The sequence below is a fragment of the Arthrobacter sp. ok909 genome (genome assembly GCF_900104405.1).
Lineage (GTDB): Bacteria > Actinomycetota > Actinomycetes > Actinomycetales > Micrococcaceae > Arthrobacter > Arthrobacter humicola.
In genome coordinates, this window is sequence record NZ_FNJS01000027.1 from 1 (window position 1) to 57,671 (window position 57,671).

Consider the following 57,671-nt stretch of genomic DNA (forward strand, 5'->3'; position numbering starts at 1 on the left):
CCCGGTGCAAGCACCGGATCATCGTTCGACTTGCATGTGTTAAGCACGCCGCCAGCGTTCATCCTGAGCCAGGATCAAACTCTCCGTTGAAGTAAAACAAAAACGAACACACCCGGCACCCCCGGGAAAACGGGAGCAAACCGGCTGCACAAAATTTGAAACCAGCTGTAAAAACCAGACCACACCACGGGGTGGCGCAACCTGGCAAAACAACCAATCCATAATAAATTGGTATCAACAAACTTGGCACACTATTGAGTTCTCAAACAACAGACACACCCGGCACCACCACAACCAACAAACAGTCGCGGATCGCTCCGGAGCAACTTTCCAAACTTACCCGACCGCTTCACCCTTGTCAAATCGGCGTTCCCGACTCAGTCTTGCCATAGGCTTCTGGGTCTTGGTGGCCGTTCAACTCCGGGGAGCAGCGCGGAAATAAACTCTACCACCACTTGGCCCCGCTGACAAAGCCGCCTCGAAGGGGGAGCGGAAAAGCCCGGAATCACGGGGATTCCGGGCTTCTCCCAGATGCTCACGCGGGGCTTACGCCGCTCGGGTTCACCACGTGAGGCTGACCGGGCTCCCCCGCCGGCTTCGTCCCGGGCGGTTCCTACGCCAGCGGTTTGAAGTAGGCGGCCCCGAGCGGGGGCAGCGTCACGGTCAACGACGCTGGCTGTCCGTCGATGCCCTCGTCCGCGGCAGTCAGGGTTCCGGTGTTTTCCACGCCGGAACCTCCATAGCTGGCGGCGTCGGTGTTGAGCACTTCCTGCCATGCGCCGGCAGACGGGACGCCCAGGACATAGTCGGTGTGCGGGCCGCCGGAGAAGTTCACGGCGCAGACCAGCGGGTTGCCGTCAGCATCGCGGCGGATGAACGTCAGCACGTTGCGGTCCGAGTCTCCCCCGTTGATCCACTGGAAACCCTCCGGCTGGTTGTCCCGCTCGTACAGGGCCGGCGTGGAACGGTACAGCTCGTTGAGGTCCTTGGTCAGGAGCTGCATGCCGTTGTGTGCCGGGATGTCGGCGAGCCACCAGTCCAGGCCGTACTGCTCCGACCACTCCGCTTCCTGGCCGAATTCCGTGCCCATGAAGATCAGCTGCTTGCCGGGGTGCGCCCACTGGTACCCCAGGAACGCGCGGAGGTTGGCCAGCTGCTGCCACCGGTCGCCGGGCATCTTGCGCAGCATGGAGCCTTTGCCGTGCACAACTTCGTCGTGGCTGATCGGAAGGAGGAAGTTTTCCGAGTAGGCATAGACCATCGAGAAGGTGATGGTGCCGTGGTGCCACCTGCGGTTGTACGGGTCCTCCGCCATGTACTGGAGCGAGTCATGCATCCAGCCCATGTTCCACTTGAGGCCGAAGCCCAGGCCGCCGCCGCTGGTGGGTGCGGTGACACCCGGGAAGGCGGTGGACTCCTCGGCAATCATGACGGCCCCGGGATGGGTCTTGTAGACCGTGGCGTTGACTTCCTGGAGGAAGGAGATCGCTTCCAGGTTCTCGCGGCCGCCGAAACGGTTGGGCCGCCACTGCCCCTCCTCACGCGAATAATCGAGGTACAGCATGGAGGCGACGGCGTCCACGCGCAGCCCGTCGATGTGGAATTCGTCGAGCCAGTACAGGGCATTGGCCACCAGGAAGTTGCGGACCTCCGTGCGGCCGAAGTCAAAGATCAGCGTTCCCCAGTCCGGGTGCTCGCCCAGGTTCGGGTCGGCGTGCTCGTACAGGGCCTCGCCGTCGAACCGCGCCAGGGCCCATTCGTCCTTGGGGAAGTGCGCCGGGACCCAGTCCAGGAGGACGCCGATGCCGGCCTGGTGGAGCTCGTCGACGAGGTGCCGGAATTCGTCCGGGTGCCCGAAACGTGAGGTCGGGGCAAAGTAGGAGGTGACCTGATAGCCCCAGGAGCCGCCGAAGGGGTGCTCGGCCACGGGCATGAACTCCACGTGGGTGAAGCCGAGCCATTTGACGTACTCCACGAGTTCCTTGGCCAGTTCGCGGTAGCCCAGTCCCACCCGCCACGAGCCGAGGTGGACCTCGTACACGCTCATGGCCGAGTTGTGGGGATCGCGGCCGGCGCGGGCCTGCATCCACTCGGCGTCCTTGAAGACATAGGAGGGCTCGATCACGCGGGACGCCGTCAGCGGGGGGACCTCGGTTCCGAAGGCCAGCGGGTCAGCTTTTTCCACCCAGTAGCCGTGCCGGGTCCGGATCTCAAACTTGTAGCACGCCCCTGCTACAACACCGGGGATGAAGAGCTCCCACACGCCGCTGGAACCCAGCGAGCGCATCGAGTGTTGCCGGCCGTCCCAGCCGTTGAAGTCGCCCTTCACGCGCACCGCCTGGGCGTTCGGGGCCCAGACGGCGAAGGACACGCCGTCGACGTCGCCGAGGGAGGACTTGTAGTGCTGGACGTGCGCGCCTAGGGCCTCCCACAGCCGCTCGTGCCGGCCCTCACCAATCAGGTGCAGGTCGATTTCCCCGATGGTCGGCAGGTAGCGGTAGGGGTCGTCCATGGCCTGCGGCTCGTGGTCCTTGTAGGTCACTTCGAGGCGGTAATCCGGCACGTGGCCGCGCTCGAGCGGTTCCATCACAGCCACCCACACGCCGCCCGATTCGTGCGTCATGGGCACAGCGCCTGCCGACGTCACGACAGAAACTGCCTCCGCCAGGTGCTTCACGGTCCGGATCGTGACGTGGCCGTGGTCATCAAGGTGGGCACCTAGGACTGAGTGGGGCGCGTGGTGTTCGCCGGATGCGACCCTCGCAAGAGTCTCACCGTCCACGGGCAATGGTGCGCCGGGCCGATCGATACGTGCTGATCCTGTCATTTTTATACCTTCCGCTGTGGCTTCGGCGGCAACGCCGGAACCTGTACTGCCAAGGAGACGACGCGATGCGTTCACCGGGATGGAGAGCCAGTCCGGCCTGTTCCTTAGTTCGTAGATGACTTCGTAGAGTGCTTTGTCGAGCCATAGCGCCACAAAGAGCGGCGAGTCGCGGTCGATGCTGCCGGGGATGACTTCGGCGTAGCCGGCCAGAAAGGCCTCGGCGCAGTCATCCACCCATGTCCCCGGCACGACGGCACCGGGGTTCTCGCGGACGGCGGCGCCGGCGGCGTAGTCGAAGGACCGCAGCATGCCGACGACGTCGCGCAGCGGGACGTCGGGAAAATTGCGTTCGGAGATCGGGCGCAGCGGCTCACCCTCGAAGTCGAGGATGGCCCAGCGCGGCGCAGCCCCGGGTTCGCCCGGGACGGTACTGCCCGGAACCTGCAGGATCTGTCCGAGATGGAGGTCGCCGTGGATGCGCTGCAGCGGCCCGGCGCTGGTGCCTTCAAGCCGGCCGAGGAGCCGGTCCAGCCGGTCCTCGTACGGTCCGACGGCGTTGCCGGCCTGGGCCCAGGACTGGCGCACCCGTTGGGCTACTCCGGGGGCGATGTCCTCGCCCGGCGCGGATTCGGTGGCGGTGCCCAGCGCCTCGGCGAGCCGCCGGTGCACCGTGGCGGTCGCAGCGCCCAGGGCATGGGCCTCGGCGGTGAATCCGATCCCCCGGCTGGCCGCGTCGACGGCGAGCCGCCAGGCATCGAGGCCGCCGGAGAGGAACTCGTGCGCGACGGCGAGCTCGCCGCGCGCGGTACGGACGGCAGCGGACGGGTCCACACCGAGCGCAGCCGCAGGAGTCTCCCATTCCCCCGTGACCCAGCCAAGGGTCGCCGGGACTTCCTCGGTGCGCCCCGCCGTCAGCGCCGCGCCGATTTCGACCTCGGGGTTCTGACCCTCGGACAGCACCCGGAAGAACTTCACGATTGCGGCCGAACCGCCGTCGTCCACTATCACCGAACTGTTCGATTGCTCCCCGGCGAGCACCTTCACCTTGCCCGTCGCGAACGGCAGGCGGTAGCCGGACTCCACCAGGTGGCCGGTCGCGTTTCCCGCCGGCGTGCTTCCGCCGTCGCGGATGAGCTCCAGCCATGCGGCGACGAAGGAGGCGTCGTGGACGCCGTCATAAACCCAGCGGTGGGCAGCGTCACCGCGTGTGCCGGGAAGTTCGCCGACCAGAGCACGCTCGCCACCGGGCAGCGGTTCCGTGCGGAAACTGAGCGGTACCTGGACGATGTCGGTCCGGCTGCCGTCGGGGGTGGGATAGGACACCGCCAGCAGGAACACTTCGCACACCGCTGTGCCGGGAGCGCCCTCCCCGCCGCCGGTCTCGAGGCGAAGACCGCCCGCCGGTTCGAAGCTGAACTCCGCACTCTTGACGGGGAACCATCGCTGGCGCGGAAGCCAAGCGCCAAGCAGTGCGCTCAGGGCCGGGGCAAGGGTCGGTCGGGTCATCTCAGCCTTCGATGGACAGGATAGGCATCGCCTGAGTGAACGGGGATGCCGGGTTGGATGCTGCGGAGCGGATCCGCAGCCAGAAGAAATCGTGGCTGCCCAGGGTCAACGTCAGCGTTCCGTCCTCGCCGATGGCCGGGAATGCCTGGCCGCCGAACACGTCCCGGAGTCCCCGGCCGGCGAATTTCGGCACGCGCAGGGTGGTTGCCACGGGGTGCTGCGAGAGGTTGAAGGCGCACAGGATGGTCTCGGCGTCCTCGCCGGCGGCGTTGCCTTCCGGGAGCTCACGCAGGTAAGCGAGGACGACGTCGTGGTCGGCTTCCACGTGCTTGAATCCGCCCAGACCGAAGGCGGGGTGGTTCTTGCGGACGCTCAGGATTTGACGGGTCCAGCGCAGCAACGACCCCGAATGTGCGGCCTCGGCCTCCACGTTGGCCATGCTGTAGTTGTAGACCAGCGACTGGATCACCGGGAGGTAGAGCTTTCCGGGGTCCGCGTTGGAGAACCCGGCGTTGCGGTCCGGGTTCCACTGCATCGGGGTGCGGACGGCGTCGCGGTCCTCAAGCCAGATGTTGTCCCCCATGCCGATCTCGTCCCCGTAGTACAGGAACGGGCTGCCCGGCAGGGACAGCAGCAGGGCGTTGATGAGCTCGATTTCGGAGCGGGAGTTATCCAGCAACGGGGCGAGCCGGCGCCGGATGCCGATGTTGGCGCGCATGCGCGGATCCGGCGCGTACCAGCCCAGCATCGCGGCGCGTTCATCGGACGTGACCATTTCCAGCGTCAGTTCGTCGTGGTTGCGCAGGAACGTGCCCCACTGGGCGCCTTCGGGAATGTCCGGGGTGTCCTTCATCGTCTCGATGATGGGCGATGCCTTCTGGTCCCGCAGCGCGTAGTACAGCCGCGGCATGATCGGGAAGTGGAACGCCATGTGGCATTCCGGTTCCTCTTCGGTGCCGAAGTACTCCACCACTTCGGCGGGCGGCTGGTTGGCCTCGGCGATGATCACGCGGCCCGGGTAGCTTTCATCGACCATTTTGCGCAGCTTGCGGAGGAATTCGTGGGTCTGCGGCAGGTTCTCGCAGTTGGTGCCCTCCTCCTCGAACAGGTACGGGATGGCGTCAGCGCGGAAGCCGTCGATGCCCTGGTCCAGCCAGAACCGGACGACGTCGAAGAGCGCGTCAATGACCTTGGGGTTCTCGAAGTTCAGGTCGGGCTGGTGGCTGAAGAACCGGTGCCAGAAGAACTGCCGCCGGATGGGGTCGAAGGTCCAGTTGGATTCCTCGGTGTCCACGAAGATGATGCGGGCGTCTTCGTACTTCTCGTCCGTGTCGCTCCAGACGTAGAAGTCCCCGAAGGGCCCGTCCGGATCCTTGCGCGACTCCTGGAACCACGGGTGCTGGTCCGAGGTGTGGTTCAGCGGAAGGTCGATGATCACCCGGACGCCGCGGGCATGGGCCTCCGCCACGAGCCGCTTGAAGTCACTAATGGTCCCGAACTCGTCCAGGACGGAGTTGTAGTCCGAGATGTCGTAGCCGCCGTCGCGCAGCGGTGACTGGAAGAACGGCGGGAGCCAGAGGCAGTCCACGCCCAGCCACTGCAGGTAGTCCAGTTTCTCGATCAGTCCGTGGAAGTCGCCCGAGCCGTCCCCGTTTCCGTCGGCGAAACCCCGGACCAGGACCTCGTAGAACACCGCTTTGCGGTACCAGAGGGGGTCGTGCTGGAGGCCTGGAGCGTTCAGTTCAAAGCTTCCCCTCGGGCTGAAGTGCTGGCTGGGGTTCTGCGGGCTAAAACTCACTGGCACTACCTCCGGATGCTAAGAATGTGGGCGGGCTCGACGTGCGGGTCCAGACGGACGTAGTTGTACTCCCCCCATTCCCAGCTCTCGCCGGTCAGCAAGTCATCAACCATGAAACGGCCGTTGTGCGTGAAGTTCTCCGGGTCCAGTTCCAGCGCCGGCAGATCCAGGGACACGGTGCTCTCCCGGGTGCCGTGCGGGTCCACGTTGACGACGACGATCAGGGTGTCCTTGGTCCCGTCGGGGAGGGTCTTGTGCTTGGAGTACACCACGGTGGACGTGTCCGTGCTCTGGTGCAGCGTCAGGTTCTGCAGGTCCCCGAGGGCCGGGTGCGCGCGGCGGATCTCGTTGAGCCGGGTCAGGTACGGCGCCAGGCTGCGCCCGGTTTCGGCCGCCGCATCCCAGTCGCGGGACTTGTACTCGAATTTCTCGTTGTCGATGTATTCCTCGGCTCCGGGGCGCGCCACGTGTTCGTAGAGCTCAAAGCCGGCGTACACGCCCCAGATCGGGCTGGCTGTTGCGGCCAGCGCGGCGCGGATCTTGAACGCGGACGGTCCGCCGAACTGCAGGTATTCGGTGAGGATGTCCGGGGTGTTGACGAAGAAGTTCGGCCGGAAGTAGGCCGGTGACTCGTGGCTGACCTCCTGGAAGTACTCCTCCAGTTCTTCCTTGGTGTTCCGCCAGGTGAAATAGGTGTAGGACTGCTGGAAGCCGGCCCGGCCGAGGGCGTGCATCATGGCCGGGCGGGTGAACGCCTCGGCCAGGAAGACGACGTCGGGATGCTTCTTATTGACCTTGCCAATCAGCCATTCCCAGAACCACACGGGTTTGGTGTGCGGATTGTCCACCCGGAAGACCTTGACGCCGTGGCTGACCCACAGCAGCACGATCCGCAGAATTTCGTGGGACAGCCCCGCGGGGTCGTTGTCGAAATTCAGCGGGAAGATGTCCTGGTATTTCTTGGGCGGGTTTTCCGCGTAGGCGATGCTGCCGTCCACCCGCGTGGTGAACCACTCCGGGTGGCTTTGCACCCACGGGTGGTCCGGCGCGGCCTGCAGGGCCAAGTCCAGGGCGACTTCGAGCCCCAGTTCCTCAGCCCGGGCCACGAAGGCGTCGAAGTCCTCGAAGGTGCCCAGATCCGGGTGGATGGCGTCGTGGCCGCCGTCCTTGGACCCGATGGCCCACGGCGAGCCGGGATCGTGCGGTCCGGCAATCAGGGTGTTGTTCGGCCCCTTGCGGTGCTGGACACCGATCGGGTGGATCGGCGGCATGTAGATGATGTCAAAGCCCATGGCGGCGACGGCGTCAAGGCGCTTCGCGGCGGTGCGGAAGGTGCCGGAGGTCCACTCTCCGGTGGCGTGGTTGCGCACGGCACCTTCGGAGCGCGGAAAGAACTCGTACCAGGAGCCGCAGCCGGCGAGCGCACGCTCCACCAGCAACGGGTACGGTTCGGAGACCGTCACGAGTTCACGGATGGGCTGGCGTTCGACGACGGCGGCGACCTCGTCGCTGAAGCCGGCGGCGAGGCGCTCCTCCGGTGTCCGGGCGGTGTCGGAGAGCACGACGACGGCCATCCGCAGCGTCCGGCGGTCGGCAGAGGGTCGCGAGGCGTCCTCGGAGGCTTCCGCCAGCAGGGCCGCGCCCTCGGCCAGCATGAGCTCGACGTCGATGCTGGCCTCCACCTTGACCTCGGCGTTGTGGTGCCAGGTGCCGTAGCGGTCATGCCACGCCTCGATGAGGAAGGACCACTTGCCGGTGGCGGGCGGGGTCAGGAGGCCTTCCCAGCGGTCGGTGCCCATGCCGCGCGGTCCTCGCGGCGGTGCGAGGCGGACCCGCTGGCGCTCTTTACCGCGGGGGTCAAGCAAGACAGCGCTGACGCCGAGCTGGTCGTGTCCCTCCCGGAACGCGGTGGCTCCTACCACAATGGATTCGCCCGCAACAGCCTTGGCCGGGAACTTTCCGTCTTCTACCGACGGCTGCACGGCTGTGATCGGAAATCGGCCAAATCGAAGGCCGTCCGTGATCAGGGCCTTGGGCTTTTGCTTGGACAGGGCACTGGTTCGCGAGTTATTCGTCACAGGCTCGACGTTATCTACAAAACGGCCAGAATGCTAAGGCCTCGAACGTTTTGTGAGAGGTTTCCGGTTCCAGTCGGACCGATATCCGTCATTTACCGGAAAGAATCTTAAAGCGGTTCCGGGGCACCGAGTTGTCCGTTAGTGTTTCGCTGGTGAAGGCAATCCGCAGATTTACTGTCCGAACCGTTCTTCCGGAGTCCATCCGGCCGTTGGCCCGGCTCGCCACCAATCTTCGGTGGTCCTGGCATCGGCCCACCCGGGAGCTTTTTGAGGAGCTCAACCCCGGGATCTGGGCGGAGAGCGCCCATGACCCCGTGACGTTCCTGGGCCTGGTCAGCCGGGAAGAGCTGCAGCGCCTCGCGGCGGACCAGGACGTGGTGCGGCGTGTCCATGCCGCCGCCGACGACCTCGACCGCTACCTGGAGCAGCCGCGCTGGTACCAGAGCCTTGGCGACGGCGCCCCGTCCTGCATCGCCTACTTCTCGCCCGAGTTCGGCATCACCGAGGTCCTCCCCCAGTACTCGGGCGGTCTGGGCATCCTGGCCGGAGACCATCTGAAGGCGGCGTCGGACCTCGGCGTGCCGCTGATCGGCGTCGGCCTCCTGTATCAGGCCGGCTACTTCAAGCAGTCCCTGTCCCGCGACGCGTGGCAGCAGGAAACGTACCCGGTCCTGGACCCGGACGGGCTGCCCCTGACGCTCCTGCGCGAGGCATCGCCGGACGGCAACGGCAAACCCGTGCAGATCTCGCTTCCCCTCCCCAGCGGCCGGCGCCTGCTGGCGCACGTGTGGCGGGCCGACGTCGGGCGTGTTCCGCTGCTGCTGCTGGACTCCAACGTTCCGGGCAATGACGAGGCCGCCAGAGGCATTACCGACCGTCTGTACGGCGGTGGCGGTGACCACCGGCTGCAGCAGGAGCTCCTGCTGGGTATGGGCGGGGTCAAGGCACTGCGCGAGTTCCAGCGCCTCACCGGGGTCCCGGCCCCGGAGGTCTTCCACACCAACGAAGGTCACGCCGGGTTCCTGGGCGTCGAGCGGATCCAGGAGTTGATGTCCGGCCCGGCCCCGCTGAGCTGGGACGAAGCCCTGGCCGCCGGTCGGGCGTCCACCGTGTTCACCACCCACACGCCGGTCCCGGCCGGGATCGACCGCTTCGAAATCTCCCAGATCCAGCACTTCTTCGAAGCCGGTCTCGCCCCGGACGTCCCGGTGGCAAAGATCCTGGATCTGGGCCGCGAGGACTTCACCGACGGCAACCCGTTCGTGTTCAACATGGCCGTCATGGGCCTGCGGCTTGCCCAGCGGGCCAACGGTGTGGCCAAACTGCACGGCGTGGTCTCCCGCGGAATGTTCTCCGCCCTCTGGCCGGGCTTTGACCACTCCGAAGTCCCCATCACCTCCGTCACCAACGGCGTGCACGTCCCCACCTGGGTGGACTCCCGCATCTCGGCGCTGGCGCGGGAAAAGTTCGGTGCCGATGCTGAGGCGCAGGGCCCCTGGGACCTGGCCTACAACGTCACCGACGAGGACCTGTGGGCGTTGCGGCGCGAAATGAGGGTGTCGCTGGTGGAGGACGTCCGGCGCCGGCTCCGGGCCGCCTGGAAGAAGCGCGGCGCGGCCGACGCCGAGCTGGCATGGACGGACTCCGTCCTGGATCCGGACATCCTGACCATCGGCTTTGCCCGCCGCGTGCCCACGTACAAGCGGCTGACCCTCATGCTGCGGGATCCCGAACGGCTCAAGGCTCTTCTGCTGCACAAGACGCATCCCATCCAGCTGGTGATCGCCGGGAAGTCGCACCCGGCCGATGACGCGGGCAAGAAGATGATCCAGGACCTGGTCCGGTTCACGGACGACCCCGCCGTGCGGCACCGGATCGCGTTCCTGCCCAACTACGACATCGCCATGGCGCGGACCCTGTTCCCGGGCTGCGACGTGTGGCTGAACAACCCTCTGCGCCCGCTGGAGGCCTGCGGAACCTCCGGCATGAAGGCGGCCCTGAACGGTTCGCTGAACCTCTCCGTCATGGACGGATGGTGGGACGAGATGTACGACGGCGAGAACGGCTGGGCCATCCCGACCGCCAACAATGACGCGTCGCCGGAAGAACGTGACGACATCGAGGCAGCGGCACTCTACGAACTGCTTGAAACCCAGGTGGCGCCGCGGTTCTACGGGCTGACCGTCTCCGACGGGGCCGGTGCTGCCGGGCCCTCGGAGTCCGGCCCGCAGAAGGTGCCCACCCATTGGGTGTCCATGATCAAGCACACGATGTCCCACCTTGGCCCCGCGGTCTCCGCGGAGCGGATGCTCAAGGACTACGTCAACGTGCTGTACCGCCCGGCAGCGATCGCAGGACGCCACGCCGTGGCGGAGAACTACGCCCAGGCCAAGGCCCTGGCGGGGTGGACCTCACGGATCCGGGCCGCGTGGCCCCACATCCAGGTGGAACACGTCGACTCCGTGGGGGTCTCCGAGGACCCGCAGATCGGCGATCTCCTCCAGGTCAACGCCTATGTGTCCCTCAGCGACCTCTCACCGGACGATGTCTACGTTGAGGTGGCCTACGGCCGGGCCGAAGAATCCGACGAACTGGCGGACATCACGGTCGCGGAGCTCAAGGCCGCCGAAGACCTCGGCCGGGGCCGGCACCTCTTCAGCGGGACGCTGGTGATCGACCGTTCCGGGTCCTTCGGTTACACCGTGCGCGTGCTCCCCAAGCATGAGGCGCTGGCGTCCAAGGCGGAGCTCGGCCTGATCGTCAACGCGTAGCGTGCCCAGCGTGCCCTGGCGGGCCTGCGTTCTCAACGCCGGGCCGCCGGGGGCTGGCGGCCCGGAACCCGGGCCTAGAGGCAGACGGCGATGACGGCCAGGCTCGTACCGGCGTAGGTCTCGGCGTCCTGCAGGGTTTCGCAGATGACGCCGAAGGAGCGGTCCGCGCGGAGCGCGGCCGGGACCTGCCAGATGAAGGTGACGGGGGCCTCGCCGTCGTCCGTCACGGCATCGGCGACGTCGTGCAGCGAATCATGCAGGGCGTCCAGGTCAACGCCGTCGTCCTCGGGGAAGTTCAGGACTTCACTGAAGTTCTCCAGGACCGCCTGCTTGGTGTCGGCGGCGGGGATCACGAGGGTGCGACGGCCGGCGTCGTCGATTTGCTCCGTGAGTTCTTCAATGGTCCAGGTGTCTGCCGAGTAAATCTTCATGGGGTCCTTAGCTTGCGGATGATCAGGTGCGGTAAATATTGATCGTGTTGGCCTGGACGATATCCCGTTCACCGGAGGCAACGCGGGCGCCCTGACGGCGGTCATGGAGCTCGGAGGTGGTCACGCGAAGCTCGAAGCACCGGTGCCCGGTACCGTCCTCGTTGCTGAGCCGCGGCAGGGTGACCTTGACGTCGTCGGCACCGCCGTTGACCACCACCAGGCCGTCCACATGACCGTCGTCGGAACCGAGCAGGAGCTGGATCACGCGGTGGGCAGGGTCATTCCACGTGTCGGCCGACATCGGGTTGCCATCCACGTCGAACCAGTGGAAGTAGGACTGGGTGTCGCGCGTAGGGTAGTCATGCGGCTGGCTGGCCAGGAACTCCTTGCGCAGCCGGATGACGCGCTTGGTGGTGCGCAGCATGGCATGGGATTCTGCGGTGTTGGTCCAGTCAATCCAGGTGAGCGCGTTGTCCTGGCAGTAAGCGTTGTTGTTGCCCTGCTGGGTCCGGCAGATCTCGTCGCCAGCGGTAATCATGGGTACGCCTTGGGAAATCATGAGGCAGGCCATGAGGTTCCGCCTGCTTTGGGCCCGGCGGGCCAGGATGTCGAGGTCTTCGGTGGGGCCTTCGAAGCCGTGGTTGTAGCTGCGGTTGTCCCCGTGGCCGTCGCGGTTCTGCTCCCCGTTGGCCTCGTTGTGCTTGCGGTCGTAGGCGGTCAGATCGGCCAGGGTGAAGCCGTCGTGGGCGGTGATGAAGTTCAGCGAGGCGAGCCGGGACCGGCCCGAAGACTCGAACAGCCCGGCGGAACCGGAGATGGCATCCGCGAGGCGGGCCACCGGGCCGCCGTTACCGCCGGCGTCGATCGCGGCGCGGTCGGCGAGCCAGAAGCTGCGGACAGCGTCGCGGAAGTGATCGTTCCAGTCCACCCAGCCGGCCGGAAACCGGCCCGTCTGCCAGCCGCCGTAACCCACGTCCCAGGGCTCGGAAATCAACTTGATGCCGGACAGGACGGGATCGGCGCCCACCGCGACAAGGAAGGGGTGCCCGGGATCGAATTCGTTGGCACTGTTGCGGCACAGCGTGACGGCGAGGTCGAAGCGGAAGCCGTCGATGTGGAATTCGTTCACCCAGTAGCGCAGGGAATCCAGTACCAGCTGAACCACGCGGGGCTCGCCGAAGTTCAGGCTGTTGCCGCAGCCCGTGGTGTCCACATACCTGCCGTGGCCGTCGTTGCGGTAATACTGCATCTCGCCCAGGCCGCGGAAGTTTAGGGTGGGACCGTCCGTGCCGCCCTCGGCGGTGTGGTTGTAGACGACGTCGAGGATGACCTCCAGCCCGGCGGCGTGCAGCAGCTTGACCATGCCCTTGAACTCGTCCTGGACCGCGTGCGCGCCGGCGGCCTGGGCCGCCGCGGTGGCGTAGCCGGGGTGCGGGGCGAAGAAGGCGGCCGTGTTGTAGCCCCAGTAATTGGTCAGCCCGAGCTGCTGCAGGTGCGGCTCGTCGACGTGGAAGTGGACTGGCAGGAGCTGGATCGCCGTGACGCCCAGCGAGATCAGATGCTCGATCATGGCCGGGTGGGCCATGCCGGCGTAGGTCCCCTGCAGTTCCTCGGGAATATCCGGGTGCAGCTTGGTCTGGCCCCTGACGTGGGCCTCGTAGACGATCGTGTTGCGCCACGGCACGCGCGGGCTGCGGTCCAGCCCCCAGTCAAAGTCGCTGCCGACACGGACGCTGGTGATCAGCCCTTCACGTTCGTCGACGGCCCGGCCGTACGGGTCCATCAGCAGCGGTTGCTCGCCGACGGCGTCAAAATCCGTGCCGGGCATGGACAGTGGGAGGGCTTCGTGTTCCGGAGAGGCCCGGAAGCCGTAGCGCGACCCTGCGGGAATGCCCTCCACAATGCCGTGGTGGACGCCGTCGGTGATGTTGGGCAGGGTCTTGACCTGCCAGGTTCCCCCGGGCGGCTGATACGCGATCTCAAGGGTGGTCACGCCGGGCGCGTAGACGGCCACGTTGGCGAACGCGCCGCGGGGATCGTCCACTGCCGGCGACCCGGTGTGCGGAACGCTGATTCCCAGCGGAAACGCTCGCGAAGCGTCTACGGTGGAAGCTGTGTCTATAAAGGGCATAACCATTGCTTAAAGCTTAGCCGGGCCGAACAAATGGCCCCCATTTTCGTTTTCATGACGTTTTGCAGTGTACGGAAGCGCCGCACTGCATACTGGAATGAAGCGCCGAGTTGGAGGTAATTGTGCGCGCAGCATTAGCCCAAATCATCACCGGACGCGATCTGGCCGCGAATCTGGCCCTCATAGAGGACTATGCACGTCAGGCAAAAGCCGGCGGCGCGGACCTGGTGGTGTTCCCGGAAGCCGCCATGCGGGCTTTCGGAAATTCACTTCTGGATATCGCCGAGCCGCTGGACGGTCCGTTCGCATCACGCGTGCGCGCCCTCGCCGCGGAACTTGACATCGTCATCGTCGCGGGGATGTTTACCCCCGGCACCGCCGGCAACGGCGCGAAGGTGCGCAACACCCTGATCGTCACCGGCCGCGGCCTCGAGGCCAGCTACGACAAAATCCACCTCTTCGATGCCTTTGGCTTCGCGGAGTCGGACACGGTCGACGCCGGCGCCGACCCCGTCACCTTTGAGCTCGACGGCGTGACGTTCGGCCTCGCCACGTGCTACGACATCCGCTTCCCGGACCTTTTCACGGAAAACGCGGACCGCGGCGCCGACGTGAACATTGTGTGCGCCTCCTGGGGCTCGGGACCCGGCAAGGCCGAGCAGTGGAAGCTCCTGGCCCGGGCCCGAGCCCTGGACTCCACCACCTTGGTCCTCGCCTGCGGCCAAGGCGACCCCGCCAGCGTGGGTCACCCGGTCAAAGGCTCCGCCCCCACCGGCGTCGGGCACTCCGTGGTGGTCTCCCCCATGGGCGACATCCTGGCAGAGCTCGACGGCGCCCCCGGCCTGCTGTTCGCCGATCTGGACACCGCCGCGGTCAAAGAAGCCCGAACCAACCTCCCGGTCCTAGCCAACCGCCACAGGTTCTAAGCGGCACAGTTGGGTTCGCTGTAGTCACCTCCGCATGCAACGGCGGCTTGTTGCCTCCATTGTGGTCACCACCCGCGGACACCGGCGCCCTGCCGTCGCTTAGACACCTCCCGTCGCCGACTTCGGCCGCTGAGCGGCCTCTTCCGGCTTTGGTCGGCGATGCGCTCCTTTGCAGGACCCCGGCGCCCGCTCGACATTGGGGAACCGCCCGCTCGGCTGCCGTTCTCGGTTTAAACGGAAACGCTCCCCCACAAGGTGACCAGTTCAAGGTGTGAGAGGGCGTTTTGCCGTTTACCGCGAAAAGCGAGCGAGGCTCATCGCCGGGACCGGGGTTTTGCTAAGGAGCGCATCGCCGACCGGAACCGAGCAAGGCCGCTAGCGGCCGCACGAGGTGCAGGGAGGTGTCTAAGCGACGGCAAAACTGCGGTTCCGGCGGAACCCAACCCCAAAGAAGCTGGGGCTACTTAGCGGCGCGCTGGCGGGAGATCTCGTAGAGGGAGATGCCCACTGCCATGGAGGCGTTCAGGGATTCCATGGCGGAGTCGATAGGGATGGAGACGATCTGGTCGCAGTTTTCGCGGACCAGACGGCTGAGGCCCTTGCCCTCGGAACCCACCACGAGGCACACCGGCTCTGTGGCCAGGGCGAGATCCGGCAGCGAGACGTCGCCGTCGCCGTCGAGTCCCAGCACGTAGATACCCATGTTCTTGAACGCCTTGAGCGTGTTGTTCAGGTTGGCAGCGCGTGCGACCGGTACACGGACAGCCGCGCCCGCGCTGGTCTTCCAGGCCGAGGCGGTGACGCCCACGGAGCGGCGCTCCGGGACGATGACGCCGTGGCCGCTGAAGGCCGAGACGGAGCGGATGATCGCACCGAGGTTGCGGGGATCGGTGATGCCGTCCAGTGCCACGAAGAGCGGGGCGTTGGCCACGTGGCCCTTCTTCCAGGCCTCGAGGGTCTCTTCCGCGAGTTCGTAGGCGTCCTGGTATTCGTACGGCGGAATCTGCAGCACGAGGCCCTGGTGGATGGCGTCATCGGTCATGCGGTCGAGCTCGGGCTTGCCGGTTTCCATCAGCGGGATGCCGCGTTCGGCGGCGAGCTTCAGGGATTCCTTGACGCGGTCGTCCATTTCGATCCGGACGGCGACGTGCAGAGCCTTGGCCGGGATGCCGGCGCGCAGCGCTTCGACCACCGAGTTGCGGCCGGTGACGACCTCTTCAGTGGCGCGGCCCTTCGGACCGGAGCGGCCGGCGCGGGCTGCGGTGCTCGTGGTGCGGCTTCCGCTGGCACGCTTGGCCTCGGAGCGTTCCGCGAGCTGCTTGTTCTTAAACGCCTTGTGGTAGGGGCGGTCCTCCGCCTTCGGCGTGGGGCCCTTGCCCTCAAGTGCCTTGCGCCCGTGACCGCCGGTTCCGACGGTAGGGCCCTTCTTCATTTTGACCGACCGGCGACCGTTGTTGGCCATGAGTTCCACCCCTGCTTGTTACGTACTTTGTTGATAAGTCTGACCTCCAGTCTACTGACCCGAGTAAAATCCTCGATCAGGGATGGCCCGAGGCAAGGCCAGACATGGATGTCAGACGGCGCAGCAGCAGTTACTCAGCCGCGCTTCAGGCTCCAGCTGGCCCCGTCCGGTCCGTCCTCGACGACGACGCCGGCGGCGGCGAGGGTGTCCCGGATGGCGTCGGAAGCAGCCCAGTCTTTAGAGGCCCGGGCCTTGGCCCGCGCTTCCAGCTGTGCCTCGACGAGGACGCCAAGAGCCGTGGTGGCGTGCTCGTCCGCGGCGGGCCCTGCTGTGGCATTCAGGCCCAGGACATCCAGCATGGCAGTGACGCTGCTGAGCGCCTGCCCCGCGGCATCGAGGTCGCCCGCTGTGAGGGCCGTATTCCCGGACCGGACCGCGTCGTGCAGCGCAGCCAGCGCCTGCGGGACGTTGAGGTCGTCGTCCATGGCGGCCGCGAACGCCTCCGGCACGGAAGCGGCGGCCAATTCTTCAGGCGAGGCGGACGTGGTCGAAACCGTGCCCGAGGCGTCAGGAAGGACCCGGCCGGCCCGGTTGAGGAATCCGTCGATCCGTTCGACGGCAGCGGCCGCTTCCTGCAGGGACGTCGGCTGGTAGTCCAGGACCGAGCGGTACTGCGCCTGCCCCAGGTAGTAGCGGACAACGCGGGCCGGGGCGAGTTCGAGCATTTCCGCCGGGCTGACGGTGTTGCCGATGGACTTGGACATTTTTTCGCCGGCGTAGGTGACCATCCCGTTGTGCATCCAGAAGTTGGCGAAGCCATGGCCTGCCGCCTGGGACTGGGCCATCTCGTTTTCGTGGTGCGGGAAGCGCAGGTCCAGCCCGCCGCCGTGGATGTCGAACTCGGTGCCGAGGTATTTGGTGACCATCGCCGAGCATTCGAGGTGCCAGCCCGGGCGGCCGGCGCCCCACGGGGAGGACCAGCTCGCCGTCGTCGGCTCCCCTTCCTTGTAGCCCTTCCACAGCGCGAAGTCGCGGGGGTCCTTCTTGCCGCGCGGGTCCGCGTCCGGGGCACCCTGCATGTCGTCGATCTTCTGGCGGGTGAGCGTGCCGTACTTGTCCCACGAGCGCACGTCGAAGTAGACGTCGCCGGAGTCGTCCAGGGCAGGATACGCGTGGCCGCGGTCGATCAGCTGCTGGATGAGGGTGTGCATTTCCGGGATGTGGCCGGTGGCGCGGGGCTCATAGGTGGGGCGGGAGACACCCAGGGTGTCGTAGGCCTTGAGGAATTCCTGCTCGTAGCGGTAGGCCAGCGCCCACCATTCCTCGTTGCGGACGGCCCCGGGTTCGTCCTCAAAGTCGGGGCCGAACGAGGCCGCGGACTTGGCGAGGATCTTGTCGTCGATGTCCGTGACGTTGCGGACCACCGTCACGCGGAAACCCCGGTACTGCAGCCAGCGGGTCAGCTGGTCGAATGCGATCGCGGAGCGGATGTGGCCCACGTGTGGCATGCCCTGCACGGTGGCTCCGCAGTAGTACAGGCTCACTTGGCCAGGTACCAGGGGGACGAAGTCGCGGACTTCGGCGGATGCTGTGTCGTAAAAGCGCAGGGTCACCGCTCCAGATTAGCCGATGGCGCTCCGCGGGCTCACCGGCTTGCCTCCCACCGCGTCTACTGCCTTGCGGCCCGTCCGGGACCGTCGGTCCGGCGGCCTACTTGCAGTACTGCCCGATCTTGTTGATCTGCTCGGTGAGCTGGGCCGTCTGTTCGTCCGTTTTGGCCCCCGTGGGGCTCGCGGCTACCTGTTTCATGATGTCGGCCATCTGGTGGATGGGGGCGCCCACCTCCGGCGCCACCTTGTCCGCGACTTCCTGGTAGTGCTGCCCGATCTGCGCGGCCTGCTCCTTGGCGGTCCCGGAGGGCACGAAGGTATCGGTGTTGAGGAACTTGCAGCTGTCCTCGACGCTCATCTTCGGCGTGGCGCTGGGGGTCTGGGGCGCCGTCGTCGAGACGGCACAGCCGCTCAGCATGGTCCCGGCCACAAGTACGACGGCGGTCAGCAGCTTCTTCACGGCAGGTCTCCTGGCAGTTCGGACGGGATGTCACGGCGGGGTCTTCCCCTCAAGCGTAGGTGACGGAGGCCTGCAGTGTTCAACCTCCGGTGGTCAGCCGGCCGGATAGACGAGCGCCGTTGCCACGGCAGAGATCCCCTCGCCTCGGCCGGTGAACCCGAGTCCGTCGCTCGTGGTGGCCGTGACGCTGACCGGCGCGCCGGCTGCGTCGCTGAGGACCCGCTGGGATTCCTCCCGCCGCGCCCCGAATTTCGGCCGGTTGGCCACAAACTGCACGGCGATATTGCCGATCTCGAACCCGTGGGCGCGGACAATCCGGGCGGCCTCGGCCAGCAGGGTCACACCGGACGCGCCGGCGTACTCGGGTCGGTCCGTCCCGAAATGCGTGCCGAGATCGCCCACCCCGCAGGCGGAGAAGAGCGCGTCGGCAGCAGCGTGCGCCACGGGGTCGCCGTCGGAATGCCCGGACAGCCCCCGCTCCCCTTCCCAGAAGAGTCCGCCAAGCCACAGCGGCTGCGGCTGGTCCTCTGCGGCGAAGGCATGGACGTCGATTCCGATTCCGGTCCGGGGGATGACGGGCGGGTTGGTGGACATGCTCATCCCTCCACCCATCGTGCGCCGAGGGGTCCTTCGAGGAGCCCCTCGGCAAGGACCAGGTCCAGGGGCGTGGTGATCTTGAGGGACTGGCTGGCCCCGCGCACGGCGTGGACGGGCACGCCGAGGAGTTCCACGAGCATTGCGTCGTCCGTGACGAGAGCGGCCTGTCCGGCGTCGAGCCCGGCGGCGGCCTCGTGGGCGCGTTTGAGGGTGTCGAGGGCGAATCCCTGCGGCGTCTGAACGGCCCGGAGCGACTCCCGGGGCGCCGTCCCGGTGACCAGCTCGGGGGCCACCGCGGCGCTGGCGCCGGTGGTCGGTTCGACGGTCTTGACGGTGTCCACCACCGGCATCACGGGAATGACGGCTGCGGCACCGGCGCCCAACGCCGCTGCGACCCGGTGAAAGACGGATTCCGGCGTTAGAGCCCGGGCGGCGTCGTGGACCAGCACGGATTCAACAGCGGGCAGGAGCGCGGCCATCGCGGCGCGGACTGACTCGGCGCGGCTCGCACCGCCCTCGACGACGGTCACGACCGGACCTTGGAGGGCGTGACCTGTCGCCGCGTTGCGGCGGTGGGCGGCCGCCAGTTCCTGCGCGAAGGCCTCGCACAACGCACGCAGTTCGGCATCTCCCGGGGGGATGGCAACGCAGATTTGCTGCGCGATCCCGGCGGCCGCCACGCCCCGCAAGGCGTGGGTGAGGATGCTATCCCCGCCCAACGGCACCTTAGCCTTGGGCATGCCGTAACCCAGGCGTTGGCCCGAGCCGGCAGCCACAACAATGACCGCGGTGACGGGACCGGCCGGTGACGTGTTCGTCGGTGCAGTATCCATGCGCACAAGACTACGTCCCTGTGCCCCCGCGCACCCCCCGTTGCGCTACCACTTGTGGCGTTTCTGAGCGCTGAGAGGGACCACAACTCATAGCGCAACCGAGGGGGCCGGCCGAAAACGGGCAAGAAGAAACCCCGGCGGCCTGATGCCACCGGGGTTCGATTCTTATCTGCGCCGGCTCTTAGGTGAACCGGCCTTGTGCTAGGAAGCCAAGACCTCGTCGAGAACGCTTGCAGCCTTCTCTTCATCCGTCTTTTCAGCCAGTGCCAGTTCCGAAATAAGGATCTGGCGGGCCTTGGCCAGCATGCGCTTCTCTCCCGCGGAGAGTCCCCGGTCGTGATCACGGCGCCAAAGGTCGCGGACGACCTCAGCTACCTTGATGACGTCACCGGAAGCAAGCTTTTCCAGGTTTGCCTTGTAACGACGCGACCAGTTTGTGGGCTCTTCAGTGAACTCGGCGCGCAGCACGTCAAATACGTGCTCCAAGCCTTCCTTGCCCACTACGTCCCGAACCCCAACCAGGTCAACGTTTTCTGCTGGAACTTCAATGGTCAGATCACCCTGAGCCACCTTGAGCTTGAGATACATCTTCTCTTCGCCCTTGACGGTGCGCATCTTGATTTCTTCAATTTTGGCTGCACCGTGGTGAGGGTAAACTACTGTCTCGCCGACCTCAAAAACCATGTGGACATTCCCCTTTCCCGCAGACCAGTTTATCACGATTAAGGCATACAACTGGCATCCAAAGGTGCCGGGAACCGCATGAATCCGGGGAAAATGGCCTTAATCCACCCCCTCAAACCCCTTGACGGATGCAGATAATAGTGCCTTCGACGCTAACTGCCAAGAGGTTTCGGACTCCCCCGGAACGGACCGCCGCTGCCTGGACCCACCCGTCCGCGCGCTTATGTGTAGGCGCCGAATCCTTGTTTGAGGCCGATTGCGGCTAGGCTATGGCTGAATAATGTTTCAAGACTCTCAAGGAGTGCGTGACGTGCGTTTCACTGCGATGAACCGGGGCCAGCGCGGCAAGCTGGCAATGGCAACGGCTGCACTTGGCATCGGGCTGCTGTCCCTGACTGGCTGCAGCTACATCAACCCCCAGCAGACCTCGGTGCAGTACTCGGCGTCGGACGGAACCCGCACTGATCTCGGCCCGCTGCAGCTGCGCAACTTCATCATCGTTGCCGACGGCCAGGACAAGCCGGGCCGCGTGATCGGCGCCGTGTACAACACCTCCTCCAAGGACGTGGTGCTGACCATCAAGGGCGCGGAGGGGTCACAGGCCGAGGTCCCGGTGAAGCAGAATTCCCACACCATGCTCAACGACTCCACCGCCGCGGTGCTCCTGAACCCCGCCGGCGCCAAGCCCGGCGCGATGACCGAGGTTACGATCTCCGAGAGCGGCACCAACATGGACGCCAAGTTCAAGGTTCCGGTTCTGGACGGCACGATCGTGGACTACAAGACGTACCTGCCGACGCCGGAGGCGACCCCCAGCAGCACGGCGACTTCCAGCAGCACGGCGACTTCCAGCAGCACGGCGACTTCCAGCAGCACGGCAACGTCCACCGAAACGGCCACGCCGACGCCGAGTAGCACCGCGGGCCACTAGCCCCCGACCACTAAACCGGCCCGGCAGCCTTCGCGGCTGGACGGACTGCCAAAGAATTGCAAAAGGACAAAAGGAGGGGCACCCGCGGGTGCCCCTCCTTCTTGCATGCCTTTTACATTCCCTGGACTCCGCCGGGCCGCCCCGGCCACTCGTCCAGGGCGGCGGCTAGTTCCGGTGCATAACCCCGGCAGCAGCTAATCCACGGCGGCGTCTCCCATCCCTACGGCTCGAACTTGTAACCCAGCCCGCGGACGGTGATCAGGTACCGCGGCGCCGAGGCATCCGGCTCGATCTTGCTGCGCAGGCGTTTGACGTGGACGTCGAGGGTTTTGGTGTCGCCCACGTAGTCGGAGCCCCAGACCCTGTCAATCAGCTGGCCGCGGGTCAGGACCCGGCCGGAGTTCCGCAGCAGCATTTCCAGCAGCTCGAATTCCTTGAGGGGCAGGGCGATCTGCTCGCCGCCGACGCTCACCACGTGCCGTTCGATGTCCATCCGGACGGGACCGGCCTGCACCGTGCTGGAGACGAGTTCCTCAGGCTCGCTCTGGCGCCGCAGGACGGCGCGGACGCGGGCCACGAGCTCCCGCGAGGAATAGGGCTTGGTGACGTAGTCGTCGGCGCCCAGCTCCAGGCCCACCACCTTGTCGATTTCCGAGTCCTTCGCCGTCAGCATGATCACCGGGACACTGGAGCGCTGCCGGAGTTGGCGGCAGACTTCGGTGCCCGACTGGCCAGGCAGCTGCAGGTCCAGAAGGACGAGGTCGGCGCCGTTGCGGTCGAACTCGGTAATGGCGTCCAGTCCGTTGTCCACTACCTCGACTTCGAACCCTTCCTTGCCCAACAGATAGGACAGGGGGTCGCTGAAGGACTCCTCGTCCTCAACAATAAGAATCCTGCTCAAGCGCTAGCTCCTTGCTCATGGACGCCGGCGGCGTCACGTCGTTGCGGTCTGGGGTCCTGGCTGGAAGGGCGGGCGGCGGCTTTGCCGGCCCCGGCGCCGTCGGCGTCGTCCAGGCCTTCCATCTCGGGAAGTCGAATGGTGAAGGTGGAACCCTTGCCAAGCTGGGACCACAGGGTTACCTCACCGCCGTGGTTGGAAATGACGTGCTTGACGATGCTCAGCCCCAGCCCTGTGCCTCCGGTCTGCCGCGAGCGGGCGGCATCCACCCGGTAGAAGCGTTCGAAGACACGCTCCTGGTCCTCGGGGCTGAGTCCCTCACCCTGGTCCGTCACCGAGACAGCCACGAGGCCGTCCTTGGAGCGGATGCCGATGCCCACCTTGGTGTTCTCCGGCGAGTAACGGATGGCGTTGTCGATGAGGTTGCGCAGCGCGGTGACGAGGAGGTCCTGGTCGCCGTAGACCATGGCGTCGGCGTGGCCGCCGACCACCAGTTGGATGTTCTTGGTCTCGGCGGGCAGTTGGGAGCGGTCCACGGCCTCGCTGACCACCGTGTTGATGTCCACGGGGCGGCCCTGCTGCGCGACGTTGGCGCCCTGCAGCCGGGAAAGCTCGATGATGTCCTGCACCAGGGCGGCGAGCCGTGTCGATTCCTTGTGCATGCGCTTGGCGAAGCGTTTGACGGCGTCGGGGTCGTCAGCGGACGATTCGAGGGCCTCCGCCAGGAGCGAGATCGCCCCGACCGGTGTCTTCAGTTCATGGGAGACGTTGGCGACAAAGTCGTTGCGGACTTCCTCGGTGCGGGTGAACTCCGTGCGGTCATCGGCGAGCAGGAGGATATATTCCTCTCCGATCACGGCGGCCCGGACCTGCACAACGATCGTTCCCTGGCCGAGCGGGCCGCGTGGCAGCTCCAGCTGTTTTTCCAGGATGACCCCGTCACGGCGCACCTTGGCGGTCATTTCCAGCAGCTGCTGGTGCACCACGGTGTGCCCGCGGACCAGGCCGTAGGCGTAGGCGGCAGGGCTGGCGCGGACCACGCCGTCGATCGCATCGACCACCACGAACGCGCGGCCGAGGACGGCGAGCACCTCCGCGGCGCCCTCGGGCAGCGAGGGTTCCTCGACGTCGACGTCGACAATGTGCCGTTGCTGCTCACTGACCCGGAATGCGAGTACGCCGAACATGCCAAACGAGAGGCCGATCAGGCCGGCGATCACGCCGATGAGCATTGGATCCACGGCTCCAGCTTATGCTCTGCCAAGCGGACGAAACCGAAATCTCCTGCGATTCCGGCGCCGGTTCAGCTAACGTTCACCTATTGGGGCGTAACAGTTCACCAGACACTGAAAGAGTTGACAGTTGGGGCGCCGGCAGGCGAACCGAAATAGGCCCGCCACTTCAATTGCAGGCAATATTTCCGAGGAAAGGACGCACACGTGCGTAAGGTTTTTCAGGAGGAGCTCGCCCAGGTAAGGGAGCAGCTCGTCGAGATCTCAACGCTGGTCACGGAGGCCATCGACAAGGCCACGACGGCTTTCCAGGGCGCCGACATCGACCTCGCCGAGGACGTGATTGCCGCCGATGCCCGGATCGACTTCCTGCAAAACAGTCTCGACGAACACGCCATTGACATCCTGGCCCTCCAGGGCCCGGTGGCGAGCGACCTGCGCATGCTCGTAGGTTCGCTCCGGATGAGCGCTTCGCTGGAACGCATGGGCGATCTCGCCCGCCACCTGGCCCAGCTGGCACGACTGCGCTACCCCGCAACCGTAGTCCCGGAGCAGTTGAGGGGGACCTTCAAGAGCTTCGCCGAACAGGATCTGCTGATCGCCCAGAAGCTCACTGAACTGCTGGCAACCCGCGACCTCGGCGTTGCCCGGGAAATCATGAGGGCCAACGGTGTTGTCAACGACCTTCACCTGAGCGTTTTCAAGGCGATCGCGCGCAGCGACTGGCAGGAGTCCCCGGCCACCACGGTGGACGTTGCCCTGGCCAGCCGCTACTTTGAGCGCTTCGCCGACCACGGCGTCTCCGTAGCCCAGAAGGTGACCTACCTGGTCACCGGTGCGTGGCAGCCGAACACTATCGAACACATCTGACGGCGGCTTTCCCGCAGACACAACGCAGATACAACGACGGCGTCCGGTCACCTTGGGGGTGACCGGACGCCGTCGTTTATTCTCTAAGCTCTTGCGCGTCGCTCCGTGCTGCGCTTTGCCCGTAGGTTGCGCTTGGCGCAGGGCGGGAACTACTTACTTCTTACCCTGGTTGGCGACCGCCTTGATGGACTCGGCGGCAGCCTCAGGGTCAAGGTAGGTGCCGCCCGGGTTCAGCGGTTTGAAGTTCTCATCCAGTTCGTAGACCAGCGGGATGCCGGTGGGGATGTTCAGGCCCGCGATGTCTTCGTCGCTGATGCCGTCAAGGTGCTTCACCAGGGCCCGGAGCGAGTTGCCGTGGGCCGTGACCAGGACGGTCTTGCCGGCTGCGAGGTCGGCCTTGATGTCCGATTCCCAGTACGGCAGCAACCGGATCAGGACGTCCTTGAGGCACTCGGTGCGCGGGACGGCGTCGCCGAGGTCCTTGTATCGCGGGTCCCCGACCTGGGAGAACTCGGAGTCGTCGGCCAGGGGCGGCGGCGGGGTGTCGTAGGAACGGCGCCAGGTCATGAACTGCTCCTCGCCGTACTCGGCGAGGGTCTGGGCCTTGTCCTTCCCCTGCAGGGCGCCGTAGTGGCGCTCGTTCAGGCGCCAGTCACGCTTGACGTCGATCCAGCCGCGGTCGGCCTTCTCAAGGGCCAGGTTCGCCGTGTTGATGGCCCGCTTCAGCCTTGAGGTGTAGAGGATGTCGGGGAGGATGTTGTTCTCCACGAGGAGCTCACCGCCGCGCACCGCCTCGGCGCGGCCCTGGTCGTTCAGGTCAACGTCCACCCAGCCGGTGAACAGGTTCTTGGCGTTCCATTCGCTGTGGCCGTGGCGCAGCAGAATCAGCTTGTAGGTCATGGTTTTTATCCTAGCCGAGCCCCCGCAGGCGGCGCAGAGCGTTACACCGCGTGCGTTTCACAGCAACGCGGGGTCAGATACCGCCCATCACGGGGCCCGACATGGGCCGTATCTGACCCCGCGATGGAGGAAGCCCGGACGATAGGCTGGGGCTGTGGTGCAGAAGGCTGAACGGGTGTTGGCCCCCCGGAACCAGGGCGGGGCGAAAAGCGGCGTCCGCGGCGGCAGGCCGGTGGGCAACGTGACCCGGGGAACCACGAACCCCAACCGGATGCGCCGCGTGGACCGCTGGCTGACCGGCCCGCAGGCCTGGCGGCTGCGCGCCGCGGCCGATCCCCTCGCCGTCGACCTCGGCTACGGCGCCTCGCCGGCCACCGCCGTCGAACTCTTTGACCGTCTCTCCACGGTCCGCGCGGACGTGCGGGTGGTGGGGATCGAAATCGAACCGGAACGGGTCCGGCAGGCCCGGGCACTGGAACGGCCCGGCCTGAGTTTCCAGCTGGGCGGCTTTGAGCTGCCTGCGGCCGGAGATCCTGTGCTGGTGCGGGCCTTCAACGTGCTGCGGCAGTATGAGGAAGCCGACGTGCCGGGCATCTGGCGGCTCGTACAGGACCGCCTCGCCCCGGGCGGGCTGTTCGTCGACGGCACGTGCGATGAAATCGGTCGCCGCGCCGCCTGGGTGGCGCTCGGCGCCGAGCGGCCGCTGAGCCTGAGCGTGTCCATGCGGTTTGGCGCCTTCGCGCTGCCCTCCGACGTTGCCGAACGGCTGCCGAAGGCCCTGATCCACCGCAACGTGCCCGGCGAAAAGATCCACGCCTACCTTCAGGCGATGGACAAGGCCTGGCTGGAGGCGGCGCCCTTGGCGTCCTTCGGCAACCGCCAGCGCTGGTCAGCGATGTGCCGCGCGCTGCTCGACGCCGGCTGGCCCGTCCAGGACGGCCCGTCGCGGTGGCGGCTGGGCGAAGTCACGGTGGACTGGGACGCTGTGGCCCCGGGGAACTAGCCGGGGCCCACGCCGGCAGGGTTCCCTGAGCGAGCTTGCGAGCTTAGGGGGCCGGCGGGGATTACCAGGGGCCGTAGGGGCCCATGTTGCGGCCGCGACCGGCGTCCTTGACCGCGGGGCGGACGTCGGCGAGATAGACGGACGCTGCTGTCACGGCGGCAAGCCCGAAAATGCCGAGCGAGCTGGCTCCGCCGCCGCTTCCCAGCTGCGCGAGCAAGGAGAAGAGGCCCACGGCGAAGGCGCCGCCGGTCAAGGCAAGCCAGAAGGTCTTGGTCCGTTTCGATACAGCCTCGAACGCGTTGGCCTTGTGCCGGAGGCAGTCGAAAAACGCCCATGCCTCCAAGGCAAAGGCCACGATCGCCAGGACCAGGTAGATCCCGGATTCGACATAGAAAATGAGTAAGCGTCCGTCCACTCCCCCAGCCTAGCCGTCCAGCGTCCCCAACGCCTGCTCCAAATCGGTCCAAAGGTCTTCCACGTTTTCAATTCCCACGCTCATCCGGACCAGATTGTCCGGCACGCTCTCCGGCTCGGCCGTGTGCCGGCGCCGGCGTTCGATTAGGGACTCCACTCCGCCCAGCGAGGTGGCCGGAAGCCAGAGGTGGAGGGCGCGGATCATACGGTCCGCCGCCTCCGCGCCGCTGAGGCTACTGTCGTGCCCACGTACCGGCGCCACCTCGATGCACAGGATGGAGCCAAATCCCTTCATCTGGGCCTTGGCACGCTCGTGGCCGGGGTCCGAAGGCAGGCCGGGGAAACGGATGGCGGCAACCCGCGGATGACCAGACAGCCGCTCAGCCAGGATTTGCGCTGAGGCCTGCGATCGCTCGATCCGCAGTGCCAGGGTCCGGAGCCCGCGCAGGGCCAGCCATGCCTCAAACGGTCCGGCGATCCCGCCGTGGATGGTGCGGTGGTGCAGCAGCGCGGCGCGGAGACCGGCGTCGGAGGTCACCAGGGCGCCGAGCACGACGTCGGAGTGCCCCGAGAGGTACTTTGTCACGGAATGCAGCACGACGTCGGAGCCCAGGCTGAGGGGCTGCTGCACGAGCGGCGTGGAAAAGGTGTTGTCCGTGACGACGATCGCGCCGGTCTCGTGTGCCGCGGCGATAAGGGCCCGCATGTCGGCGATGCCGAGCATGGGGTTGGTGGGGCTCTCCAGCCACAGCATGCTGGCGGCACGCCCACCGGCCGTGGCGAGCGCGGCCAGGACGGCGTCGGTGTCGGCGATGTCCACCGTCCTCAATTCGAGGAAGCCTTTGGCCGCCAGTTCGGTGGCCATGGTGACCGAGCCCGCATAGCTGTGCGACGGCATCACGAGCACGCCCTGGGCGGGCACCAGAGACAGGGCCGAGCTGACGGCGGCGAGTCCCGAGGCGTAGAGCAGGCCCGGCAGGTCCGCGCCTTCCAACTGGCCCAGCGCCTCTTCGAAGGGATCCCACGTGGGGTTGGAATAGCGGCCGTAGCCGCGGTCGCCGTCGCCCAGCGGTCCGGTGCCGAAGTACGTGGAGGACAGCACCAGCGGCGGGTTGACCGGTTCGTCGCGGGTGCGCGGCGGGCGCCCTGCTGCCACGACCAAGGATTCCGGCGAAAGCGTTGCGGCCAGTTCTTCAGAAAGACTCATGGAGACAGGGTACGTGTGAGCCCCTCAGGGCACCCAAGCCGTTACGCCGCAGACTCTGGTGTCGGTGTTTGTCGGTAGTCTAGAACCGTGACTACCCAGAGCCCCGGAGCGTCCCCTCAACAGTTGCCCGGACTGTTTATTGCCTTCGAGGGCGGAGACGGCGCCGGCAAGTCCACCCAGGCGGCTGAACTCGCCAAAGCCCTGGAATCGAGCGGCTTCACGGTGCTGCGGACCCGGGAACCGGGCGGCACACCGATCGGCGAGAAGTTGCGTTCCCTTGTGCTGGATCACGGGCACGGCCACATCGATGCCCACACCGAGGCCCTGATTTTCGCGGCATCACGGGCGGCGCATGCGAGCCAGGTTATCCGGCCGGCCCTGGAACGCGGCGAGATCGTCCTCACGGACCGGTACATTGACTCCTCGGTCGCCTATCAGGGCGCCGGGCGCGGCCTCGGGACGGACGCGGTGCGGGACATCAACGCTTGGGCGACGTCGGGCCTGCATCCGGACCTCACGGTACTGCTCGACGTCGACCCCGCCGTCGGCCGGCAGCGGCGCACCGCCGGCGACGCCGCCGAAGACCGCCTCGAGTCCGAGGCCGACGAATTCCACGCCAAGATCCGGGCAGCTTTCCTGGAGCTGGCCGCCGCCCGGCCCGAGGCCTATCTGGTGCTTCCGGCCCGTCTGCCCGTCACCGAACTCGCTGCACGAATCTTTGAGCGCGTCGAGTCCCTGCTGGTCGTCGCCCAAAGCAGCACGGCATGACGGTCTGGGACGACCTTCAGGGCCAGGACGCCGTCGTGGCCCAGCTGCGCCAGGCGGCCCAGGGAGAAGGCCTCACGCATGCGTGGCTATTCACCGGTCCGCCCGGTTCCGGCCGCTCCAACGCCGCCAAGGCCTTCGCCGCGGCCCTGAACTGCGACCAGGAGGACGTCAGCCAGCGCGGGTGCGGCGAGTGCCCGGCATGCCTGACCATTCTCGGCGAGACCCATTCCGACGTTGCGTTCGTACGCACCGAAAAGGTCACCATCACCATTGATGAGGCGCGCGAGCTCGTGTCCACCGCCGGGAACCGGCCGTCGTCGGCCCGGTGGCGGATCATTGTGGTGGAGGACGCGGACCGGATGGCCGAGCGCACCACCAACGTCCTGCTCAAGGCCATTGAGGAACCCACACCCCGCACCGTCTGGATGCTCTGCGCCCCCTCCCCCGCCGATGTCCTCGTGACCATCCGCTCCCGCTGCCGTCCGGTGGCGCTGCGGCTTCCGCCCGCCGCCGACGTCGCGGCCCTGCTGGTCAAGCGCGACGGCGTGGACCCGGCGGTTGCCGAGCGCGCTGCCCGGGCGGCGCAGAGTCACGTGGGGATTGCCCGCCGCCTGGCCCGGGACCCGGAGGCCCGCGAGCGCCGCCTGGAGACCGTTCGTTTCCCGCTGTCCCTGCGTGGTGTCACGGCGGCGGTCATGATGGCGGAGAAGCTCGTCAAGATCGCCACCGAGGAAGCCACCAGTTCCAATGACGAGCGCGACGCCGCCGAGAAAGCGGCGCTGCTGGCCACCCTCGGGGCGCCCGAAAGCGGCACGCTGCCGCCGGCCATGCGGGGCCAGGTCAAGCAGCTCGAGGACGACCAGAAGCGCCGTGCCAAGCGTTCGATCACCGATTCCCTTGACCGCACGCTGACGGACCTGCTGTCCTTTTACCGGGATGTCCTGATCATCCAGATGGGGAACGCCGTGGAACTGGTCAACCTTGAACTCCGGAGCGAACTCGAAGACTTCGCTTCCCGTTCCACCGCCGAAGTGACCCTTGCCCGCATGGACGCCATCAATAAGGCCCGCAAACGGATCACCACCACCAACGTGGCTCCGCTGCTGGCGATTGAGTCCATGGCCTCCAGCCTGATTTGATGGCCGCGGCCACTCCACCGACACCATCGCTTTCGTTCCTATCCTCCAAGGAGATCCGCATGAAGCCTGCTCGACCCAAGTCCGCAAGATCCCGATCCCTGGCGATCGGCACGCGGGCCGTCGGCGCCGTGGCCTTGGCCCTGACACTGGCCTCATGCAGCCTTTTCGGTGGTGGCAGCGGCGGCGGCTCGGGTGCCGCAACGTCGGGGGCCGCATCGGGACAGGCGGACGCCTCGATCGCTGCGGCGGCGCCCGCGGAACTGCGCAGCTTCTACTCCCAGCGGATCGACTGGAAGCCGTGCGAGAGCAGTTTCCAGTGCGCCAAAATCAACGTCCCGCTGGACTACAGCAAGCCTGACGGTGACCACATCGAACTCGCCGCCATCAAGCTCCCCACGAAGGGCAACAAGAAGGGCACCCTTCTGGTCAACCCGGGCGGCCCGGGCGGATCGGGCTATGACTTCGTCAGGGACGCGGCCAACACCAACATTTCGGAGAAGGTCCGGTCCGCCTATGACATCGTGGGATTCGACCCCCGCGGCGTGAAGCGCTCCGCTCCGGTCACGTGCCTCACGGACGCGGAACGTGACGCGTCCCGCGCCAAGACCTATGCCCTGGACACCGATGCCGGACTGCAAGCGGCCTTGGCCGACAACAAGGCCATCGCAGCCAAATGCGCAGAGAACACCGGGCCGGTCCTGGGCCAGATCGACACCGTCAGCGCGGCCAAGGACCTCGACATCCTCCGCGGTGTGGTCAACGACGCCAAGCTGAACTACCTCGGCTACTCCTACGGGACGCTCCTGGGCGCCACCTACGCGTCGCTGTTCCCGGACAACGTCGGCCGGCTGGTCCTTGACGGCGCCTTGGATCCGTCTCTGAGCTACGAGGAACTGACCGCCGGCCAGACCGTGGCCTTCGACAAGGCCCTGCACACCTACGTTGCCAACTGCCAGCAGACCAGCGGATGCCCGATGACGGGTAGCGCCGAGGACGGCGTCCAGCAGATCCGCAACGCGATCAACGCCGCGGAGGCCAACCCGCTGCCGTCGAAGGACGGTCGGAAGGTCTCGGGGTCGACGTTCGTCAGCGGCCTCATCATCCCGCTCTACAACAATGACAACTGGCCGATCCTCACCCGGGCGCTCGGGCAGGCCCTGGCCGGCGACGGCACGGGCATGATGCAACTGGCCGACTTCGGCGCCGACCGGGACCCCAGCGGCACCTACACGTCGAACAGCTCCTTCGCCTTCAACGCCATCAACTGCCTGGACTACCCCATGGTGACCGACACCGCCTCCATGCGGGCCGAGGACCAGAAGCTGCGCCAGCTCTCCCCCACCCTGGGTTACTACTTCGCCTACGGCGGAACCAACTGCAAGGACTGGCCGTACAAGAACGTCCGGACCCCGGCCCCGGTGGAGTACAAGGGGTCGGCCCCCATTGTTGTTGTGGGAACGACCGGGGATCCGGCCACGCCCGTGGAATGGGCCAGCTCCCTGCGCAAGCAGCTCGGGAATGCCTCGCTGCTGACGTGGAAGGGCGAGGGCCACACGGCTTATGGCCGCTCCAACAGCTGCATCGGCAACGCCGTTGATGACTACCTCGTGGACGGCAAGACTCCGGCGGACAACACGGTGTGCTAGGTAGCGTCTGCTCGGTACGGTTTGCTCGGTACGATTTGCTCGGCCGGCGGGCGGCCGCGGACGCTCATTTTGACCCGGACGCAGGGACTCTATTACAGTTATCTCTTGCATGATCCGCCCGGTTCGCCGGGCTTTCATGTGGTTGCTTCCTTAGCTCAGTTGGTAGAGCGTCTCACTCGTAATGAGAAGGTCGCCAGTTCGATTCTGGCAGGAAGCTCGGGAAGAACCCCGTATTTCCGCTGATTCAGCGGGGATACGGGGTTTTTTGCTGGTGGCCGTGGGACGCCCCTATAACCGCACCGAGGGGGTCAAGAACAGCCTCAAGCCCGGGAACGGGCTCTCGGCTCACTCGCGTTCATGTCGGAACGTATTGCGGTGTGAACTGGTTGCCGCGGCAATCCCTCGCACAGTCCGCGGAGAGCAATACCCAGGGCCGCCCGGTAGAATTTCGTCCCATCCTTTATCTCGTTCAGAGGTATCCGGGGGCGAGCAGCAAAGGCAGACCGATGGACATCCCGACACCACCGACCCCGCAGCGGCCTTTACCGCCGGACCGCCTTCCTCGATCTGGCCTTGCGGACGCAGAACCGGCCAAGGTTGTAAGGTATCCGGTGCCGGGCCCGTTGCCGCCTCGGGTAGGCCGGCCTACCGCCGGACCGGATCAGACTCAACCTCCGATCCCACCCGACGCTCAGCTTGGCCGGTGGACTACAGAGGGGCCGGAGCAAGCGCCCGCGAAAGTTGTCAGCTACCCGGCCCCCAAGGCCCGGACGTCTCGGGAGCCTGCGTTGCCGAAGGTAGGCCCGCCTGCGTTGGAGCCGGATCAAGCTCAGCGGCCTGTCTCTCCGGTCGGTCAGCCGACCAAGCGTCCTAAGCGAAAGTGGCGCCGCAAGCTCCTGCTGGCTCTGATCGCCCCGCTGGTTCTGGTCCAGATCATTGCGTTCATGTTCAGCATGGGCGTGACCCCGCCGCGCACTGCTTACATGCTGGAGGCCGGCGAGCCCAACGTCTACCAGTTCGTCTCGATCAACCACATCAGCCGGCACCTGCTCGCCGCGACAATCGCCCATGAAGACGAACAACTCGGCACCCGCTCTGGCGCTTTCGACCTCGGAGACTTCCAGGCCAGGGTGCAGGCGTACTTCCAGGGAAAGCCCGACCCGAGCGGCTCCACCATCCCCCAGCAGCTGGTCAAGAACATTTTCCTCTGGGACGACCAAAGCGCCGCCCGCAAAGGTATCGAGGCCGTCCTGGCAACCCAGTTCAGTTACACGCTGAGCCCCCAACGGACTTTGGAGCTCTACCTGAACTATGCCCAGTTCGGCCCTCATCTGTACGGTGTCTGCGCCGCCAGCTGGTACTACTTCGGAACACCGCCGTGGAACATGTCCGATTACCAGTCTGCTCAACTGATGGGCGTCCTGCCTCTGCCGGATCTGGTCAGGAGAGACCCCAACGGCGGAATCTACCTCGGCGATGGCGTCCACCCCGCCGTCTGGAACCTGGTGAACGGGGCCGCGAACGTCTGGGTCCCGCGGCAGATCGCCGGCCTGGGCGGATGGCAGGCGGCCGTCGCGACGGTCGGCATCACCGACACCGCCGACAACCACGCTGACCGGCGTGCCGACGACGACGCGTGCTCGACCATGCCTCAAAGCGTAAAGGACCGTATCCAGAGCGAAGCCGGCTAGCGTCTCAACGCCGGGCGTCCTCCGCAACCGGGCCTTCGGGAATTTCTCAGTCGGATACAGCCCCGATCCGTACTTTCAGGGTTACGCGGGAGCCCGGCCCACGTCAGGATGGCCCTTTGTGGATGGGTTTGTTCAAGGCCAGGCTGATGGTCTGGCCCGGGGCCAACTCCCCGGAGGGCAGGTCAGAGAAGTCATACCAGACGCGGTCGGTGCCGGTGAGGGGGCGGTTCGCCCATTCCAAGTCGGGGGCCTTGAACCTGGCCTCGATCTGGCGCTCGGTGTCCCCGGGCGCGGTGGTGTAGGTGAGGGGGATCCCTTCCGTGTCGGCGGTGAAAGAGCCCTGGGCGCCGTCAATCTTGAGCTCGCCGGGCATCAGCCTCACCTTGGTCCCTGCAGGGATAGGCCGGTCCGTGGTGAGGGACGGGTTGTATTGCAGCAGTTGGTCCGTGGTGCACCGGAACTTGTAGCCGAGGCTGTCGAGGGAGTCGCCGTCGACCGTGGTGTAAAAAATGGCCTGGCCGAATGAATTATTGACGCTAGTTCCCGTACCGGACCTGCTGTCGACCAGGTTCTTCTGCAGCTGGAGGTGCTTTCCGGTGCGGATAAAGTACGTATTGCCTTTCTCGTAGGCGTACGGGACTTTATTCGCTTCGGCCAATTGTTCCTCAGTGAGGCCGAACCGGTAAGTGATCCCGCCCAGGGTGTCGTCGGGTTCAACGACGTAGCTGGTGGGGATGCCGTTTGCATCGACGACGGCCGTTCCCTTCGCGCCGGTGATCGGGCCCGGGGCGGGGATGAGGCGGAGCTTCGTGCCCGGCGTCAGGGGTGCTCCCGGCTGGAGGCCGTTGAACTCGGCGAGTTTCGCCTCGGAGATCCGGAAGGAGCCGGCCACAATGGCAGGGGTGTCACCCGGGAGTGTCGTGTAGTAGTCCGCGTTGCCGAACGAATCGGAGACCACTGGCCCCAGCGCCGAACCCCTTCCGGTCTCCGCCGGGGCCGTCGCTGCCTGTGTTTGGGTGCTGACCTTTGCGGCGACGGGTTGCGGGGACGGCGTCTCGTAGGAGCACGCTGCCAATCCGGCCGAAAGCAACACGACAAGGGCCGCGCCGCCCAACGCCTTCGACAGGCTTCTCTGATTGCCCGGACACCCGGTAGTTCCCGTCATCACAAACCCCCAATAAAACCGGTCCGGGCCATCTCGCCTCGGACTGAACAGACTGAGCCTAAAGGATGACCGCTTCGGGCACTATGGCGGATCGTGTCAGACTCGGCGGATGCCGATCATCCAGCTTCACAATGCGTCCCCGTCGTCCGTCGAGAAGAAGCGCGAAATCTGGTCCGTCGCTGGGGTGACGCTGGCCGAATCGGGCCAGGATGACTCCGGATAGGTCAGCTGGCGTGCACTTAGAGGAACGGGGCGAAGACGTGCCGGCAGACCCGGTGCGGTCCAGCACGGATGAGTCCCCACTCTAGATTGCTACGCCGCGACCTTTGCCTAGGCGTATTGCAGGCTCAGCAGCATCGCCTTCAGCTGCGCGTAGCGCTCTGTTCCCATCCAGGCTTTCGCTTCGGCCGGCGAAGCAAAAGCCTGGATGGACGGCGCATCGGACAAAACGACCCAGGCGCTCAGGACCCCGTTAGGCAGCAGGATCTGGTTGGAGCCGGAGGAGTCGGTGGTTGCCAGGAATTCCCTGGCGTTCCGGACGTCCACGAAGTAGTAAGGGCCGCCGGTGGCCCCCGGGTACTCGTCAAAGGCGAAGCCGAACTCTGCGGCTCCCCCCGCCATGTTGGTGACGCCGGGCACGGGTGCGTGATTCAGGATGGTCCGACTTGCCGGCCCGGCGGCGCCATCGCCGTACATGCCGCTGTACATGCGGGGGAATATACTACGCGGTTGGGTGTGGCCAAGGTGACGGGCTTGTTCTTGACGTCGGCCAGGCCGCCGCGCCACCAGGTGGACGTGCCGTTGCCCTGGTTCTCTATCCCCTCGATGATGATCAGCAGGTTGGGGTTGGAGGCAAGGACGGCGTTCCCGCCACGGGTGGCTGCGGGCTGCCAGTCGGTGGCGGCGGCCCCGCTCCAGGTCGCTGCACCGGCGGGCTCGTTGTGAAGGTCGGCACCGATGAGGGTGGGATCGTTCTTGTAGCGCGCGGCGAGCATCTTCCAGTCGGCGATCCACTTCGACTCCGGGTATGCGGAGGTGTACCAGAGCGGAGACTGGCCCGCGGAGGACGGCCGGTGCCGGTCCAGGATGATGTGCAGGCCGTTGGCCTTGGCGCGGGCGATCACCGCGTCCATCAGAAACAGGGGCGTCTTGCCCTCGATCCCGTAGGCGCGGTTGGCCCAGTAGTTCAGGCTTCCATTGATGGACGTCGCGGCCAGGCACTCATTGGAGAACGGCAGCCGCACGGCGTTGAAGCCCATCGACTTGATGTTGGCCAGGGCGTCGTCGATGGTCAGGGTCCACAGCCCGTGCGGCAGGCATGGCAGGCCGACGGCCAGCGTGGCGGGGCGGGTTGGAAAGCAGCTTCGCAGTTCCTCCTGAGAGTGGCGTGCGGGTGCGGGTGCGGCCCTGGTGGCCCGGGGCGGCAGGCGGGACGCGGACGGCCCCTTCCGGCCGGTGCCGGAGGGGGCCGTCCGCTGAGTCTTAGCGGTTTGCGGCCGCAGTGCCCATGACTACAACGAGTAAGATCACCGCAAAGGCGATCGACGCGTAGCCGATGACCAGTGCGGCGATGGCCAGGCCGCGGCCGCTTTCACCGGTGGTCTTAATCTGGTTCAGGGCGATGTGACCCAGGATGATCCCGAGCAGGCTGATAAAGAAGGATGAAACCAGCGCCGCGATGGCCAGACCGTTGGTCTTCGCGGAGACGGGCGCGGGCGCGTATCCCTGGTACTGGGGTGTGCTCATGGTTGTGAAGCCTTTCAATCCGTTAGCGTGGGTCCCCCCGGCCCGCACAATGCGGATCGGCTCTCAAAAAGTACCAAGCAGATGCCGAAAACGGTCCACTTCGCCCAATATTTCCTCCCACGCCACGGCCGGGCCACAGCCCCCTGACCTGCGTATTGTCTTTTTCCGGGTCGTCGGCGAGCCTTAGGGAATGGAACGGCCCGGCCGCAGGCTGCCAGCCCGGCAGCAGGATAGTCCGCCGGCACGGACCGGCGGACGGCGAAGCCTGCGGGGGCGCCCGCAATGGGGCACGGTGGTGGCGTTCGGCCTAGTCAGCCTCGCCACAGACATGGTGTCCGACGGCGCCCGGCCGCTGGGAGGTCCCCTGCTCGCCCAGCTCGGCGCATCAGCGCTGTTTGTGGGTCTCGTGACAGGCGCCGCGGAAGCCGCGGCGCAGGGGCTGCGGCTGGTGTTCGGTCCCTGGGCGGATCGCACCGGCAAATACTGGACTTTCACGATTGCCGGGTACGTGCTCACGGCGGTGTGCGTCCCGCTGCTGGCGTTGGCGCCCTTGGCCGGATCCGCCGGACTGGCACTGGCGGCCGCGCTCCTGATCGGGGACCGGGTTGGCAAAGCCGTCCGTAGCCCGGCGAAGACTGTCCTGCTGGCTGCCGCTGCCGGGCCGGCTGGCCGGGGCCGTGGCTTCGCCGTCCACAAATCCCTCGATCTGGCCGGCGCGCTCCTGGGCCCGCTGCTCGTCTCCGCGGTGCTGGTGGCCACCGGCTCGCTGTCGGCGGCGTTTGCGGTGCTCGTCTTTCCGGCGGCGGCAGCGCTGGCAATCCTCGTGTGGTTGCGTCGCAGGGTACCGGACCCGGGCGACGTCCCGTCAGCGCCCGTTGCCGCCGTCACCGAGTTCCCCGCAGACGCCGCGGCACCGGGCTCGGCTCCCGGGTCCGTCCCAGCTTCGGCACCGGGTTCTTCGCCGGCTTCGTCGTCGGGTTCTGCGCTTCCCCTTGCGAACGGCGGCCGGCCGCCGTCGGTGTTTTCCGGCGTCTTTATCCTGTTTGCCGCCGCCGCCTTCTTCTGGAGCGCCGGCCTGGTGGCTTTCGGCGTCATCTCCTACCATCTGACGGCCGACGTGGCGGTCCCCGTCGCAGTCGTTCCGCTGCTGTACGCGGCCGCCATGGGGGCGGCCGCCGTCGGGGCCCTCGCCAGTGGCGTCCTTTACGACCGTGCCGGGGCGGCCGTACTGATCGGCCTTCCCGTGCTGATCGCGGGCGTGCCTGTCCTGGCCCTGGCACCGAGTGCCGGACTCGTTCTGGCCGGCGTCCTGGTCTGGGGCGCCGCCACGGGCATCCAGGACTCCACGGTCAAGGCGTTGGTGGCCGATCTCGTGCCGCAGCCCCGGCAGGGCACCGCCTACGGGGTGTTCGCGGCATTCGAAGGGGCCGGGGCGTTGGCGGGCGGGGTACTGTACGGAACGCTTTACGGCGCGCGGCCGGTGCTCATTGCTGCGGTGGCGGCGCTCCAGGCGGCGGCCCTCGTCCTGCTCCTTATCACCCTGCGCAGAAGCCGGCGCCCGTCAGCGGGTCACGGGCGTGCCGAAGCGCTGACTTAGCGGCTCCAGACGGACGCCGCGCCGGAATGCCCTGTGATGACGCTCTGGTAGATGAAGAAAGCGCCCGCGACGGCGCCGGCAATGAGGAGGACCACTCGGACGATCCGGTTGTCCCGCAGTCCGCCCAGGAACGCCAGACGCCGGCCGAAGGGCTCATAGGTGACCACCAGCATGGCCGCGACGATGACGAAGAAAATCACCGAAAACACCTTGAGCACATCGCCCTGCTGGGCGTGCTCGCGGACCAGGGCCGACGCCGGACGGGCCTTCTCCAACTGCTCGCCGGCCTGAGCCGTCACCACCGTTATGGGAACCAGAATCAGCGACAACACGCCCAGCGGCCAGGCCAGGTAGCTCCGCCAGCGCGGTGCCACGGCGTAGACAATGGCGCCCAGACCCGCAAGCGGTCCGAGCACCACCACGGCGTGGACGAGCAGGACGTGGGCCGGTAGCCCGCCAATTTCGATCAAGTGAATACTCCTCAGTATCGGGGCGCCGCCGGGTCTCATGACAAAGCCGCGAGCCGGTGCTCGCGGCCGGGCCGGGACTTCTATGATTCTTGCATGGGAACCCCGGGACTTGCGGGCATTGCCGGGCCGCTGTATGCGTTGCCGTACGGCGAGTTTGTGGCGGCAAGAACGGCTGCCGCCCGCCGCCTCAGTTCCGGGAACATCGCTGCCGCGGGGCAGAGGGCCCTGGCGGCCGAAGTGCGGGCCCTGCCCAAACCCTCCCTGGCCGCGTGGGCGGTGAACATGATGGCGGCGCACAGCCCCGAAATGTTGCGGGAGCTGGCCGAACTGGGGACGTCGATGCAGGCCGCGCAGTCCGCCCTGGACGCTGCGGGCCTCCGCCGCCTCGCACAGGAACGGCGGCAGCTGCTCTCCGGAGCCGTGAAGACGGCACGCGACCTGGCAGTTCGGCAGGGCCGGCCGATCAGCGCCGCCGTGGCCGGGGAAGTGGAGCAGACCCTGCGGGCCGCCGCCACGGACGCCGGGGCAGCAGAAGCCGTTCAGAGCGGCTGCCTGCTCCGGGCACTCTCGGCCGACGGGGTCGACGTCGTCGATCTCGCCGGCGCGGTGGCCGTCCCGGGGAGCCTTCCGGCCGGGGGAGCCGTCGCCCGAGCCGCGCACGGAGGAACCGACGGCGGGTTACCCGGCGGAGAACCCCCAGCGGTTCAGCCCCGTCTCCGGGTTGCCGGTAAAGCGCAGGTGACCCCGGCGCCGTCGGCGGTGGAACGGGCCCGGGCCCGGCTACAGGATGCCGAAGAGTCCGCCGCGGCGGCCGACGACGAGGCACGCAGCGCGGCGGCGGAACTGGACGAGGCCACAGCCGATACCAGGCTGTTGGCCGATGAGGCGCACGAGCTCCGGCGGCGCCTTGATCTGGCCGAAGCCGAGCTCAAGGCGGCACGGAAGCGTCACGAGCTGGCTGCGGCCATGGCTCAGCAGACGGCGAGGGCCGCGGACCGGGAACGCCGCAAGGAAGTCCTGGCCCGGGAACGCGTGCTGCGGCTCGGCAACACGCCGGAGGCGTGAACTCTTAGTGTCGGAGGTCGGTTGCACACTGGAATCATGGAGAACAACCAGGATTTCCAGCAGCATTTCCAGCAGTACTGCGACAACGCACAGGACGGCGCGCAGTACTTCGAAGTCACTTACTGGGACACAGACTCCGGCCGGATCCGCACCGAGAGCTTCGATGACGCTGCCGCCGCGGGCCGCTTCGCCAGCCGGTGCGTTTCGGGCGAAGACGGCTGGGCGGTCGTGGATGCCATCCCGGGAAAGGTACGCCGGGCCGCCGCCTGAGTCCGGTGCGGCACCGGGCTTAGGCCTGAGTCCGGCGCGGCACAGCGCACGCCGGGTCGGCACCGTCCCGTCCCGCGGGAATGGCCGGGCAGCAGAAGGGGCCTCCACCCCGCGCGGGGTGAAGGCCCTCTGCGAACGCCGGCCGGGTCAACCGGCCTGATGCTGTGAAGCGCCGGGACGGTGCCTTAGGGCTGTTGCCTAAGCGAAGTCGGACACTGCCGGGTCCGGGCCGATCCGGCCAGCGCCTTCGGCGGAACGGTCCAGTCCGTTGATGGCCTGGACGTCGGTCTCGTCGAGGGCGACATCGAGGGCCGCGTAGTTCTCGCGGATCCGGGATTCGGTCACGGACTTCGGGATGACGACGTTGCCGATGGCCAGGTGCCAGGCGATGACTACTTGGGCAGGCGTGGCGCCGTGCTTGGCGGCAATCTGGGCAATGACAGGGCTTTCGAGGAGCTCGCCGCCCTGGCCCAGCGGCGACCATGCCTGGGTGAGGATGCCCTTGGAAGCGTTGAATTCGCGCAGTTCCGCCTGGTTGAAGAACGGGTGCAGCTCGACCTGGTTGATCGCCGGCACCACGCCGGTCTCGTCGATCAGGCGCTGCAGGCCCTCCTTGGTGAAGTTGGAGACGCCGATCGTCTTGACCCGGCCCTGCTTCTGGAGCTCGATGAGAGCCTTCCAGGTGTCAACGTACTTGTCCTGCTTGGGCTGCATCCAGTGGATGAGGTACAGGTCCAGGGTCTCGAGGCCCAGCCGCTCCATGGACTCCTCGAATGCCTTCAGGGTGGATTCGTAGCCCTGGTCGGCGTTCCACAGCTTGGTGGTGATGAAGATTTCCTCGGGCTTGAGGCCGGAACGCTCGATAGCGCGGCCCACCCCTGCTTCGTTGCCGTAGATCTTGGCGGTGTCGATGTGGCGGAAGCCGGCCTCGAACGCCTGGACAACCACCTTTTCGGCCACGTCATCTTCAACCTGCCACACCCCGTAGCCAAGCTGGGGAATAGTGTTGCCGTCATTGAAAGTCAGTTCCGGTGAAAAAGTCATACAACTATCCTGCCAACATCGGTGCTGTCTGGCCAGCGCCAGGGCGAAGCTAAGCTAGGCGCTTAACCGGGAATACCCGGCGTCGGGCCGCCGCCGGGTGCCTCCGCAAGCCGCTGTTCGGCGTCGTGGATTTGTTCCAATACGGCGTCGGCGCGGCGCCGCACGGACGCAGCGCCCGCCGGGACCGCCCCTACGGCCAGGCGGAGCATCGCCGCCGCTTCCGCTGTCATGGCGAGCGAATTGCCCGCCGTGGAGAGGGCACGGTGGACCCCCGCCAGCGGCCCGGGAATGTCCAGTCCACTACTGGGATACCGCCGCTGGGCCTCCACACAGATCTCCCGGACCCGGGGGGCGAGCGCGGACAGCTGGTTCGCGACCTCGACGAGCTCGCCGTATAGTGCCTCGTCCTCGACTCCTTCGAGGACCTGGTGGTAGCGGTCCAGTCCGCGGTTGAAGCGGTCATGGGCGCGCCGCCAGAGACCCTTGCCGAGTTCGGCGTCATCCCTGCGCCCTTGCCGCGCCGCGCTGAAGAAGCCCAAGGTCGCGCTAAAGGTACTGTCCGGGACCGTGGTCCGGGTCGGCGGGCTCGGGAGGCTGGGAGGGATCAGCGCCGCGGCGGGGCGCGGCGGCGCGAACCGGTTCGCCGTTTTCCCCGATGATGACGCCGGGTGCGATCACCGTTCCCGGCGGCAGCTGGCGCAGCTGCATCTGCGCGTAGGCGTGCTCTCGGGCGGCGTGCTGGGCCGCGATGGCCGTCTGGATGCCGTGGAAGAGCCCCTCAAGCCAGCCGACCAGCTGGGCCTGGGCAATCCTGAGTTCGGCGTCGGAGGGAGTGGCGTTCTCCGGAAAGGGTAGGTTGATCCGTTCGAGCTCCTCAACGAGCTCCGGGGCCAAACCGTCCTCGAGTTCCTTGATGGAGCGCTCGTGAATTTCGGCCAGGCGGACCCTGGCCGCATCATCCAGGGGTGCTGACTTCACTTCGTCCAGCAGCTGCTTGATCATGGTGCCGATCCGCATGACCTTTGCGGGTTCGTCCACCAGGTCCTGAAGTTCGCTCCCCCGGGGCGCCCTGGGTACGGGGCCTGGACCACCGGCGTGGCCGCCCGGGACTGAAGCCGGCGATGCCACCGGCGCTCCGGCCAGGGGCAGGACGTCGTCCAGGGGTGTGCCTTCGACGGGCACGTCGTCGGCAGTTTGGTCTCCGGGCTGAGTGTCGTGCTGATCGCTCATGGCTTCATACTCTCACGCGTCCGGAGGCGCGGGTCCGGCGTCCGCCGGAAGCGGAAGGGCGCCGTCGGACACGATTGTGCCCGACGGCGCCCCTCCCCCGGATCAGCATCGGCTCAGCAACACCGGCCCTGAGGGTTGGTGTCCTGCCGGTCGGTCCGCTCACGCCAGAACTCCCGCTCTGTCAGCGGCGGACCGGCATGGCCGGAGGCCTCGTGGTGTTCCAGATACTTCTTGTAGGCATCGGCGCCCAGCACCCCGCTGAGGTACTCGGCAATCCCCCGGAACCCGGCGATTACCACGTTCATGGGCGGCTCCGCATCACTGGTGCCCGGACTTTTCCAGCCGCTGCCCGGCCGGAAGGCTGTTCCACTCGGCCACGAGTTCGCGCTCCGCCGGGGTGGGGATGAACCCTGCCGGCGCGAAGACGCGGGAGGCTTGGGCGGGGTCTTCGTGCTCGGCGTTCGGCAGCCCCGCGGACGTGTTCCGCAGGGCCTTGATAGTTGCAATCACGGCCGTGATGATGACGACGATGCTCAGCACCACGAAGATGATCGACAGCCAGCCCTGGATCATGGTGTTGCGCACCACGGCCTCCATCGCCGCCTGGGTCTTGGCAGTGCCGAAGGAGGTCTTACCGTCCGCAAGCGCCTTGGCGAAGGCTGCGTTGTTGGAGAAGTAGCCCACTGCCGGAACGGGCGAGAAGATCTTGTAGAAGCTCGCCGTGATGGTCACGACGGCGGCGAACGCCAGCGGCACCGCCACGATCCACAGATACTTCAGGGCGGTGCGCTTAGCGGCTATGGCCAGGCAGACCGAGAGGGCGATGGCCGCCAGCAGTTGGTTCGCGATCCCGAACAACGGGAACAGGGTGTTGATGCCGCCGAGCGGGTCGGTGACGCCCATCAGCAGCACCGCACCCCAGGCGACCACCATGATGCCGGTGCAGAGCCACGCCCCCGGGCGCCAGGAGTGTTCCTTGAACTTCGGAACGAAGTTGCCGATCGAGTCCTGCAGCATGAAGCGCGCAACCCGGGTACCGGCGTCGACGGCCGTGAGGATGAACAGTGCCTCGAACATGATGGCGAAGTGGTACCAGAACGCCATCATCGCGGTGCCGCCGATGAACTGCTGCATGATGTGAGCCAGGCCGACGGCGAGCGTGGGCGCGCCGCCGGAGCGGGACACGATGCTCTGCTCCCCCACGTCCTTGGCCGTCTGCGCAAGGTCGCCGGCGGTGATGTTGACCCCGGACAGGCCCAGGCTGTTGACCCACGCGGCTGCGGTTTCGACAGTGCCGCCGGTCAGCGCCACGGGTGCGTTCATGGCGAAGTAGATGCCGCGGTCAATGGAGATGGCGGCCACGAGGGCCATGATGGCCACGAAGGATTCCATGAGCATGCCGCCGTAGCCGATCAGGCGCGTCTGGCGTTCCTTTTCGATCAGTTTCGGCGTGGTGCCCGACGCGATCAGCGCATGGAAGCCGGACAGGGCGCCGCAGGCGATCGTGACGAATAGGAACGGGAACAGCGAACCGGAAAAGACCGGGCCGTTCTCGCGGCTGGCGAACTCGCTGAACGCCGGGACGGTGATCTCGGGACGGACCACGATGATCGCCAGGGCCAGCATCACGATCACGCCGATCTTCATGAAGGTGGAGAGGTAGTCGCGGGGGGCCAGAAGGAGCCAGACGGGAAGGATTGCGGCGATGAAGCCGTAGATGATGAGGCCCCAGGCGATGGTGACCTTGTCCAGGTGGAAGAACGCGGCACCCCAGTCGGTGCCTGCCACGGCGCCGCCGCCGATGATGGCGGCCATGAGGAGCACGAAGCCGATGATGGAGACCTCCATGACCTTCCCCGGCCGGATGTAGCGCAGGTATACGCCCATGAAGAGGGCGATCGGAATGGTCATGCCCACCGAGAAGACGCCCCACGGGCTTTCGCCCAGGGCGTTGACGACCACCAGGGCGAGGATGGCGACGATGATCACCATGATCAGCAGCGTCGCGACCAGGGCGGCGGTGCCGCCGATCACGCCAAGCTCTTCACGGGCCATCTGGCCCAGGGAGCGGCCGCCGCGGCGCATGGAGAAGAACAGGACGAGGTAGTCCTGGACGGCACCGGCCAGAACGACGCCGAGGATGATCCAGATGGTGCCGGGCAGGTAGCCCATCTGGGCTGCGATGACCGGGCCCACCAGTGGGCCGGCGCCGGCGATGGCGGCGAAGTGGTGGCCGAAGAGGACGTTGCGGTCTGTGCGGACGTAGTCCTTGCCGTCGGCCTTGTATTCGGCCGGGGTGGCACGGCGGTCGTTGGGCTTGAGCAGGTAGCGCTCAATGACCTTGGAGTAGAAGCGGTAGCCGATCAGGTACGTGCAGACTGACGCGAACACAAACCAGATGGCGTTGACGGTCTCGCCGCGGATGATGGCGAGCATGAACCAGGCGACGCCGCCCAGCAGGGCGATGGCCGCCCACAGCGCGATCTTTGCGGGGGTCCATGTACGGTCCGCGGCGTCGCGGACCGACTCATCCACCGACGTCGGGGGAAGGGACGGGTCCGGAACGATCCCGTCGTCGAGCTGTACTGTTCCGTGCGTGCTGACGCCTTCGGTGCTCCTGCGTGTGCTGTCGCCTTGTGTGCCGTCTGGCATTGTGCCCATGTCTCCTCCTCGAGAATCCCAACTAGGCAGTCCACCGGTACAGAACTGCCCCCCGCACCCTACCAACGCGTCCGCGCCCCGGCGCCGCACCTGCGCCCGGCGGTGCAGTCCGCGCGACGAGCGGTCGGCCGAACGCGGTGAACGGTCCGGGGCGTGGCTGGGCCAGGGCCCATGGGGCCGCCTCGGCCCGTGGCGGCGGGCTAGGCCGGGGGGTTGCTGAGCTGCATCAGGCGGGCCTCGCAGAGGTCCAGCCAGCGCACTTCGGCCTCGGTCTGGAAGATGATGGAGTCCAGCACCAGGACTCTGGCGGTATCGGCGGGGCGCTGGAGGGCGGCGGTGTCGCGCCGGGACTTGGTGTACTCCTGCAGGGCCCGGATGGACACGGCGCGCTGCGCCTGGATGATGGAGCCGACGTCGGTTCCGGGAATCGTCAGACCGAGCGCGAGCTTGATGGCCAGTTCATTCCGGGGCGGATTCGCTCGGGAGACCGGGAGCGCGAACCACTCCCGGACCTCGGTTCGGCCGGCCGGGGTGATGCTGTAGATGATGTGGCCGTCGCCGTCGCCGCCGTCTTTTTGGACGAGTCCGTCGCGTTCCAGCCGGTCTAGGGTGGTGTAGACCTGCCCGATGTTCAGTGGCCAGGATGCCCCCGTGCGGTCCTCAAACTCGGTCCTGAGCTGGTAGCCGTAGCGCGGCTGGTCCTGCAAGAGGGAGAGGAGACTGTGGCGGATAGACATGGCACTCCCTGAGGTCAGGAAACCACACAGCATACACGCGCCCCAAGACGCGTGTATACCGCGTATGGAATTACATTATCGTCATTCATGGACGGACAGCAAAACGGCGCATGCCCTGGACGGATCAAGTCGTCCCCGACCTGCGGTCTGACCTGCGGCTTAAGACCCGGGGGCGCCGTGGCGTCTAGTCAACGGCGTCCGCTCCGTGCACGGCGCTACATGACCAACAGGACTTTGCCGACGTGGTCGCCTGAATCAAAGTAGGTGTGCGCGGCGGCGACCTGGTCCAAGGGGAAGGTCTTGGCCACGAGGGGCCGTATCCTGCCGTCGGTCAGCATCGGCCAGACGGCGTCGCGGACGGCGTTCATGATGACGGTCTTTTCCTCGACCGGTCGGGGACGCAGGGCCGTGGCGATGATGGCCCCCCGTTTTCGCAGCAGCTGCCCGAGGTCCAGTTCCGCTTTCGCTCCGCCCTGCAGCCCGATCACCACGAGACGCCCGTAATCGGCGAGCGCCTCGATGTTCTGCCCAAGGTACTTGGCGCCGACGACGTCGAGTATGACATCCGCCCCTTTGCCGCCGTTCTGCGCGCGCAGGCTCGCGGGGAACTCTTCCTCCGCGTAGTTGATGGCGATGTCAGCGCCGAGGAACGCCTTGGCAGTGCTGACCTTCTCCGCGTTCCCGGCTGTCGTGGCCACCCGCGCGCCGATGGCTTTCGCCAGCTGAATGGCCATGGTGCCGATGCCGCCGGTGGCTCCGTGGATGAGGACGGTTTCGCCCGGCTGCAGCTGCGCCGTCATGATCAGGTTGGAATAGACGGTGGCCGCGACCTCCGGCAACGACGCCGCAGTGACCAGGTCCACGCCGTCGGGAATCCGCAAAACCTGCCCGGCGGGCACGGCAACCTTCTGGGCGTAGCCGCCGCCGGAGAGCAGCGCCACCACCTTGTCCCCCACCGAGAACGCCTTGGTGACGCCCGGGCCGAAGCCCGCAATCCTGCCGGAGACCTCCAGCCCGGGGATCTCGGAGGCGCCGGGGGGCGGCGGGTAGAACCCCTTGCGCTGCTGGACGTCCGCACGGTTGAGGCCAGCGGCCACGACGTCGATCAGAACCTCGCCGGGGCCGGCCACCGGGGCCTCGACCTCACGGACTTCCAGGACCTCGGGTCCGCCGGGCTCAGAGATATAGACAGCCTTCATGGAGCACTCCCGATTCCTAACTGGCTCCGCGCACCTGCGCCGCGATCGCCAGGTCCGATCAACATCTCTCCCCAGAATATGGCGGGGAGCCATACGCGTCCGCAAGCGCAGCGCGTTTTTTGTGGCAGCCGACTGCCTATGAAAGACTACTCGTTAGGGAAGGTTGTCCGAGCGGCCGATGGAGCTGGTCTTGAAAACCAGTGTGCGGTAACCCCGTACCAAGAGTTCGAATCTCTTACCTTCCGCGAACAATGCCCTCGATTCCTGCATCTCGTGCCGGAACCGGGGGCATTTTTGCGTCATGGATGCTGCCGGGATGGCGTTTCGCTGGCAGTCATATGCTTGCGGGCAGTCAGTGCGGATCTTGTGGCGCCATTCGCCCGGGCGGCGGATCCGCTTCGGGTCAAGTGAAAAAGGCGCCCCGACTCTGCCCGCGCGACGCCCCTTCCGGCATCCCGGGGACATCTAGAGATCTGGTTGCAGGTCAGGCTAATGTGCGCCGCGGATAGCCTCCCCATTGAAAGTGTCGCGGCCCCGTCATAGTCTCGCTGTGTCTCCACCAGTTCGTCTCCACCACAACGCCTCCAATCACGCACACTAGTCCGGCGGCCGCACGACGATGCCAGGGCCGCCACACAGAGCAGGAGTCCCCATGCCCACACCCGACCACTCCAACGGCGCACCATGCTGGATCGACCTCATGACATCGGACGCCGAGAAGGCGAAGTCCTTCTACGGCGCGCTGTTCGGCTGGACCTTCCAGACCGGCGACGAAGAAAAATACGGCGGCTACATCACCGCCTCGAAGGACGGCAAGTCCGTGGCCGGCATGATGCAGCAGCGGCCGGACCAGGCAGCGTGGCCCGACATGTGGTCCACGTACCTGCGGTCTGAGGACGCCGCGGCCACGGTCGAGGCTGCCGCGGAGCACGGCGGGCAGGTCTACATGCAGCCCATGGAAGTTCCCGAGCAGGGCAGCATGGCCATGATCGCCGACCCCTCCGGCGCGTCGATCGGCGTGTGGCAGCCGGCCGAGATGAAGGGCTATGAGCTGGCGGCCGAACCGGGCGCGCCGGCCTGGCATGAACTCCACACCAAGGACTACGCCACTGCAGTCAAGTTCTATCAGGACGTGTTCGGCTGGGACACCGACGTCATGAGCGACACCCCGGAATTCCGCTACACCACGCTGGGCGCGGGACCGGCGGCCAAGGCCGGCATCATGGACGCTTCGGCCTACCTGCCCGCCGAGGTTCCCTCCAACTGGCAGGTCTACTTCGCCGTGGAAGACACGGACGCCACGGTTGCCCAGGCCGTCTCCCTCGGCGCCACGGTGATCCAAGAGGCCGAGGACACCCCCTTCGGCCGGCTCGCGACGCTGACCGACCCCACCGGCGCGATGTTCAAGATCGTGGCCGACACCGGCCAGGGAGGCCAGCCCGCCGCGGACGCGTAGCCCCGGAGCCCGGGACCGCTAACCCCGGCCTCCCCGACAGGCGGGGCCGAAAGGCCTCGGCCACCTAATTACAAAAATTGTTGTAAGAAATACCGGCCAGTCCCTTCCCCGAGGGCTACTGGCCGGTATTCTGCTGTGGAGCGTCCGGTGGAGGCACCCGGACGCCACTCACCTGCATCATCAGTCACCGCTGCCCGGGGCTTTCGAGCCGCTCCGGGAAGGCTGCGGCGCGTCTCGCTGGGGGACGTCCCGCCGAATGCCCGTTTAATCCACACGTTGTTCATTCACCCCTGTTTGGATGGGCCCGGCACGACTTGACCAGGAGTTCAGGCCGGCCACTGTCCGCTGCACCCGGCGGACGCACTGCACCCTGCCCTTTACCCGGGGCACCCTAATGAGAGTTAGAGCGGATGAAACAAACACCCTGGAAATCAGTGCTGGGCACAGCCCTGTCGGCGGCGCTCATAGCGGCTCCGCTGGCAGCAGCCCCGGCATATGCCGTTGAGGCTTCCCCGGCGGCAACCGGAACCTCACCGGTGGTCATCAACGAGGCCTACCTCAGCGGCGGCAGCTCCGGCGCCGCCTTCAAGAACAAATTCGTCGAGCTCTACAACAGCTCCGACGCGCCCGTTTCGCTGGACGGCTGGTCCCTCCAGTACCGCTCCGCTACAGGCACGGGAGCGCCGAACTCGGTTGCAGCCCAGAGCGGCAGCATCCCCGCCCAGGGGTACTACCTCCTCAAGGGCGGCAGCCACGGCACCGCCGGCGCGGACCTCCCGGCCGCGGACGCCACCGCCACCGGGTTCAACCCGGCCGGGGGCGGCGGCACGATCGTGCTGGCCAAACAGTCCACCGCACTCAGCCCGCTGCCGACCGGCTCGGTCATTGAACCGGCCAACGTCGCGGACGTGCTCGGCTACGGCACGTCGAACACCTTCGAGACCCAGGCGGCTGCGGCGCCGTCGGGCAACACCGACGTCAAGAGCCTCAACCGCAGTAACGGCGCGGACACCAACAACAACTCCGCCGACCTCGCGCTCAACGCTGCCATCACGCCGAAGGCTGCCAACGGCACCGCAGGTCCCGGCCCCGTCGACCCGCCCGTGGACCCCGGCACACCGCCGGCCACCAAGACCATCGCCGAAATCCAGGGCACCGGCGCGGCCAGCCCGCTGGCCGGGTCCACGGTCACGACGCGCGGCAGGGTCACCGCGACGTTCCCCACCGGCGGTTTCGCCGGCTACTACGTCCAGACCGCCGGCACCGGCGGCGATCTCACACCGGCCAACCACACGGCGTCGGACGCTGTGTTCGTCTACTCGCCCTCTACGGTGGACTCCGTCAGGATCGGTGACTACGTCGAGCTCACCGGCGCCGTCAGCGAATTCTTCGGAATGACCCAGCTGACTGTTGCCGCGGCAGCCGATCTAAAGAAGCTCACCGAGGCCGCCCCGGAGGTCAAGGCCACCGGCTTCGCCCTCCCGGCCGACGAGGCGTTCCGTGAGTCCCTCGAAGGCATGCTGCTCACCCCGCAGGGACCGGTCACCGTGGCGGACAACTTCTCGCTGAACCAGTACGGCGAGATCGGCCTGGCCGGCGGCACCACCGCGCTGGAGCAGCCCACCGCTGTCGCGCCGTTCGGCTCCGCGGACTACACCGCCATTGTGGCGGCAAATGCCGCCCGCGGCATCAAGCTCGACGACGGCGCCACCACGAACTTCCTCACGGACGCCGCCACGAAGGCCCAGGTGCTCCCGTACCTGACCACGGAGGACCACGTCCGGGTCGGCGCGCCGGTGACGTTCAAAACCAATGTGGTGCTCAGCTACACGAACAACGCCTGGAAGTTCCAGCCCCTGACCCAGCTCACGGCCGCCAACGCGGACACCGTGCAGCCGGCAAGCTTCGGAGCCACCCGCACGGACTCCCCGGCGGCCGTCGGCGGCAACCTCAAGCTCGCCTCCTTCAACGTGCTGAACTACTTTCCCACCACGGGCGACCAGGTGGCAGGCTGCACCTTCTACCCGGACCGGGATGGCAACCCCATCACCGTCAAGGGCGGCTGCGACGTCCGCGGCGCCGCGAATGCGGAGAACTTCAAGCGGCAGCAGGACAAGATCGTCGCCGCCATCTCGAAATCCGGGGCCGACGTCGTCACGCTGATGGAGGTCGAGAACTCGGCCCAGTTCGGCAAGAACCGCGACGACGCCCTCTCCAAGCTCGTCGACGCCCTGAACATCGCCACGCCCGGGATCTGGGACTACGTCCGCACGCCCGCCAACGCACCCCCGCTGGCTGACGAGGACATGATCCGCACCGCGTTCATCTTCAAAAAGGCCACCGCGGAACCGGTGGGCGAGTCCATCGTCCACAATGACACCGTCGCGTTCGCCAGCGCCCGCAAGCCGCTGGCCCAGGTCTTCAAGCCCGTCGGGGCCGCCGATGACAAGAAGTTCATCGCGATCGCCAACCACTTCAAGTCCAAGGGTTCCGCCGCCACGCCGGATGACACCGACAAGGGCCAGGGCGCCTCGAACCTTGCCCGCACCGCCCAGGCGCAGTCCCTGCTGGCATTCTCCGATGAACTGCAGAAGTCCGAGGGCACGGACAAGGTCTTCCTGATCGGCGACTTCAACTCCTACGCCAAGGAGGACCCGATCAACGTCCTCACGGGCGCCGGCTACGTCAACCAGGATGAGAAGGCGAAGAACGCCGACGGCTCCGCCAAGCATTCCTACCTCTTCGGCGGCCTCGTGGGTTCGTTGGACCACATCCTCGCCTCGCCCGCAGCCAACGCCGCGGTCACGGGCGCCGACATCTGGAACATCAACTCCGTGGAGTCCGTGGCGCTGGAGTACAGCCGCTACAACAACAACGTCACCGACTACTACGCTCCGGACCAGTTCCGGGCGAGCGATCACGATCCGGTGGTGGTGGGCCTGAACTTGCCCGTCACCCCGACCAGCGTTGAGCTGAACTTCCTCGGCATCAACGATTTCCACGGCCGCATCGATTCCAACACCGTGTTCTTCGCGGGGACCATCGAGAAGCTTCGCGCCGCCGCCGCGCCGGGCGCTACGGCGTTCATTTCGGCCGGCGACAACATCGGCGCCTCACTGTTTGCCTCCGCGATCGCCAAGGACCAGCCGACCATCGACGTGCTGAACGCGCTGGACCTGCGCACCTCCGCGGTGGGCAATCACGAGTTCGACGGCGGCTGGGCGGACCTGCGCGACCGCGTCAGCGCCGGCGGAACCAACGCGAAATTTCCGTACCTGGGCGCAAACGTCTACGCCAAAGGCACCACCACACCGGTCCTGCCGGAGTACACGGTCTTGGAGATGAACGGCGTCAAGGTCGCCGTGATCGGCACCGTGACCCAGGAAGTGCCCTCGCTCGTCACGCCGTCGGGCATCGCGGACCTGGAGTTCGGGGATCCCGTCGACGCCATCAACCGGGTAGCGGCAAAGATCAAGGCGGACAAGGTCGCCGACGTCATCATCGTGGAGAACCACGACGGCGCCGGGTCCGGTGCGCCCGAGGGCGCCACCCTGGATCAGGAAGTCGCCGCCGGCGGCCCCTTCGCCAAGATGGTCCAGAAGGTCACCCCGGATGTTGCCGCGATCTTCAACGGCCACACCCACAAGCAGTACGCCTGGGACGCGCCGGTCCTGGATTCGGCGGGCCAGCCCACCGGCAGGACCCGCCCGATCGTCCAGACCGGAAACTACGGCGAGTTCATCGGCCAGATCCAGCTCACTGTCGACACCAAGACCATGTCGGTGACCGGCTACAAGGCCGGCAACGTCCAGCGCACCACGAGTGCCGCGCAGCCTGCAGCGGACCTCGTGGCCCAGTACCCGCGGGTCGCCGCTGTCAAGACCATCGTGGACAAGGCCCTGGCCGACGCGGCTGTGGTGGGCAACCAGCCTGTCGGCAAGGTCACTGCGGATATCACGACGGCGTTTGGCGGCTCCCCGGCCGTGCGCGATGACCGGGCCGCCGAGTCCACGCTGGGCAACCTGGTGGCCGACTCTCTCGTGGATGCGCTGAAGGCGCCGGAACTCGGCGCCGCAGAAATCGGCGTGGTCAATCCGGGCGGTCTGCGCAACGAGCTGTACTACGCGCCCGACGGCACCATCACGTACGCCGAGGCCAACGCGGTGCTGCCGTTCGTGAACAATCTGTGGACCACGTCCCTGACGGGCGCGCAGTTCAGGACGCTGCTGGAGCAGCAGTGGCAGACCAACCCGGACGGCACGGTTCCCAGCCGCGCGTACCAGCAGCTGGGTCTGTCCAAGAACGTGAACTACACCTACGACGCCGCCCGCGCCGCCGGTGACCGGATCACCTCGATCCGGGTCAACGGTGCGCTGGTCGACCCGGCGAAGTCCTACCGGATCGGGACGTTCAACTTCCTGGCCACCGGCGGCGACAACTTCCGCATCTTCAAAGAAGGTGCCGGCACCAAGGACTCCGGGCTGGTGGACCGCGACGCGTGGATCAAGTACCTGCAGACCCACAACCCCGTTTCGCCTGATTTCGCACGGCGCTCCGTGGCGGTCGTGAACACGACGGCGGCCGAGGTCAAGAGTGGGGAGTCAGTCACCCTGGCGGTTTCGAAGCTGGACCTCACCTCGCTGGGAAGCCCGGTGAATACCTCGCTGCGCGCCGAATTCACGGATGCTGCAGGTGCCGTGACGTCCCTTGGCTCAGTTCCGGTGTCCGCCGGCGCCGCCACGGTGGACGTAAAGGTTCCTGCGGGTGCGGCCGCCGGCACGGGCACCCTGGTGCTCACCGCCGTCGAATCCGGCACCGTGGTGAAGACTGCGGTGCTGGTCGCGGCCAGCACCCCCGTCCCGCCGAAGTGCAGCCCGCCGGTCAAGCCGACGCGGCCCGCAGACGTCGTGGGCCAAGTGAACTACGGGACAGCCATGGCGGCCTACCGGAAGTGCCTCAAGGGCTGAATCCTTGGCCCGGGCTTCCGTAGCCCCGGGCACGTAGCCCGGTTCTCGTAGCCCCGCAGCAGTGAGCATGCCCTCCCCTGGCCCGCAGCAGTGGACATAAGCACCAAGATTCCACCGCCCGGCACCGCGGGAGGGCATGCCCATTCTTCCCGGCCGGCCACGTCACGGGACATGCCCAGCCCTAAGCCTCACCACTGGACATAAGCACCAAGAGTCCACTGCCGGGCCCCACGGGAGGGCATGCCCACTTTTCGGAGGGGCGGATGCAGGCCAGAGACGTGCAGCTGCGTGTCAGTGGCCCAGAATGGCCCGGGCGATCTCGTCGGCGTCGCGCAGGGTGCGCTGGCCGCTGCGGTAGACGGGGCCCGACGCCGGCCGGGCCTCGGCGGCGATGGCCGTGCCCCATTGCGCGGCGGAGAGCTGGAGCCCGAGCACGTAGATTCCCTCCGTCACGGACCCGTTGGCCCCGAGCGGCCGATACGGATGCGGGACGACGTCCAGTCCCGAGGTCTGCACCGGGGTCCCCTCCACGCTCATCATGAGGCGCGGCCGCACCAGCCCCTCGGCCAGCAATTGCTCCAGCAGGGGCGAGGCGTTCACGGCCACCCGGTTGGCCGGCGCGAGCGCCTCGATCATCGCCGACGCCGCCACCGGGCCCGCCGCGGAGTCGCCCGCCACGGCGGTCGCCGTCCGGGAGCTCGCGCCGGCACCCCCCGCGCCGCCCGGAACACCGCCGGACCCGCCGTCGACGCTTTCATCGGTGCCGCCGCCCACCCAGGGCGACGCCGCGATGAACGTCCTGGCGCGGCGGTCCACGCCGAACTTGGGGTCCGGGCCCACGAAGCGGACAACCCCCGCGCGGGCCAGGGCCGCGAGCTGGGCGGCGCGCAGCGCCGGCGGACCGCTCGCCAGGCCCTCCACGAAAGATTCGAACCAGCCGCGCAGGCCCGCGACCCACGATTCGTCCGTGATGCCGCTGTCGGCCACAGCGGTCTTGAGCACCGCCCGGCCATGGTGCAGGGCGCCGATGGCCATCTTCACGGCGTCGTTCTCGCCGAGCGCCGAACGCCGGGCGTCGTCGAGCAGATAGTCGACGACGGCGGCATCCAGTTCAGCCCGGGAGCCAAACGAGCGCCCGGCCAAGGGAGCTGCGAGGCCGAGCAAGTCCAGGCGGTGGGCTGCCCGGACATGGATGGCGACCACGGATTCCATGGTGTTTTCCCATTTGCCGGTCGAATGCGCGTGCGGCCGCAGTGACTCGTCCAGGGCGCGCAGGAACTCGGCCGGATCGGTCAGGACGGCCCCGGGCTGCGAGCGCGCGAGCGTCGAGTAGTAGGCCCAGATCGCGTCGCGGTGCAGGAGCGGCCAGAGGTCAAAGTCGAAGGACGGCCGGATGCCGGACTCGGCGAACTTCGCGATCGCGTCCTCGGTGCAGTACCGCAGCTGGACCGAGCCCGGGTAGTAGCCGGTGAGCGTCGCCTTGGCCCGATACGGGGTCCCGCGGCGTGAGGCGGCGATGATGAGAGGTTCGCGGCCGGACGGCACGTATGTCAGTTCAGCGTTGTCCTCCGCGGCCAGGAACCGCCCGCCGCGCCCTTCCGTCAGCTGTCCCATCACGTCAAAGAAGTTCAGGCCCATACCGCGCACGAGGACGGGTTCACCGGCCGGCACCACGGACCAGTCGACGTCGGCGGGCGCCGCCGGCGGCAGGTACAGGAGTCCGAGCTCCTCCGCCGCGGTGAGCAGCTCCCGCTGTTCGGCGTTCAACCGCGCGTCCAGATGGCCCAGCGCCAGCACCACGGAGTCGACGGTGAGCACCGAGCCGTCGTCGAGAACGACGTCGAACCGCACCGCAGAATCCTGTGCGGCACCAGGGTCAGCAGCCGCCTGGTCAGCGCCCGCTGCGGCCGCGTGGCGCACGGAGGTCGCCGTCGCCGGGTGGAAGTCCACGGTGACGCCGGCGGGGAGCCGGGTGAGCAGCTCCCCGAGGGTGCAGCGCAGGTAACGGCCGTACAGGGCCCGGCTGGGGAAGTCCGCCGGGCCGAGCCCGGATACCTCGGCGCGCTCCTCGTCGGTCAGCGACGGATCCGCGTCGCGTTGCTGGAGGTCGCGCCACTGGTCAAAGGTGCGCCCGGCCACGGGCGCGGCGAGCGCCGGGTCTTCCGGGATGACCGTGGGATAGAACGATTGCGTGTTCATCAGGTACAGCCGTGACTGTCCGGGCTGCCAGACATGCCCGGGGCCGGCCGGGTACGGGTCGATCACGTCAATGTGCAGGGTTCCGGCAGGGCCGGCGGCGGCCCGGTTGGCAAGGAGCCGCTCGAGTACGCTCGTGCCCCGGGGACCGGCGCCAATCACTGCCGTCCGGTTGCTTCGCGATATGCCCACGGCATCCAGCGTATCGGCAACCTGGCCGCGGACCGGACCCGCCGCGTGACTTGCTACTGCCGCACCGATGTTCTTGGATGGAAAAATGACCGCCACAGAAGCTGATCACCCGTCCGCGTCCGGCCAAGCCGCCGGTGCCGCCCCGGCTGCAGGAACCGCGCCCGAACCAATCGACGAGAACATCTGGCTCGAGGACGTCTACGGCCAGGAGCAGTTGGCGTGGGTCCGCGAGCAGAATGCCCGCACCGAAGAACTCCTCGAGGATGCCGACTACACCGACCTCGAAAACAGGATCCTGGAGGTCCTCGACTCCACCGACCGGATCCCCATGGTGGGCAAGCACGGGGAGTGGTACTACAACTTCTGGAAGGACCGGGACAACCCCAAGGGGCTGTGGCGGCGGACCGGCTGGGACAGCTACCGGTCAGGGACCCCCGCATGGGACGTCCTCCTGGATGTCGATGCCCTCGCCGCCGCGGAAGGCCAGGATTGGGTCTTCCACGGCGCCAACTTCCTCCGCCCGGCCCCGGGCGAACCGCACCGACGGGCGCTGCTGGCTTTCTCCCCCGACGGCGGGGACGCGAACCGCTACCGGGAGTTCGACGTCGAGGTCCGCGGCTTCGTGGACCCGGCCGAGGGCGGCTTCGACCTCCCGACCGGCAAGGGCAACGCCTCCTGGCTGGACGCGGACACCTTGCTCGTCGCCACCACGGCCGACGGCCTGCCGCGGACCACCTCCTCCTACGCCCGGACCGGGGTGAAGCTGCGCCGGGGCGAATCCCTCACACAGGCCGAGAAGCTCTTCGACATCCCGGAGGATCACATGATGGCGATCGTGGCCCATGACTCGACGCCGGGCTTCGAACGCACGTTTGCCGTCGACTGGATCAGTTTCTTCGAAAAGAACACCGCCGTGCTGCGCGACAGCCAGTGGGTGCAGATCGACGTGCCCGCGGACGTGAACCTGAGCTCGCACCGCGAATGGCTGCTGTTCCGCCCGCAGCGCGACTGGACGGTCAACGGCACCACATATCCCGCGGGTTCCCTCCTCGCCGCCGGCTTCGAGAACTTCCTCGCTGGCCGCCGGGACCTGGCCGTGCTCTTCACGCCCGACCCGCACACCTCCCTGCAGTCCTGGAGCTGGACGCGGGACTTCCTGCTGCTGAATCTGCTCCGGGACGTGTCCTCGGAGATCCACGTCCTGGATCCGCGGCGCCCGGGAACGGACTCGGCATGGGAGGCCACCGTCCTGGACGCCTGCCCGCCCCTGCACGACGTCAACGCCTTCGCAGTGGATGACGAAGACGACGCCGAAGGCACGGACGACGACGGCACCGGCGGCGCCGCCTCGGTGTCCGAGGGCGAGTCGCCCGGCGCCGGGAATGACTTCTGGCTCATCGCCACCGGTTTCACGACCCCCACCACGCTGACCCGGGGAACGCTCACCCGCGGTGGTGACTCCGGCGACGGCGCCACCAGCACGCACGAGGTGATCCGGACCTCGCCGTCGTTCTTCAACGAGGCGGACTACGAGGTCCAGCAGCACTTCGCCGTCTCCAAGGACGGCACCAGGATCCCGTACTTCCAGGTGGGCGCCAAGGACCTGGTCCTGGACGGCCAGAACCCCACCCAGCTCTCCGGCTACGGGGGCTTCGAGATCTCCCGGACCCCGGCCTACAGCGGGGCGGTCGGCCGGGCCTGGCTGGAGCGGCGCACCGCGGCGTCCGCCGGCGCCGAAGGCGAGGCCCCGCACCGCCGCGGCGGCGTCTACGTGGTGGCGAACATCCGCGGCGGCGGCGAATACGGGCCGTCGTGGCACCGCGCCGCGCTGCAGGGCAACCGCCACCGCGCTTTTGAGGACTTCGCCGCCGTGGCGAAGGACCTGATCTCCCGCGGTGTCACCTCCCGCGAGCGGCTCGGCTGCGTTGGAGGTTCCAACGGCGGGCTGCTGGTGGGCAACATGCTCACGCAGTATCCGGAACTGTTCGGCGCCGTGTCCTGCGGGGTCCCGCTCCTGGACATGCGCCGGTACACCAAACTCTCCGCGGGCTACTCCTGGATCGGCGAATACGGTGACCCTGACGACCCGGAACAGTGGGAGTCCATCAAGACGTTCTCGCCCTACCATCTGCTCAAGGACGGGGTGGACTACCCCGAGACGTTCATCTGGACGGCGACCTCCGATGACCGGGTGGGGCCGGTCCAGGCCCGGAAGATGGCGGCGCGCATGCAGGCCATGGGCATCCCGAACGTCTGGTTCCATGAGGCCCTGGAGGGCGGCCACGCGGGCGCGTCCGACAACCGGCAGGCCGCGGCCCTGCAAAGCCGGAGCCAGCATTTCCTGTGGCGTGCCCTGGCCGGCCGGGAGGCCTGATCCCGCACTCCCGCAAGCCGGCGAGCAACGCGGGGTCACATCCGGCCCGCCGCCCATCATGGGCCGCAGGTGACCCCGCGTTGTCCTGGACCAGCCGTTTTGCACTGTGTGGCACCTTCTGCGTATCCTTGGTTGGCTAGTTAATAGCAATTGGAGACGTGCCAGAGCGGCCGAATGGGCTTCACTGCTAATGAAGTGTGGGGCACAACTCCACCGGGGGTTCAAATCCCCCCGTCTCCGCGTTTGGCCCCGGTCCCTGACCGGGGCCTTTTGCGTTCCCGGGGCACCCGTCCGGTGGCCGGACGCCGCGCGCCCGACGGCGGATCCGGATGGCAGGATAGGCCCATGTCGAGCAACACGGAATTTGACGCGATCATCGTCGGCGGCGGCCACAACGGCCTTGCCGCGGCGGCGTATCTGGCCAAGGCCGGGCGGCACGTCCTGGTCCTGGAAAAGCTGGAGCACGCCGGCGGCGCCGCGGTGTCAGCG

45 protein-coding genes, 3 tRNA genes and 1 rRNA gene (1 of these 49 running past the window's edge) are annotated in these 57,671 nt (G+C 67.0%); 19 read left to right on the top strand and 30 right to left on the bottom strand.

What is annotated here, in order from left to right:
* The 4 genes from BLR03_RS17960 to BLR03_RS17975 all read right to left on the bottom strand — a co-directional run.
* Window positions 1-90 (bottom strand): 16S ribosomal RNA (locus BLR03_RS17960); the annotation flags it as partial.
* 523 nt (window positions 91-613) lie between these two features.
* Entirely contained in the window at window positions 614-4,333 is a 3,720-nt protein-coding gene (locus BLR03_RS17965) for a 1,4-alpha-glucan branching enzyme (protein WP_091255305.1), read from the bottom strand.
* Between the two features lies 1 nt (window position 4,334).
* A complete protein-coding gene (treS, locus tag BLR03_RS17970) occupies window positions 4,335-6,131 on the bottom strand; it encodes a maltose alpha-D-glucosyltransferase (RefSeq protein WP_091255306.1) in 1,797 nt (598 codons plus the stop codon).
* 5 nt (window positions 6,132-6,136) lie between these two features.
* Window positions 6,137-8,209 (bottom strand): alpha-1,4-glucan--maltose-1-phosphate maltosyltransferase, encoded by a 2,073-nt coding sequence (locus tag BLR03_RS17975; protein ID WP_302846602.1) that lies wholly within the window; start codon window positions 8,207-8,209, stop codon window positions 6,137-6,139.
* Between the two features lie 152 nt (window positions 8,210-8,361).
* Between BLR03_RS17975 and glgP the strand changes: the two genes are divergently transcribed.
* Window positions 8,362-10,980, top strand: coding sequence for an alpha-glucan family phosphorylase (gene glgP / locus BLR03_RS17980; RefSeq protein WP_175460607.1), 2,619 nt, complete (start codon window positions 8,362-8,364; stop codon window positions 10,978-10,980).
* A gap of 74 nt (window positions 10,981-11,054) precedes the next feature.
* On the opposite strand, the gene BLR03_RS17985 is transcribed toward glgP, so the two are convergent.
* Together BLR03_RS17985 and glgX are read right to left on the bottom strand one after the other, a co-directional pair.
* Window positions 11,055-11,411 carry a barstar family protein gene (locus tag BLR03_RS17985; protein ID WP_091255311.1) on the bottom strand — a complete coding sequence of 119 codons (357 nt, stop codon included), beginning with the start codon at window positions 11,409-11,411 and terminating at the stop codon, window positions 11,055-11,057.
* 22 nt (window positions 11,412-11,433) lie between these two features.
* A complete protein-coding gene (glgX, locus tag BLR03_RS17990; protein WP_091255312.1) occupies window positions 11,434-13,548 on the bottom strand; it encodes a glycogen debranching protein GlgX in 2,115 nt (704 codons plus the stop codon).
* A gap of 116 nt (window positions 13,549-13,664) precedes the next feature.
* Here glgX and BLR03_RS17995 point away from each other — a divergent pair, with 116 nt between their 5' ends.
* On the top strand, window positions 13,665-14,468 hold the full coding sequence (locus BLR03_RS17995) for a carbon-nitrogen hydrolase family protein (protein WP_091255392.1): 804 nt from the start codon (window positions 13,665-13,667) through the stop codon (window positions 14,466-14,468).
* 460 nt (window positions 14,469-14,928) lie between these two features.
* Here the strand turns inward: BLR03_RS17995 and rlmB are convergent, their stop codons facing one another.
* The 6 genes from rlmB to BLR03_RS18025 form a co-directional block, all read right to left on the bottom strand.
* Window positions 14,929-15,930 (bottom strand): 23S rRNA (guanosine(2251)-2'-O)-methyltransferase RlmB, encoded by a 1,002-nt coding sequence (rlmB, locus tag BLR03_RS18000; RefSeq protein WP_091255314.1) that lies wholly within the window; start codon window positions 15,928-15,930, stop codon window positions 14,929-14,931.
* Window positions 15,931-16,064: 134 nt separating this feature from the next.
* Entirely contained in the window at window positions 16,065-17,543 is a 1,479-nt protein-coding gene (gene cysS, locus BLR03_RS18005) for a cysteine--tRNA ligase (protein WP_091255316.1), read from the bottom strand.
* A 97-nt stretch (window positions 17,544-17,640) separates the two neighbouring features.
* Window positions 17,641-18,000 carry a hypothetical protein gene (locus tag BLR03_RS18010; RefSeq protein ID WP_091255318.1) on the bottom strand — a complete coding sequence of 120 codons (360 nt, stop codon included), beginning with the start codon at window positions 17,998-18,000 and terminating at the stop codon, window positions 17,641-17,643.
* Between the two features lie 93 nt (window positions 18,001-18,093).
* Window positions 18,094-18,600 carry a 2-C-methyl-D-erythritol 2,4-cyclodiphosphate synthase gene (gene ispF, locus BLR03_RS18015; protein ID WP_091255320.1) on the bottom strand — a complete coding sequence of 169 codons (507 nt, stop codon included), beginning with the start codon at window positions 18,598-18,600 and terminating at the stop codon, window positions 18,094-18,096.
* Complete coding sequence (ispD, locus tag BLR03_RS18020) at window positions 18,597-19,430, bottom strand: 2-C-methyl-D-erythritol 4-phosphate cytidylyltransferase (protein WP_091255322.1); 834 nt, start codon at window positions 19,428-19,430, stop codon at window positions 18,597-18,599. The genes ispF and ispD overlap by 4 nt, the downstream gene beginning before the upstream one ends.
* A 201-nt stretch (window positions 19,431-19,631) precedes the next feature.
* Window positions 19,632-20,114 (bottom strand): CarD family transcriptional regulator, encoded by a 483-nt coding sequence (locus tag BLR03_RS18025; RefSeq protein ID WP_026266570.1) that lies wholly within the window; start codon window positions 20,112-20,114, stop codon window positions 19,632-19,634.
* A 325-nt stretch (window positions 20,115-20,439) separates the two neighbouring features.
* Here BLR03_RS18025 and BLR03_RS18030 point away from each other — a divergent pair, with 325 nt between their 5' ends.
* Window positions 20,440-21,045: a hypothetical protein gene (locus BLR03_RS18030; protein WP_091255325.1), complete on the top strand. Its 606-nt coding sequence runs from the start codon at window positions 20,440-20,442 to the stop codon at window positions 21,043-21,045.
* A 220-nt stretch (window positions 21,046-21,265) separates the two neighbouring features.
* On the opposite strand, the gene BLR03_RS18035 is transcribed toward BLR03_RS18030, so the two are convergent.
* The gene (locus BLR03_RS18035) at window positions 21,266-21,946 is read right to left on the bottom strand and encodes a response regulator transcription factor (RefSeq protein WP_091255327.1); all 681 of its coding nucleotides are present in this window, start codon (window positions 21,944-21,946) and stop codon (window positions 21,266-21,268) included.
* Entirely contained in the window at window positions 21,943-23,175 is a 1,233-nt protein-coding gene (locus BLR03_RS18040) for a sensor histidine kinase (protein WP_091255330.1), read from the bottom strand. Before BLR03_RS18040 ends, BLR03_RS18035 begins: the two co-directional genes overlap by 4 nt.
* A 207-nt stretch (window positions 23,176-23,382) precedes the next feature.
* On the opposite strand from BLR03_RS18040, the gene phoU reads away from it, so the two are divergent.
* Complete coding sequence (gene phoU, locus BLR03_RS18045) at window positions 23,383-24,045, top strand: phosphate signaling complex protein PhoU (protein ID WP_091255332.1); 663 nt, start codon at window positions 23,383-23,385, stop codon at window positions 24,043-24,045.
* A gap of 153 nt (window positions 24,046-24,198) precedes the next feature.
* Here the strand turns inward: phoU and BLR03_RS18050 are convergent, their stop codons facing one another.
* Window positions 24,199-24,945 carry a phosphoglyceromutase gene (locus tag BLR03_RS18050; protein WP_091255334.1) on the bottom strand — a complete coding sequence of 249 codons (747 nt, stop codon included), beginning with the start codon at window positions 24,943-24,945 and terminating at the stop codon, window positions 24,199-24,201.
* A gap of 154 nt (window positions 24,946-25,099) precedes the next feature.
* Between BLR03_RS18050 and BLR03_RS18055 the strand changes: the two genes are divergently transcribed.
* Window positions 25,100-25,948 (top strand): class I SAM-dependent methyltransferase, encoded by an 849-nt coding sequence (locus BLR03_RS18055; RefSeq protein WP_254788579.1) that lies wholly within the window; start codon window positions 25,100-25,102, stop codon window positions 25,946-25,948.
* 61 nt (window positions 25,949-26,009) lie between these two features.
* On the opposite strand, the gene BLR03_RS18060 is transcribed toward BLR03_RS18055, so the two are convergent.
* Complete coding sequence (locus tag BLR03_RS18060) at window positions 26,010-26,363, bottom strand: DUF2516 family protein (protein ID WP_091255337.1); 354 nt, start codon at window positions 26,361-26,363, stop codon at window positions 26,010-26,012.
* A gap of 9 nt (window positions 26,364-26,372) precedes the next feature.
* Entirely contained in the window at window positions 26,373-27,569 is a 1,197-nt protein-coding gene (locus BLR03_RS18065) for a trans-sulfuration enzyme family protein (protein WP_091255339.1), read from the bottom strand.
* Between the two features lie 87 nt (window positions 27,570-27,656).
* On the opposite strand from BLR03_RS18065, the gene tmk reads away from it, so the two are divergent.
* The 5 genes from tmk (at window position 27,657) to BLR03_RS18090 (ending at window position 32,813) form a co-directional block, all read left to right on the top strand.
* The gene (tmk, locus tag BLR03_RS18070) at window positions 27,657-28,337 is read left to right on the top strand and encodes a dTMP kinase (protein ID WP_254788580.1); all 681 of its coding nucleotides are present in this window, start codon (window positions 27,657-27,659) and stop codon (window positions 28,335-28,337) included.
* Window positions 28,334-29,476 (top strand): DNA polymerase III subunit delta', encoded by a 1,143-nt coding sequence (locus tag BLR03_RS18075; protein ID WP_091255343.1) that lies wholly within the window; start codon window positions 28,334-28,336, stop codon window positions 29,474-29,476. The genes tmk and BLR03_RS18075 overlap by 4 nt, the downstream gene beginning before the upstream one ends.
* Window positions 29,477-29,535: 59 nt before the next feature.
* Complete coding sequence (locus BLR03_RS18080; RefSeq protein WP_091255345.1) at window positions 29,536-31,122, top strand: alpha/beta hydrolase; 1,587 nt, start codon at window positions 29,536-29,538, stop codon at window positions 31,120-31,122.
* A gap of 144 nt (window positions 31,123-31,266) precedes the next feature.
* Window positions 31,267-31,339: transfer RNA gene (locus tag BLR03_RS18085), tRNA-Thr, on the top strand.
* A 595-nt stretch (window positions 31,340-31,934) separates the two neighbouring features.
* Window positions 31,935-32,813 (top strand): transglycosylase domain-containing protein, encoded by an 879-nt coding sequence (locus BLR03_RS18090; protein ID WP_254788581.1) that lies wholly within the window; start codon window positions 31,935-31,937, stop codon window positions 32,811-32,813.
* Between the two features lie 103 nt (window positions 32,814-32,916).
* Here the strand turns inward: BLR03_RS18090 and BLR03_RS18095 are convergent, their stop codons facing one another.
* The 4 genes from BLR03_RS18095 to BLR03_RS18110 all read right to left on the bottom strand — a co-directional run bounded on the left by BLR03_RS18095 (window position 32,917) and on the right by BLR03_RS18110 (window position 35,724).
* Window positions 32,917-33,771 carry a lytic transglycosylase gene (locus tag BLR03_RS18095; protein ID WP_175460608.1) on the bottom strand — a complete coding sequence of 285 codons (855 nt, stop codon included), beginning with the start codon at window positions 33,769-33,771 and terminating at the stop codon, window positions 32,917-32,919.
* A gap of 537 nt (window positions 33,772-34,308) precedes the next feature.
* The gene (locus tag BLR03_RS18100; RefSeq protein ID WP_139184593.1) at window positions 34,309-34,686 is read right to left on the bottom strand and encodes a hypothetical protein; all 378 of its coding nucleotides are present in this window, start codon (window positions 34,684-34,686) and stop codon (window positions 34,309-34,311) included.
* Window positions 34,629-35,480 carry a glycoside hydrolase family 5 protein gene (locus BLR03_RS18105; RefSeq protein ID WP_368086982.1) on the bottom strand — a complete coding sequence of 284 codons (852 nt, stop codon included), beginning with the start codon at window positions 35,478-35,480 and terminating at the stop codon, window positions 34,629-34,631. The genes BLR03_RS18100 and BLR03_RS18105 overlap by 58 nt, the downstream gene beginning before the upstream one ends.
* Window positions 35,461-35,724: a DUF4190 domain-containing protein gene (locus BLR03_RS18110; protein WP_091255351.1), complete on the bottom strand. Its 264-nt coding sequence runs from the start codon at window positions 35,722-35,724 to the stop codon at window positions 35,461-35,463. The genes BLR03_RS18105 and BLR03_RS18110 overlap by 20 nt, the downstream gene beginning before the upstream one ends.
* A gap of 295 nt (window positions 35,725-36,019) precedes the next feature.
* Between BLR03_RS18110 and BLR03_RS18115 the strand changes: the two genes are divergently transcribed.
* Window positions 36,020-37,321, top strand: a complete 1,302-nt coding sequence (locus BLR03_RS18115) for an MFS transporter (protein WP_254788583.1) — start codon at window positions 36,020-36,022, stop codon at window positions 37,319-37,321.
* Here the strand turns inward: BLR03_RS18115 and BLR03_RS18120 are convergent.
* The gene (locus tag BLR03_RS18120; RefSeq protein ID WP_091255355.1) at window positions 37,318-37,791 is read right to left on the bottom strand and encodes a DUF2231 domain-containing protein; all 474 of its coding nucleotides are present in this window, start codon (window positions 37,789-37,791) and stop codon (window positions 37,318-37,320) included. The genes BLR03_RS18115 and BLR03_RS18120 overlap by 4 nt on opposite strands.
* A gap of 93 nt (window positions 37,792-37,884) precedes the next feature.
* Between BLR03_RS18120 and BLR03_RS18125 the strand changes: the two genes are divergently transcribed.
* Window positions 37,885-38,856 carry a hypothetical protein gene (locus tag BLR03_RS18125; RefSeq protein WP_091255357.1) on the top strand — a complete coding sequence of 324 codons (972 nt, stop codon included), beginning with the start codon at window positions 37,885-37,887 and terminating at the stop codon, window positions 38,854-38,856.
* 36 nt (window positions 38,857-38,892) lie between these two features.
* Window positions 38,893-39,126, top strand: coding sequence for a hypothetical protein (locus BLR03_RS18130; RefSeq protein ID WP_091255359.1), 234 nt, complete (start codon window positions 38,893-38,895; stop codon window positions 39,124-39,126).
* A gap of 198 nt (window positions 39,127-39,324) precedes the next feature.
* On the opposite strand, the gene BLR03_RS18135 is transcribed toward BLR03_RS18130, so the two are convergent.
* The 7 genes from BLR03_RS18135 to BLR03_RS18165 form a co-directional block, all read right to left on the bottom strand.
* Window positions 39,325-40,170 carry an aldo/keto reductase gene (locus BLR03_RS18135; RefSeq protein ID WP_091255361.1) on the bottom strand — a complete coding sequence of 282 codons (846 nt, stop codon included), beginning with the start codon at window positions 40,168-40,170 and terminating at the stop codon, window positions 39,325-39,327.
* A 62-nt stretch (window positions 40,171-40,232) separates the two neighbouring features.
* Window positions 40,233-40,709 carry a hypothetical protein gene (locus tag BLR03_RS18140; protein WP_091255363.1) on the bottom strand — a complete coding sequence of 159 codons (477 nt, stop codon included), beginning with the start codon at window positions 40,707-40,709 and terminating at the stop codon, window positions 40,233-40,235.
* Window positions 40,710-40,716: 7 nt separating this feature from the next.
* Window positions 40,717-41,400, bottom strand: a complete 684-nt coding sequence (locus tag BLR03_RS18145) for a bacterial proteasome activator family protein (RefSeq protein WP_091255364.1) — start codon at window positions 41,398-41,400, stop codon at window positions 40,717-40,719.
* 113 nt (window positions 41,401-41,513) lie between these two features.
* Window positions 41,514-41,705 (bottom strand): YbdD/YjiX family protein, encoded by a 192-nt coding sequence (locus BLR03_RS18150; RefSeq protein WP_091255366.1) that lies wholly within the window; start codon window positions 41,703-41,705, stop codon window positions 41,514-41,516.
* Window positions 41,706-41,718: 13 nt separating this feature from the next.
* Window positions 41,719-44,061, bottom strand: a complete 2,343-nt coding sequence (locus BLR03_RS18155; RefSeq protein WP_254788584.1) for a carbon starvation CstA family protein — start codon at window positions 44,059-44,061, stop codon at window positions 41,719-41,721.
* A gap of 200 nt (window positions 44,062-44,261) precedes the next feature.
* The gene (locus tag BLR03_RS18160; RefSeq protein ID WP_091255368.1) at window positions 44,262-44,798 is read right to left on the bottom strand and encodes a PadR family transcriptional regulator; all 537 of its coding nucleotides are present in this window, start codon (window positions 44,796-44,798) and stop codon (window positions 44,262-44,264) included.
* A gap of 215 nt (window positions 44,799-45,013) precedes the next feature.
* Window positions 45,014-45,997 carry an NAD(P)H-quinone oxidoreductase gene (locus tag BLR03_RS18165; protein ID WP_091255370.1) on the bottom strand — a complete coding sequence of 328 codons (984 nt, stop codon included), beginning with the start codon at window positions 45,995-45,997 and terminating at the stop codon, window positions 45,014-45,016.
* Between the two features lie 157 nt (window positions 45,998-46,154).
* On the opposite strand from BLR03_RS18165, the gene BLR03_RS18170 reads away from it, so the two are divergent.
* From BLR03_RS18170 to BLR03_RS18180, 3 genes are all read left to right on the top strand, one after another.
* Window positions 46,155-46,242, top strand: a tRNA-Ser gene (locus tag BLR03_RS18170).
* Window positions 46,243-46,649: 407 nt separating this feature from the next.
* On the top strand, window positions 46,650-47,453 hold the full coding sequence (locus tag BLR03_RS18175) for a VOC family protein (protein WP_091255372.1): 804 nt from the start codon (window positions 46,650-46,652) through the stop codon (window positions 47,451-47,453).
* A 410-nt stretch (window positions 47,454-47,863) separates the two neighbouring features.
* Window positions 47,864-52,420, top strand: coding sequence for an ExeM/NucH family extracellular endonuclease (locus BLR03_RS18180; protein ID WP_091255374.1), 4,557 nt, complete (start codon window positions 47,864-47,866; stop codon window positions 52,418-52,420).
* Window positions 52,421-52,711: 291 nt separating this feature from the next.
* Here the strand turns inward: BLR03_RS18180 and BLR03_RS18185 are convergent, their stop codons facing one another.
* A complete protein-coding gene (locus BLR03_RS18185; protein WP_091255375.1) occupies window positions 52,712-54,808 on the bottom strand; it encodes an FAD/NAD(P)-binding protein in 2,097 nt (698 codons plus the stop codon).
* Between the two features lie 85 nt (window positions 54,809-54,893).
* Between BLR03_RS18185 and BLR03_RS18190 the strand changes: the two genes are divergently transcribed.
* The 3 genes from BLR03_RS18190 to BLR03_RS18200 all read left to right on the top strand — a co-directional run.
* Complete coding sequence (locus BLR03_RS18190) at window positions 54,894-57,182, top strand: prolyl oligopeptidase family serine peptidase (RefSeq protein WP_091255377.1); 2,289 nt, start codon at window positions 54,894-54,896, stop codon at window positions 57,180-57,182.
* Between the two features lie 152 nt (window positions 57,183-57,334).
* A tRNA-Ser gene (locus tag BLR03_RS18195) sits at window positions 57,335-57,422 on the top strand.
* 105 nt (window positions 57,423-57,527) lie between these two features.
* Window positions 57,528-57,671 carry the start of a phytoene desaturase family protein gene (locus BLR03_RS18200; RefSeq protein WP_091255379.1) on the top strand. It continues 1,470 nt past the right edge of the window, so only the first 144 of its 1,614 coding nucleotides appear in the window; it begins with the start codon at window positions 57,528-57,530; its stop codon lies beyond the right edge, outside the window.

What these genes read in the sequence shown, in the direction of transcription:
- BLR03_RS17965 (WP_091255305.1), bottom strand. Translation starts at nt 4,333, where the DNA reads ATGACCCGACCGACCCTTGCCCCGGCCCTGAGCGCACTGCTTGGCGCT.
- BLR03_RS18130 (WP_091255359.1), top strand. Translation starts at nt 38,893, where the DNA reads ATGGAGAACAACCAGGATTTCCAGCAGCATTTCCAGCAGTACTGCGAC.
- BLR03_RS18145 (WP_091255364.1), bottom strand. Translation starts at nt 41,400, where the DNA reads ATGAGCGATCAGCACGACACTCAGCCCGGAGACCAAACTGCCGACGAC.
- BLR03_RS17985 (WP_091255311.1), bottom strand. Translation starts at nt 11,411, where the DNA reads ATGAAGATTTACTCGGCAGACACCTGGACCATTGAAGAACTCACGGAG.
- BLR03_RS18180 (WP_091255374.1), top strand. Translation starts at nt 47,864, where the DNA reads ATGAAACAAACACCCTGGAAATCAGTGCTGGGCACAGCCCTGTCGGCG.
- ispD (WP_091255322.1), bottom strand. Translation starts at nt 19,430, where the DNA reads ATGGATACTGCACCGACGAACACGTCACCGGCCGGTCCCGTCACCGCG.
- ispF (WP_091255320.1), bottom strand. Translation starts at nt 18,600, where the DNA reads ATGAGCATGTCCACCAACCCGCCCGTCATCCCCCGGACCGGAATCGGA.
- BLR03_RS18075 (WP_091255343.1), top strand. Translation starts at nt 28,334, where the DNA reads ATGACGGTCTGGGACGACCTTCAGGGCCAGGACGCCGTCGTGGCCCAG.
- BLR03_RS18150 (WP_091255366.1), bottom strand. Translation starts at nt 41,705, where the DNA reads ATGAACGTGGTAATCGCCGGGTTCCGGGGGATTGCCGAGTACCTCAGC.
- BLR03_RS18110 (WP_091255351.1), bottom strand. Translation starts at nt 35,724, where the DNA reads ATGAGCACACCCCAGTACCAGGGATACGCGCCCGCGCCCGTCTCCGCG.
- BLR03_RS18080 (WP_091255345.1), top strand. Translation starts at nt 29,536, where the DNA reads ATGAAGCCTGCTCGACCCAAGTCCGCAAGATCCCGATCCCTGGCGATC.
- rlmB (WP_091255314.1), bottom strand. Translation starts at nt 15,930, where the DNA reads ATGGCCAACAACGGTCGCCGGTCGGTCAAAATGAAGAAGGGCCCTACC.
- BLR03_RS18190 (WP_091255377.1), top strand. Translation starts at nt 54,894, where the DNA reads ATGACCGCCACAGAAGCTGATCACCCGTCCGCGTCCGGCCAAGCCGCC.
- BLR03_RS18165 (WP_091255370.1), bottom strand. Translation starts at nt 45,997, where the DNA reads ATGAAGGCTGTCTATATCTCTGAGCCCGGCGGACCCGAGGTCCTGGAA.
- BLR03_RS18050 (WP_091255334.1), bottom strand. Translation starts at nt 24,945, where the DNA reads ATGACCTACAAGCTGATTCTGCTGCGCCACGGCCACAGCGAATGGAAC.
- BLR03_RS18125 (WP_091255357.1), top strand. Translation starts at nt 37,885, where the DNA reads ATGGGAACCCCGGGACTTGCGGGCATTGCCGGGCCGCTGTATGCGTTG.
- BLR03_RS18025 (WP_026266570.1), bottom strand. Translation starts at nt 20,114, where the DNA reads ATGGTTTTTGAGGTCGGCGAGACAGTAGTTTACCCTCACCACGGTGCA.
- BLR03_RS18100 (WP_139184593.1), bottom strand. Translation starts at nt 34,686, where the DNA reads ATGTACAGCGGCATGTACGGCGATGGCGCCGCCGGGCCGGCAAGTCGG.
- BLR03_RS18065 (WP_091255339.1), bottom strand. Translation starts at nt 27,569, where the DNA reads ATGAGTCTTTCTGAAGAACTGGCCGCAACGCTTTCGCCGGAATCCTTG.
- BLR03_RS18135 (WP_091255361.1), bottom strand. Translation starts at nt 40,170, where the DNA reads ATGACTTTTTCACCGGAACTGACTTTCAATGACGGCAACACTATTCCC.
- glgX (WP_091255312.1), bottom strand. Translation starts at nt 13,548, where the DNA reads ATGGTTATGCCCTTTATAGACACAGCTTCCACCGTAGACGCTTCGCGA.
- BLR03_RS18160 (WP_091255368.1), bottom strand. Translation starts at nt 44,798, where the DNA reads ATGTCTATCCGCCACAGTCTCCTCTCCCTCTTGCAGGACCAGCCGCGC.
- BLR03_RS18040 (WP_091255330.1), bottom strand. Translation starts at nt 23,175, where the DNA reads ATGCTCATCGGCGTGATCGCCGGCCTGATCGGCCTCTCGTTTGGCATG.
- BLR03_RS18155 (WP_254788584.1), bottom strand. Translation starts at nt 44,061, where the DNA reads ATGGGCACAATGCCAGACGGCACACAAGGCGACAGCACACGCAGGAGC.
- BLR03_RS18030 (WP_091255325.1), top strand. Translation starts at nt 20,440, where the DNA reads ATGAACCGGGGCCAGCGCGGCAAGCTGGCAATGGCAACGGCTGCACTT.
- BLR03_RS18175 (WP_091255372.1), top strand. Translation starts at nt 46,650, where the DNA reads ATGCCCACACCCGACCACTCCAACGGCGCACCATGCTGGATCGACCTC.